Source organism: Shewanella sp. DNRA4 (genome assembly GCF_012843185.1).
In the GTDB taxonomy this organism is placed as follows: Bacteria; Pseudomonadota; Gammaproteobacteria; order Enterobacterales; family Shewanellaceae; genus Shewanella; species Shewanella xiamenensis.
In genome coordinates this window covers 1-57,671 of the sequence record NZ_JABAIP010000023.1, presented here as the reverse complement: position 1 = coordinate 57,671, position 57,671 = coordinate 1, and the positions used below count along the sequence as shown (strand labels likewise).

General features: G+C 48.1%; 45 protein-coding genes (1 of these 45 running past the window's edge). 8 read left to right on the top strand and 37 right to left on the bottom strand.

Going from position 1 to position 57,671, the window contains the following annotated elements; genetic code table 11:
- The 5 genes from HG547_RS19850 to slyA all read right to left on the bottom strand — a co-directional run.
- Positions 1–206 carry the 5' portion of a c-type cytochrome gene (locus HG547_RS19850; protein ID WP_169548801.1) on the bottom strand. Its footprint begins 850 nt before the window's first position, so the window shows 206 of its 1,056 coding nt (coding positions 1–206); it begins with the start codon at positions 204–206; the stop codon falls past the left edge of the window.
- A gap of 10 nt (positions 207–216) precedes the next feature.
- Positions 217–843, bottom strand: coding sequence for a c-type cytochrome (locus HG547_RS19845; protein WP_169548800.1), 627 nt, complete (start codon positions 841–843; stop codon positions 217–219).
- Between the two features lie 471 nt (positions 844–1,314).
- Positions 1,315–2,343, bottom strand: a complete 1,029-nt coding sequence (locus HG547_RS19840) for a DUF2955 domain-containing protein (protein WP_144344847.1) — start codon at positions 2,341–2,343, stop codon at positions 1,315–1,317.
- Between the two features lie 16 nt (positions 2,344–2,359).
- Positions 2,360–3,433 carry an HlyD family secretion protein gene (locus tag HG547_RS19835; RefSeq protein WP_169548799.1) on the bottom strand — a complete coding sequence of 358 codons (1,074 nt, stop codon included), beginning with the start codon at positions 3,431–3,433 and terminating at the stop codon, positions 2,360–2,362.
- 8 nt (positions 3,434–3,441) lie between these two features.
- Positions 3,442–3,915 carry a transcriptional regulator SlyA gene (gene slyA, locus HG547_RS19830; RefSeq protein ID WP_037422531.1) on the bottom strand — a complete coding sequence of 158 codons (474 nt, stop codon included), beginning with the start codon at positions 3,913–3,915 and terminating at the stop codon, positions 3,442–3,444.
- A 219-nt stretch (positions 3,916–4,134) separates the two neighbouring features.
- Here slyA and HG547_RS19825 point away from each other — a divergent pair, with 219 nt between their 5' ends.
- Positions 4,135–6,039, top strand: coding sequence for a methyl-accepting chemotaxis protein (locus tag HG547_RS19825; RefSeq protein WP_348981368.1), 1,905 nt, complete (start codon positions 4,135–4,137; stop codon positions 6,037–6,039).
- 69 nt (positions 6,040–6,108) lie between these two features.
- On the opposite strand, the gene metF is transcribed toward HG547_RS19825, so the two are convergent.
- From metF to metB, 3 genes are all read right to left on the bottom strand, one after another.
- A complete protein-coding gene (gene metF / locus HG547_RS19820; RefSeq protein WP_037422525.1) occupies positions 6,109–7,002 on the bottom strand; it encodes a methylenetetrahydrofolate reductase in 894 nt (297 codons plus the stop codon).
- 289 nt (positions 7,003–7,291) lie between these two features.
- Complete coding sequence (locus HG547_RS19815) at positions 7,292–9,685, bottom strand: bifunctional aspartate kinase/homoserine dehydrogenase II (RefSeq protein WP_169548798.1); 2,394 nt, start codon at positions 9,683–9,685, stop codon at positions 7,292–7,294.
- Between the two features lie 11 nt (positions 9,686–9,696).
- On the bottom strand, positions 9,697–10,860 hold the full coding sequence (gene metB / locus HG547_RS19810) for a cystathionine gamma-synthase (RefSeq protein ID WP_169548806.1): 1,164 nt from the start codon (positions 10,858–10,860) through the stop codon (positions 9,697–9,699).
- Positions 10,861–11,082: 222 nt separating this feature from the next.
- Here metB and metJ point away from each other — a divergent pair, with 222 nt between their 5' ends.
- Together metJ and HG547_RS19800 are read left to right on the top strand one after the other, a co-directional pair.
- Positions 11,083–11,397 carry a met regulon transcriptional regulator MetJ gene (metJ, locus tag HG547_RS19805; protein ID WP_011073770.1) on the top strand — a complete coding sequence of 105 codons (315 nt, stop codon included), beginning with the start codon at positions 11,083–11,085 and terminating at the stop codon, positions 11,395–11,397.
- A gap of 107 nt (positions 11,398–11,504) precedes the next feature.
- The gene (locus tag HG547_RS19800; protein WP_169548797.1) at positions 11,505–12,248 is read left to right on the top strand and encodes a sulfite exporter TauE/SafE family protein; all 744 of its coding nucleotides are present in this window, start codon (positions 11,505–11,507) and stop codon (positions 12,246–12,248) included.
- Between the two features lie 147 nt (positions 12,249–12,395).
- Here the strand turns inward: HG547_RS19800 and nrfD are convergent, their stop codons facing one another.
- The 4 genes from nrfD to HG547_RS19780 form a co-directional block, all read right to left on the bottom strand.
- A complete protein-coding gene (gene nrfD / locus HG547_RS19795; protein ID WP_169548796.1) occupies positions 12,396–13,340 on the bottom strand; it encodes an NrfD/PsrC family molybdoenzyme membrane anchor subunit in 945 nt (314 codons plus the stop codon).
- 2 nt (positions 13,341–13,342) lie between these two features.
- A complete protein-coding gene (locus HG547_RS19790) occupies positions 13,343–13,909 on the bottom strand; it encodes a 4Fe-4S dicluster domain-containing protein (protein WP_169548795.1) in 567 nt (188 codons plus the stop codon).
- A 12-nt stretch (positions 13,910–13,921) separates the two neighbouring features.
- Positions 13,922–16,204 (bottom strand): thiosulfate reductase PhsA, encoded by a 2,283-nt coding sequence (gene phsA / locus HG547_RS19785; protein ID WP_169548794.1) that lies wholly within the window; start codon positions 16,202–16,204, stop codon positions 13,922–13,924.
- A 499-nt stretch (positions 16,205–16,703) separates the two neighbouring features.
- Positions 16,704–17,333 (bottom strand): pentapeptide repeat-containing protein, encoded by a 630-nt coding sequence (locus HG547_RS19780; protein ID WP_169548793.1) that lies wholly within the window; start codon positions 17,331–17,333, stop codon positions 16,704–16,706.
- 697 nt (positions 17,334–18,030) lie between these two features.
- On the opposite strand from HG547_RS19780, the gene HG547_RS19770 reads away from it, so the two are divergent.
- On the top strand, positions 18,031–19,134 hold the full coding sequence (locus HG547_RS19770; RefSeq protein WP_169548792.1) for a phosphoribosylaminoimidazolesuccinocarboxamide synthase: 1,104 nt from the start codon (positions 18,031–18,033) through the stop codon (positions 19,132–19,134).
- 281 nt (positions 19,135–19,415) lie between these two features.
- Here the strand turns inward: HG547_RS19770 and HG547_RS19765 are convergent, their stop codons facing one another.
- The 5 genes from HG547_RS19765 to HG547_RS19745 form a co-directional block, all read right to left on the bottom strand.
- Positions 19,416–19,721 (bottom strand): hypothetical protein, encoded by a 306-nt coding sequence (locus tag HG547_RS19765; RefSeq protein WP_169548791.1) that lies wholly within the window; start codon positions 19,719–19,721, stop codon positions 19,416–19,418.
- Positions 19,722–19,784: 63 nt separating this feature from the next.
- A complete protein-coding gene (locus tag HG547_RS19760; RefSeq protein WP_169548790.1) occupies positions 19,785–21,218 on the bottom strand; it encodes a toll/interleukin-1 receptor domain-containing protein in 1,434 nt (477 codons plus the stop codon).
- A gap of 691 nt (positions 21,219–21,909) precedes the next feature.
- Positions 21,910–22,701, bottom strand: a complete 792-nt coding sequence (locus tag HG547_RS19755; protein ID WP_169548789.1) for a class I SAM-dependent methyltransferase — start codon at positions 22,699–22,701, stop codon at positions 21,910–21,912.
- A gap of 131 nt (positions 22,702–22,832) precedes the next feature.
- A complete protein-coding gene (locus HG547_RS19750) occupies positions 22,833–23,609 on the bottom strand; it encodes an EAL domain-containing protein (RefSeq protein ID WP_169548805.1) in 777 nt (258 codons plus the stop codon).
- A 186-nt stretch (positions 23,610–23,795) separates the two neighbouring features.
- Positions 23,796–24,506 (bottom strand): oxidative stress defense protein, encoded by a 711-nt coding sequence (locus HG547_RS19745; protein WP_037422489.1) that lies wholly within the window; start codon positions 24,504–24,506, stop codon positions 23,796–23,798.
- Between the two features lie 406 nt (positions 24,507–24,912).
- On the opposite strand from HG547_RS19745, the gene rimO reads away from it, so the two are divergent.
- Complete coding sequence (rimO, locus tag HG547_RS19740) at positions 24,913–26,358, top strand: 30S ribosomal protein S12 methylthiotransferase RimO (protein ID WP_037422487.1); 1,446 nt, start codon at positions 24,913–24,915, stop codon at positions 26,356–26,358.
- Between the two features lie 200 nt (positions 26,359–26,558).
- Here rimO and HG547_RS19735 read toward each other — a convergent pair whose 3' ends face one another.
- On the bottom strand, positions 26,559–26,792 hold the full coding sequence (locus HG547_RS19735) for a ribosome alternative rescue factor ArfA (RefSeq protein WP_088586631.1): 234 nt from the start codon (positions 26,790–26,792) through the stop codon (positions 26,559–26,561).
- A gap of 264 nt (positions 26,793–27,056) precedes the next feature.
- Here HG547_RS19735 and HG547_RS19730 point away from each other — a divergent pair, with 264 nt between their 5' ends.
- Together HG547_RS19730 and HG547_RS19725 are read left to right on the top strand one after the other, a co-directional pair.
- Positions 27,057–27,902: a transporter substrate-binding domain-containing protein gene (locus HG547_RS19730; RefSeq protein WP_037422483.1), complete on the top strand. Its 846-nt coding sequence runs from the start codon at positions 27,057–27,059 to the stop codon at positions 27,900–27,902.
- A gap of 197 nt (positions 27,903–28,099) precedes the next feature.
- The gene (locus HG547_RS19725; protein ID WP_248278772.1) at positions 28,100–30,226 is read left to right on the top strand and encodes a TonB-dependent receptor; all 2,127 of its coding nucleotides are present in this window, start codon (positions 28,100–28,102) and stop codon (positions 30,224–30,226) included.
- Positions 30,227–30,347: 121 nt separating this feature from the next.
- Here the strand turns inward: HG547_RS19725 and pmbA are convergent, their stop codons facing one another.
- Entirely contained in the window at positions 30,348–31,691 is a 1,344-nt protein-coding gene (gene pmbA / locus HG547_RS19720) for a metalloprotease PmbA (RefSeq protein ID WP_169548787.1), read from the bottom strand.
- A gap of 161 nt (positions 31,692–31,852) precedes the next feature.
- Between pmbA and yjgA the strand changes: the two genes are divergently transcribed.
- A complete protein-coding gene (yjgA, locus tag HG547_RS19715) occupies positions 31,853–32,386 on the top strand; it encodes a ribosome biogenesis factor YjgA (protein WP_037422477.1) in 534 nt (177 codons plus the stop codon).
- Positions 32,387–32,801: 415 nt separating this feature from the next.
- Here yjgA and HG547_RS19710 read toward each other — a convergent pair whose 3' ends face one another.
- The 18 genes from HG547_RS19710 to HG547_RS19625 all read right to left on the bottom strand — a co-directional run bounded on the left by HG547_RS19710 (position 32,802) and on the right by HG547_RS19625 (position 57,553).
- Positions 32,802–34,133 (bottom strand): APC family permease, encoded by a 1,332-nt coding sequence (locus tag HG547_RS19710; RefSeq protein ID WP_169548786.1) that lies wholly within the window; start codon positions 34,131–34,133, stop codon positions 32,802–32,804.
- A 631-nt stretch (positions 34,134–34,764) separates the two neighbouring features.
- Entirely contained in the window at positions 34,765–35,910 is a 1,146-nt protein-coding gene (locus tag HG547_RS19705; RefSeq protein ID WP_169548785.1) for an ABC transporter permease, read from the bottom strand.
- A 1-nt stretch (position 35,911) separates the two neighbouring features.
- On the bottom strand, positions 35,912–37,123 hold the full coding sequence (locus HG547_RS19700) for an ABC transporter permease (RefSeq protein ID WP_169548804.1): 1,212 nt from the start codon (positions 37,121–37,123) through the stop codon (positions 35,912–35,914).
- 89 nt (positions 37,124–37,212) lie between these two features.
- Positions 37,213–38,187, bottom strand: a complete 975-nt coding sequence (locus tag HG547_RS19695; protein WP_037430615.1) for an efflux RND transporter periplasmic adaptor subunit — start codon at positions 38,185–38,187, stop codon at positions 37,213–37,215.
- Entirely contained in the window at positions 38,177–39,598 is a 1,422-nt protein-coding gene (locus HG547_RS19690; RefSeq protein ID WP_169548784.1) for a TolC family protein, read from the bottom strand. The genes HG547_RS19695 and HG547_RS19690 overlap by 11 nt, the downstream gene beginning before the upstream one ends.
- Before the next feature lie 195 nt (positions 39,599–39,793).
- A complete protein-coding gene (gene tldD, locus HG547_RS19685) occupies positions 39,794–41,242 on the bottom strand; it encodes a metalloprotease TldD (protein WP_169548783.1) in 1,449 nt (482 codons plus the stop codon).
- Positions 41,243–41,350: 108 nt separating this feature from the next.
- Complete coding sequence (locus tag HG547_RS19680) at positions 41,351–42,199, bottom strand: carbon-nitrogen hydrolase family protein (protein ID WP_169548782.1); 849 nt, start codon at positions 42,197–42,199, stop codon at positions 41,351–41,353.
- Positions 42,123–46,340 (bottom strand): YhdP family protein, encoded by a 4,218-nt coding sequence (locus HG547_RS19675; RefSeq protein WP_169548781.1) that lies wholly within the window; start codon positions 46,338–46,340, stop codon positions 42,123–42,125. The genes HG547_RS19680 and HG547_RS19675 overlap by 77 nt, the downstream gene beginning before the upstream one ends.
- Complete coding sequence (rng, locus tag HG547_RS19670; RefSeq protein WP_051714234.1) at positions 46,340–47,806, bottom strand: ribonuclease G; 1,467 nt, start codon at positions 47,804–47,806, stop codon at positions 46,340–46,342. Before rng ends, HG547_RS19675 begins: the two co-directional genes overlap by 1 nt.
- Before the next feature lie 109 nt (positions 47,807–47,915).
- Positions 47,916–48,500 (bottom strand): nucleoside triphosphate pyrophosphatase, encoded by a 585-nt coding sequence (locus tag HG547_RS19665; protein ID WP_037428165.1) that lies wholly within the window; start codon positions 48,498–48,500, stop codon positions 47,916–47,918.
- A 2-nt stretch (positions 48,501–48,502) separates the two neighbouring features.
- Positions 48,503–48,991, bottom strand: coding sequence for a rod shape-determining protein MreD (mreD, locus tag HG547_RS19660; protein WP_037422445.1), 489 nt, complete (start codon positions 48,989–48,991; stop codon positions 48,503–48,505).
- A complete protein-coding gene (gene mreC, locus HG547_RS19655; RefSeq protein ID WP_037422442.1) occupies positions 48,991–50,019 on the bottom strand; it encodes a rod shape-determining protein MreC in 1,029 nt (342 codons plus the stop codon). The genes mreD and mreC overlap by 1 nt, the downstream gene beginning before the upstream one ends.
- Positions 50,020–50,063: 44 nt before the next feature.
- On the bottom strand, positions 50,064–51,113 hold the full coding sequence (locus HG547_RS19650; RefSeq protein ID WP_007651015.1) for a rod shape-determining protein: 1,050 nt from the start codon (positions 51,111–51,113) through the stop codon (positions 50,064–50,066).
- 339 nt (positions 51,114–51,452) lie between these two features.
- On the bottom strand, positions 51,453–55,199 hold the full coding sequence (locus HG547_RS19645; protein ID WP_169548803.1) for a DUF6701 domain-containing protein: 3,747 nt from the start codon (positions 55,197–55,199) through the stop codon (positions 51,453–51,455).
- 28 nt (positions 55,200–55,227) lie between these two features.
- Complete coding sequence (locus HG547_RS19640; protein WP_144376297.1) at positions 55,228–55,686, bottom strand: MSHA biogenesis protein MshP; 459 nt, start codon at positions 55,684–55,686, stop codon at positions 55,228–55,230.
- Positions 55,676–56,524, bottom strand: coding sequence for a type II secretion system protein (locus tag HG547_RS19635; RefSeq protein WP_169548780.1), 849 nt, complete (start codon positions 56,522–56,524; stop codon positions 55,676–55,678). The genes HG547_RS19640 and HG547_RS19635 overlap by 11 nt, the downstream gene beginning before the upstream one ends.
- A complete protein-coding gene (locus HG547_RS19630; protein ID WP_169548779.1) occupies positions 56,524–57,075 on the bottom strand; it encodes a prepilin-type N-terminal cleavage/methylation domain-containing protein in 552 nt (183 codons plus the stop codon). Before HG547_RS19630 ends, HG547_RS19635 begins: the two co-directional genes overlap by 1 nt.
- Entirely contained in the window at positions 57,065–57,553 is a 489-nt protein-coding gene (locus HG547_RS19625) for a prepilin-type N-terminal cleavage/methylation domain-containing protein (RefSeq protein ID WP_169548778.1), read from the bottom strand. Before HG547_RS19625 ends, HG547_RS19630 begins: the two co-directional genes overlap by 11 nt.
- Positions 57,554–57,671: the final 118 nt, after the last annotated feature.

Below are 57,671 nucleotides of genomic sequence, written 5' to 3'. Positions count from 1 at the left end.
ACAAATAACTGATAACCCAAGCGTACTTTATCGCCAAAGGCACCTTCGGGAATCGCACTTAAGGGTCTAGGCGTAAGATAAGTTTGATCAGGATTTTTAGGGACTGAGGGCAATGGCGCTTGTTTATCAGGTAATTCTTGCGCCGCTTGTACCTGAGCAGTCAGCACGCCCATGGCGGCCAATAGTAAGATGGCAGAAGATTTCATGGCATGCTCCTTATTTCAAATTCGCAAAGTAGTTCGCTAAGGCATCCACCTCGGCGGCGGTCAGCTTGTTAGCCACATTGGCCATCATGCCGTCCACATCTCCCTTACGTGTGCCAGCTTGCCACGCCAACAGTTGCGTCTTGATATAACTGGCCTGCTGACCCGCTAAACGCGGGAACAGCCCGCCACCTAAACCCGAAGGGCCATGGCATGTAACACAGGCTGGTAAGCCACGTGACCAATCGCCTTGGTAAGCTAAGCGCGCAGTATCGTCGCTAAAGGTCACCTGCTCACCACGGATCACTGGTTTAACCTCAGTCTTAGGAGATTTGGCGGAGAAATAACTCGCCACTTGCTCAATGCCATCACCTTGCAGTGTCATCGCCATTGGCATCATGGTCGCGTTTTGGCGCACACCCGCCTGAAAATGTTGTAATTGGGTGGTGATATATTCTTTTGAGAGTCCAGCCAAACGAGGGCCAAGTGGCTCAATGCCCTCACCTTCGACGCCGTGGCAAGTCACGCAGATTTGTCCCGCTGGCGGGATTGTTGCCGTGTTAGCGATGGCGACAGAGGTCAAGGCACAGCCGCTAATGAGCGCGATGCCTTTTGCTAATGTTTTAATTTTATTATTCATTTTCTATCCTTGAACAAACCTTGAGTCACACGAAAACGCTTGAAAAACCGCGTTAACGGCTAAAACAAGGTCGTTAAAAAAGAGATAATTGAGTGGTGCGTTCTACGTTTAGCCCACACTAAACGCATCAAAACACCATACTCCTTGCACGGAAGCGGAACAAGCATTAAAAAAATCTAATGTTAACACTTTAGGGCGTGTTGACGTTTCAGGGTTATTTTTGCAGCAGTTTGGCTGGCTTTTATGCAAGGCAAAGTCCGTGCTGTGTAGCTATTCTACATAAACGGACGATAACGCAGCAGAAACGTCAGTCAAATGCTGCCCGAAGGGTTCGTCTGGCAAGCCCTTGCTCTTACTTTCTGTCATAAGAGCCGCTCGTCATTTGAGTAGAATAACGACACATCATTCCTCATTTCGCGAGCACGTGCTTGCCAGAACGAACAAAATTTAATCTCGAAACGTCAACACGCCCTAGTAACCAAATCGGGTCGCTTCAAAGCTATTCAATAACTTATGCAGCAGATAACAGAGGAATAACGTCGCCACTATCGCCACAAAAATACTGCTCACCCGATACAGGGCACTAAAAATTAAGTCGTTACCTGGGGTTAAGTATTGGCCAAACAAAATCCCTAACGTCGTCATAGCGCCAAAACCGACACCCGATCCGCTCGCCTCCTTCACATGGGCCTGCGCAAACAACATTAAGCCAAGCCACAGCAGCGGTACAATCAGGATCAACAATCCTGACCAATCGTAGAGAAAGAGTTGCACCATCACCCCAAAAGACACCCCAAGCAAGGTGCCAATGGCACGTTTACGGGCATAATCCAACGCCCCGTTCCAATGCATGGGGAATAAAAGTAGCAAGGTGGTTGCCTGCGCCGACATCGAATCACGCAGATCGAAAATCTGAAACACTAAGAAAGAGAGCGTGGCAATGCTGGCACCGAGCAACGCCTCATGGCGCATACGGTGCGGTGCTTTAGGGCCGGGTTGATAGGCGGCGCGAGGTTCAACATCCGGCCAAAGTGCAGTCATTAAATAGGCGATGATGACTGATAGCCCTGTCGCCCAAAAGTTACTAAAAATCAGATCATTCAGGTCTGTGCCCGGATAGCTGGCAAAGTGCAGCATAATGCTTAAACTCAGCACGCCATTGGCACCAAAGAGGAACAGGCTACCGCGGGACATCGCCGCAAAACGATACAAAAACAGCAGGAAGACAATCGGTGTCATCAAGCCTGGGTGGCTACCGAAGAAGCCTCCGAGCAGGCCGACTTCAAGCCCCGCAATGGCAGATGATGCCAATAATTGCCTTACCGCATGGCCACTTATCACAGGGACTAAACCCAGTAATAACATTGGGGTTACGGTAAAAAACACCCCATTACTCCAACCAAAGAGCTTACACAGGGTAAAACCAATGGTACCGCCAGTGGCAATGCGCAAGCACTGGCGTAAATCATTGGCGGTTAATGGGCTGTGGCGTAACAACATGCAAATTGCCTTGATATTAATAGATGTAATGGAGCAGGCTAATGACCTTAATCTGCACCTTGGCTAGCAGGCTAAATAGCGTATTGTCGGGCAGCAATTGCACTGTGGCGCGCGCCCCTGCGGGTAGGTTATTCATTGCACTGTTGTCTGACACACTGTCATCTAAGACTAAATGCAGTCTTAAGCGCTGCGCATCACGCACCCAACGGTCTGACTCCTGCGGCGCGGCTAAACGACCATTGGCATCAAACTGCCCCGCACTCACCCCTGCATCGACACTGCTCACTTGGGCGTGATACAAACGACCAGGCTCACCGTCAAAGGCGATTAATGCGGGATAAGCGGCATTCACACCCCGTAAGGTTTTTTCGCGAAAATCGGCAATAATATCCAATTTATCTGAGACTAATGCGAGTAGTGGTTGGCCCACAGCGGCAAAACTGCCCACTTCAAGTTGCAGGTTGGTCACCACTCCATCTTGGTCGGCACGGATTTGGGTGTAAGACAGATTCAGCTCAGCTTGCTCTAACGCATTCATCGCTTGGCGAACTCTAAGGTTATCTTCGCCATAGAGACCACGGCTCACTTTGAGTTTATCGAGGCGAGCATTAGCGGCTAACACATTCGCCTCGGCGGCGTCCGCATCACTATCGGCTTGATCACGCAACTGCTGTGAAACGCCATGGGTCGCATAAAGCGCATCTAAACGTTTGGCTTCACGGCGTTTTTGTTGTGCAGTCGTCGCACTCGCATTCACTTCTGCTTTAGCGGCTAAGAGTGCAGCATCAAGTTCGGCATTATCCTGACGCACTTGTTCTAGGGCCAATTTGGCATGTGAAACAGCCAACTCAAAGGGCGCAGGGTCGACTTGAAACAGTAAATCGCCTTTGGCGACCACTTGGTTATTTTTCACATTAATCGTTTGAATCTTGCCGCTGATCTGTGGAGTCACCTTAGTCACTACACGGGTTGCCATTGCCTGTGGGGTTAATGGCATCATAGTGTCGGCAAACATAAAATAGCCAAACACGGCCACAAAACCGAGCATAGCGATTTTGACAAGACGGGCAAATTGTTGATCCGGTGTCATCTTATTTCTCACTCAAGAATATCTGTGCTCTTAGCCAACTTGGCTAAGGCGTTTTCACTAATTAGGCTAATGATGCGTTCAAACTCGCCAAGCTCAGTGGCACTAATACCCGCTAATAATTCACCGCGCACATGGATAATCCGCGCTTCTACTTGCTTTAATACGTCTTTACCGGCGGGTGTTAGCGACACGATTCGGGCGCGCTTATCTTTAGTGCAGCAATGACGCTCGACTAAACCTTGCTCCTCAAGTTGCCCTAAGGTACGCATCAAAGAAGCCAATTCAATTTCCAGCGCATCCGCCAACACCTTTTGGCTCACGTTGTCACCTAGACGCAATAACTTCCACAACGCGGTCCAACGAGGATGGGTTAACCCAAGTGGTGCTAATTCCACATCCGCCACGGTACGCCATAAGCGGTGCAGGCGACCTAAATGTTCCGCGAGGGATAACTCCTTTAAGCGCTCGAGTTCTTTATACATGATGCTTACTCATTTACTTAGCCTGCTAAGCATTATACTTAGTTAGCAGGCTAAGTAAATATTTTCTGTTCAGAAAAGATCTGTGCACGCTGCCACGAAATCCGCAAAAAGCCGAAAAACAACTGAAAAAGGTTCACCCGCTCGCAAATATAAAAAGCAGTATCTCTATAATATTCAAAAAGATATTCAGACAGACATACGGATACTGGGAGGTTTACTGTGAAGAATTTAAACATTAGCACTCGGATAGTGTTAGGCATCAGCCTACTGCTATTTGCGCTGATGAGCTTTATCATGCCGCTGGTGCTATCAGAATTCAGTCGCCAAATAAGGGAGTCTGAGCAACGGGAATTACATAAGTTATACGAAACCGCGGTGGCCAATATCGTCTCATCGGGACAAAGAGCACAGGCGATGGCAACCTTAATCTCATTAACCCCTGAGATCCAAAGTAACTTTGCCGAGCGCGACCGTGAAGCACTACTTCAACGCACCCAACCGCTATTTACGCGCCTTAAACAAGATTTTGCGGTGCAACAGTTCCAGTTCCACACCCCACCTGCCACGTCGTTTTTACGCCTGCACCGCCCTGAGAAATATGGCGACGACCTCACTGCGATCCGTAAAACCATTGTCGAAACTAACACGCAAAAACAACCGCTTAGCGGCTTAGAATATGGCGTGGAAGGCTTAGGGATCCGCGGCCTCGTGCCGATGAATTACCAAGGGCTGCACACGGGCTCAGTGGAGTTTGGCATGTCATTTGGACAGCCCTTCTTCGACAATTTTAAAAATGCCTACCAAGCAGAGATAACTCTTTTGCTGCCTAAGGATGGCAACTTTGTCCCCTTTGGTGGCACCTTTACCACCGACACCAGCGCCTCCAGCGAACTCAACAAGGTAATGCAAGGTACTGAAGTGATTCGTACCATCGATTTAGACGGCAAGAGCTACGCCCTGTATCGTCATGGGATGAAAGACTACTCGGGCAAAACCTTTGGTGTGCTGGATATTGCACTGGACAGAAGCCATTCTGAGCAAGCGATGTCCGATATTCGCTTTAAACTCATCATGATAGGCTTTATCGCCTTCCTAATTGGCACCGCCATTGCCTGGTTTATCGCTAAGAGTATTACTCGCCCAATTGCCGAAACAACCAATGCGCTCAATGATATTGCCGAGGGTGAAGGCGATTTAACCCGCCGGATTGAAGTGAAGAGCAAAGATGAAATTGCGCAGCTTGCACTCGCCTTTAACCGCTTTGCTGAGAAAATCCACGCCACCGTTGCTCAAGTCTCTGACTCTACTAGCTTACTGGCGACATCGGCCGAAGAAATGTCTGCCATTACCCATGAAACCCAGCAAATGGCAAAACGGCAACACCTCGAGACCGAACAAGTCGCCACCGCCATGAATGAAATGGCGGCAACAGTACAAGAAGTTGCCCACAATGCGACTGATGCCGCTGACGCTGCAACCCACGCCAGCGAGTCAACTGAGCATGGCAAGTTGCTGGTTGAAAAGGTCATTTCGACTATAAATCTGCTGGCGGATGAAATAGCCCATGCCGCCACGGCCATCAACGAACTTGAGCGTAATACCGCGCAGATTGACTCGGTATTAGTCGTTATCCGTAATATTGCCGATCAAACCAATTTGCTCGCCCTCAATGCCGCCATTGAGGCCGCCCGTGCGGGTGAACAAGGCCGTGGTTTTGCGGTGGTGGCAGATGAAGTACGTACGCTCGCCAGCCGTACTCAAGCTTCAACCAGCGAAATTCAGCAGATGATTGAAGCCTTGCAACAGAGTGCCAAATCCACCGTCAGTACCATGAATACCAGTACCGCCACCACGCAAAACTGTGTTTCGTTGGTGCACGAGGCGGGGGAAGCGCTCGAAGCCATTACCCAAGCCGTATCCACCATTAGTCAAATGAACATTCAAATAGCTAGCGCTGCCAACGAGCAATGTGCTGTGTCGGCGGAAATCAATAAAAACGTCAATAATATTAATGATATTACGACCAATGCCACCGAGAGTGCCGAGCAAACGGCGCGGGCAGGAGACGAGTTAGCACAGTTGTCGATGCGCTTAACCACACTTCTCGCTCAGTTTAGGATTTAGGATTTAGGATTTAGGATTTAAGCAAAACAAAACGCCGCTAAACTAGCGGCGTTTTTTATACTGTTAACGTTATACCGCCTTTGGGCGCACCCCTAAGGTATGGCAAATCGCATAGGTCAATTCCGCACGGTTTAAGGTGTAGAAGTGGAAATCCTTTACCCCTTCGCGGGACAACACTTTCACCATATCGATCGCCACGTTTGCGCCCACCAGCTGACGGGTTCCGGCATCATTTTCAAGGCCATCAAACTGCTTATGTAACCAGCTTGGTAAGCTCACATTGGTCATACCCGCAAAACGCTTTAACTGGGTAAAATTAGTCACGGGCAGAATGCCGGGAACGATTTCGACATCAATCCCCGCCGCAACGCAGCGGTCACGGAAACGCAGGTAAGATTCCACATCAAAGAAAAACTGGGTAATTGCACGGCTCGCACCGGCATCGATTTTACGCTTGAGGTTAATCAAATCCGCCTGAGCGTTAGCCGCATCTGGGTGCACTTCTGGGTAAGCGGCGACCGAAATATCAAAGTCGGCCACTGAGCGCAGCAGGCGCACTAAATCCACCGCAAAGCGAGTCGGTTTTGGGCTACCCGCAGGCAAGTCGCCACGCAGCGCCACTATGTCGCGAATACCCGATTTCCAGTAATGCTTTGCCAGATCTAACAGCTCTTCATCACTGGCATCCACTAAGGTTAAGTGCGGCGCAGCGACTAGGTTGGTTTCTTGTTGAATACGCTCAATCACGCCGTGGGTACGGTCACGCACACCCGAGTTTGCCCCATAGGTCACAGACACAAATTTAGGATTCAGCGGCTCTAAACGGCGGATAGAGTTCCACAGGATCTGTTCCATTTCGGGGGTTGATGGCGGGAAAAACTCAAAAGAAACATTAATATCGCCATTAAGTTCAGACAAACTTTGGTTTAGCGAATGTGAATGTTGTGCGTGATGAAAAGCCATGTGTATTTCCTCAACCGCCCGAGTGCGACAATTATCGCGACTGGTACGACTATTAATGCAGTAGTTTAATCCATATGGACGTTTGGACGTCTATATGTCCATATACTAGAGAAACTGGCTGTTAAGTCAAGCCCAAAAATCCCCATTTGTGGTAATTTCTGCCCCATAGATGAGTCTATTTATTCTAGACAATAAAAAAGGACTCGAATGAGTCCTTTAAGTTTATGAATATAGGCAAAATCAACTTGAAGATACGGGGTTTAGTCTCTTCAAGTGTCTGGGTTTATGACTACTCTTGCAGCAGATCGCGGCAGATCTGTGTTAGATCCGATTGTACAGCTGCCGCCGTCACTTCGCGGCCAGCACCCGGTCCACGGATAATCAGCGGATTACCTTGATAGAAGGCTGAGCGGATCACAAACACATTGTCACCGGGCGTGAGGTTGGCGTAGGGGTGGCTCGCATCAATCCACTGTAATCCCACCTCGGCTTTAAGGACTGCGCCGCTATTATCCAAGGAGGCGACATATCTCAGCACTTTGTTTTGTTCCGCTGCTGCGCCATATTGCTGCAATAATTCATCATCTAGCTCACCGATACGGGCAAGGAATTGCTCCAACGGAATATCCGCTAAATGGGCAGGCACTAGGGAGCGCAGCTCAATATCCTCAAGCTCGATTTCCAGACCGATTTCACGGGCTAAAATCAGCAACTTGCGCTGCATATCGCGACCAGAAAGATCGTCGCGGGGATCTGGTTCGGTAATCCCTAGACCACGCGCTTCAACCACTAATTCCGAGAAAGGTTTGCTGGTATCGTATTTCTCAAATAACCAACACAGGGTGCCAGAGAAAATCCCACCCACGGCTTCAACGCTATCGCCACTGTTACGCAGATCGTTTAAGGCGTGCTGAATAGGTAAACCCGCGCCGCAGCTGGCGTTATAGCGCCAAAATAAACGGCGATAACCGAGTTGTTCTTTAAGCTCGCGATAAAAAGGCAGTGGGCCAGAGCCCGCGAGTTTGTTTGCGCTGACCATATGGATGCCGCGCTCGAAAAATTCTGGATATTGTAGGGTTAAACTGGCGCTGGCGCTGATATCTAATGCAATCAGTTCATCGCAGTTAAGTTGTTCTAATTGTTCAAATAGATGCTCGTACTGCCAAGGAGTCGCTTCTGTATCAAATTCCTGCTGCCAGCTTTCCAGATCCACACCAGTGGACTTAATCAAAGCTTTACTGGAAGTCACCAGACCGACTAACTCGACTTGCGCTTCAAGCTCTTGATTTAACGAGGGAGAGACTGACTTAAACAGCTTCACCCACGCCTCGCCAATATTGCCCACGCCCAGCAGCAATACGCCAATGCGTTTGCGCGGGCCAGCGCAGCGGCGATGTACTTTTTGCGTCAGCAGATTAACCTGCGACTGTGGCACTAAGGTCACAAGACTTAAGTCACCACTGAACAAGGGCTTAGCATCACGACTCAGTAAACGGGCAAAGCTGCGGCGATAATGCTCGGCATCGGCACTCACGAGTGCCACTAAGCCAAGCTCGGTATTAATTTGCAGATCTCTAATGCAGAGGGCTTCGGCCTGCGCATCCAATAATTTTTGTACTTGTTTTTGGTTTTCAGCGGTATAGGCAAGCTCAAGCCGTTGATGCGCCGATACCCAATGTGCCAGTGGCGTTAATCCCGCCTCCACCAATTGCTCGAGCAGACTGGCCACATCACCCGCGATCTTAAAGCCAAATAACACCACGGCATTTAGATTGGTCACCACGGGCGCACTCGCTGATGAACTGTGCGGCGCAATCAGGGTAAAGTCGGTGTGGGAGGCATAGCTTGAACGCACAGCCAAGCTCACCTCAGTGTTAAACAGCGGCTGCAAAGTACGTGAATGCAACACGGGTGAGCCTAAACGCGCCAAACGGTCGGCTTCAGCAAGGGACATGCTCTTGAGTAATTTCGCATCATTGATCTTATTCGGGTCAGCGTTAAAGACCCCTTCAACGTCGGTCCAAATGGTCACGCGCTCAATGTCGGCAAGGCTAGCAATTAAGCTGGCGCTAAAGTCAGAGCCATTGCGGCCAAGCAGCAAGGTATCGCCGCGCTCGTTAGCACAAATAAAACCGGTGATCACTAGGCGCTCGTTAGGGTGGGCCGCCAGTAAGGCTTGCACTTTGGCGCGGGATTCTTGCACACGAATTTGCGGCACGGCGGCCTCATCGGCCACTAAAATCGAGCACGCATCAACATGGCTTGCGGCCACGCCCGATTCGCGCAGCAGCGCTGCCATCAGGCGCGCCGACCAACGCTCACCAAAACTCACCACATGGTTAATTTGGTAATCATTGCGTACATCTAAAGATAATAGACTGATTAACTGAGCTTTATCCGTGGTCAAACGTTCGCGTAAATCCCGCGCTTGCTCGTTAGATAATAATTGCTCAATCAAGCCTTGCTGATAGCTGATAAGGACTTGTAATTCTTCTTGCCATAATTGGTTGCTATCGCGCAGGGACAATAATTTATATAAAAAGTTAGTGGTTTTACCCGCGGCAGACACCACCACCAGATCATCACTGTGGCCATGGGTTAACAGAATATGGGCGACTCGGCGGTAACAATCGGCATCGGCTAAGCTGGAACCACCAAATTTATGTAAGTGACAACGTGCCATCTATTATTCCTCTACTGACAAGCCGCTACGGCGGCCAATCCTGCTTGAATATCTGCAACTAAGTCGTCGGCATCTTCAATACCAACCGACAAACGTAATAGGGTGTCTTTAATACCAGCTTCAAAACGCGCCTGCGGCTCCATCGCTCTGTGGGTCATGGTCGCGGGCACGGCCACGAGGCTCTCGACGCCGCCTAAACTCTCAGCAACACTAAATAAACTTAAGGCATCTAAAAAGGCAACCACTTCGGCCTCGCCGCCCTTAAGCTCAAAACTCAGCATAGCGCCAAAACCTTTTTGTTGCTTGGCGGCAATGGCATAACCGGGATGATCCGCAAGACCTGGGTAATACACTTTACTCACGACGGGGCTATTACTCAGTAACTCCACAATCCGCTCGGCATTGCGTTGGTGCTCACGAATGCGCACGGCCAAAGTACGCAGGCCGCGCAGGGTTTGATAACTGTCGAAGGCAGAACCCGTTAAGCCTAAGGTGTTCGACCACCAATGTAAGGTCTCACCAATTTGGGGATCTTTGGCGATCACCGCGCCGCCCACCACATCGCTATGACCATTAATGTACTTAGTGGTGGAGTGGATAACGATATCGGCGCCGAGCAATAGCGGTTGCTGCAAAATCGGTGACAGGAAAGTATTGTCCACTATCACTAACGCACCGACGGCGTGGCTTGCCTTGGCAATAGCTTCGATATCAACCACCCGCAGTAATGGGTTGGATGGGGTTTCAATCCACACCATTTTAGGTTGCTGGGCAATCGCTTGCTCAAGTGCTTGGCTGTCGGTTTGATCGACCACCAGCAGTTTAAATTGGCCTTTTTTCGCCAAATTAGTAAATAAACGATAAGAGCCACCGTAACAATCGTGGGGCACCACCAGTAAATTATCTGGGCCCAGTAAAGTGGTCACTAAGGTAATGGCTGCCATGCCAGTACAAGTCACTACACCGGTTGCGCCCTTTTCCAGCTTTGCTAAGGCATCGCCTAAGATGCTGCGGGTAGGATTGCCGGAACGGCTGTAGTCAAATTCGCGAGGATTTTTATGACCATCGAAGGCGTAATTCGTCGACAGGTAAATTGGCGGCACCACGGCGCCATATTGAGTATCGCTTTCGATACCCTGACGCACTGCCAATGTGGCTAATTGACGCTCGGTCACTAATTTGCCTGCGGTCATCGGGAACTCCTAAGTTCGCAAAGAGATGTCTGGACGTCTAAATGTACCTAAGCCCAGTGGTATCGTCAATAGGCGTTAAGACGTTTAGACGTCTAAACATAAAGAAATCTGTTTGCAATCGCTAAGAAATAGTAGCAATAATTTGACTGTAATCTGTAAGGGTTTAAAATCTGCCCCGAATTTAGCGTTATAACAGGTGAGTCAATGACTGAATGGAATGGGGAATACATCAGCCCCTATGCTGAACATGGCAAGAAGAATGAACAAGTAAAGAAAATTACTGTGTCTATTCCGCTCAAAGTGCTAAAAGTCCTCACGGATGAACGTACGCGTCGTCAGGTCAACAACCTGCGCCACGCAACGAATAGCGAACTGTTGTGCGAAGCATTTTTGCATGCCTACACCGGCCAGCCTCTGCCTGATGATGCCGATCTGTCGAAAGAGTGCCCAGACAGCATCCCCGCTGAAGCGAAGCGGTTGATGGACGAAATGGGGATCGAGTGGGAAGACATGGAATAACGCTTAAGCGTCCATAATCCTGCCGTAACTAATTATTAGGGATCGTTAATGCTCATCCGGCGTGGTGGGTTAAAGTAACGATCCCTATTTTGTTTTGATGGAATCCTATGTTCTCCTTGATCGATCCACAAACGCTTGCCATCGCGTCTGTGATTGTGTTTTTAGGTGCCCTCACCCAGAGTCTGATTGGGTTTGGCTTAGCCGTGGTCGCCAGTCCGCTGCTGTATATCGTCGATCCCCAATTAGTGCCTGCCCCCGTGATTGTGATGGGATTTTCCATCGCGCTACTCACCCTATTGCGTGAACGCGGCCATTTAGAATTCAATGGCTTGCAATACGCACTCATCGGTCGAGTGCCCGGTGGCTTTATCGGTGCTAGCCTATTACTGTTTGCGCCGCAGCCGATCCTCGGCTTGGCGATTGCCGCGATTGTGACGGTTGCCGTGGTGCTCAGTTTGTATAAATTCAGCCTGCCGGTAAACAAAGCGACTCTGTTTGGCGCGGGAGTCGTCTCGGGGATCTTTGGCAATATCGCCGCCATTGGTGGTCCGCCGATGGCGATTTTATTGGCGGGTAAGGATGCTTCGCAGTTTCGCGCAGCGTTATCGGCCTTCTTTATCTTTAGTTCGACCATTGCCTTGGCGATTCTTGGGGTGACGGGCCTACTCGAAATCAAGCACTTTTGGCTTTCGCTAATGCTATTGCCCTCGGTCTTTTTAGGCTATCTCGTGGCGGGCAAACTGGTAGGCAGTATTGATAAACATAAGACCAAGATGGCGACCTTAGCCCTCTGCGCTATCAGCGCCTTAGTGCTCACGGTCAAATCAGTGATTGAGTTATTACCGCAATAATCTCCCGCCAATTGCAGTCAATCGCAGCCATAAAAAAAGCACCGTTTAACGGTGCTTTTTGCTTGCAGGGGATGGGTGATTTACGCCATCGGTATTGCAACGAACTTCAGTTAATTGTTAACTGAGATCTCGTTAACTCTGCTCTCATTAACTTAAGTAGCTTTGGCCCGCATACACAATAAAGTGTCTCAGGGCGAGCACGCCGGTTAAGCTGGCACAGGCCACCATAATCATTGCGCCCTTAGTGTGGCGAGTCGCTGCGGGAAGCAGCATAAACAGCAATGGCACACCAAAGCCAATCCCCACGACACCAATCCAGAATACGCTTGCCCACACGCCAGAGGTGAGTGATGCCAGTGCCGCAGCCGCCGCACCGCCCTTAAAGTACAAGGCGCAAAACAACATAAACAGGAACATGATTTCGATTGCCATCACTGGCAGCTCTAAGCCATGCATTTTAGCTAAGGTCTTGTCGTGGCTATCGGTTTTGAACATCACCAGCGCCAGCACCGCATTGGCCGCCGCACCCGCTGATAAACCCGATACCAAGAACAGTGCAGGCAATACCGCAGTGTTTAGCATCGGATAGGCATTCATCGCCGAGATTAAGAAGCCTGTGTAAGCGCCCACACCAATGGCGAGGACAAACAACAGCACTTCAATCAGCTTTCTAAAGGGCATCAGCAGCTTAGCGATAGGTGTGAGGAAACCTAAGCCCCACTTTGGCAAATCGTCACGCAGTACTAAAATCGCGTAGGCAAATGCCAAGGGTGAGTAAGCCAGCAGCGCTAATACCCCAATCGCCATTACTGATTGGAAGTTATAGTTAATTAAGATCAACCAGAAGTGGAAAGGCTTAGTTAAATCAAACACTAAACAAGCCAAGCCTAAGCTGATTGCCACAGGGCCAATAATCGCCGCGGCCTTGAGGATATTGCTCTCAACTTGCGTTTGTTCTTGATTAAACCAACGCAAACCAATGCCAATCAGCAAACTTCCGGCGGATAAACCCGCCATAAACAAATACACGGCGATGACCCAGTGCCAAGTGACGGGATCATATTGCGCCATATCGCCCCAAGTATTGTTCATAATCAAATCCCCCCTCTTTTGGTAGGAACGCGATATACCCTAGGTTTAGTGCCTAAATGGGTCTTATCTTGGTAAGTGATCTTAGTGTTGAGCAGTGTGGCCACTTCACTTTGTGGATCGTTAGCATCGCCAAACACCAATGCATCGGTCGGACATACAGTCACGCAGGCTGGTTGTTCTCCACGGGCCAAACGGGTGTCCTTACAGAAGTTACACTTGTCAGCCACTTTGGTTTCGGGATTCATAAAACGCACTTTGTAAGGGCACGCCGCCACGCAGTACATACAACCCACACACTTGTCGCCGTGGATGGAGACAATGCCATCTTCGCCCACGTAGGCCGCGCCCGTTGGACACACCTTCACACAGGGCGCATCTTCACACTGCTGACACGACACTCTGTGGTACTTAAAGTGCAGATGGGGCATTTCGCCATAGGGCCCTTCGACTCTCACCTGTAAACGGGTCACCCCTTCTGGTACGCCGTTTTCACTGCGGCAAGCCACGTTACAGGCTTGGCAGCCGATGCACTTGTTCTCATCGTGCACCATCACATATCTTTTCGTCATTTGAGCCTCCAATTAGCGTTTTGCCAGCGTGACGCCAGTGGTGTGTACCGTCATGCCACACACAGGTGCGGTAACGTGGGGCAGTAAGTTTCCGCAGTGGATACCTTTGCCTGTCGCTCTAACCAACTCTTTGTTTTTAGAGCCAAAGCCCATATAAGCAAACACGGTATCGGGGCGAATGCCTGGGGTGACTAACGCATGACCTTCCTCTGTACCTACGCTGCTGGTTAAGCGGATAGGATCGCCATTGCTGATGCCTAATTTACTCGCGGTATCTGGGTGAACCCATACGGCGTTATCCGACATCAAATTCGCCAGCATGGGCACATTGTGGGTCGCGCCATTGGTATGTACCGCAACCTTACCTTGGATAAAGTAGAGTTCATTAGGCTTTTTAAGCTGCACTTCGCGGAACTTAATCACCCCGCGTCCTGGCGCCATGGCTTCAACCTTGGCTGAGGTCAATTCAATCTTGCCGCTTGGGGTTTTAAAGCTGAGTAAACTGCCGTAGGTGCCGTCTTCATCCGCAGGTTTGGCATTGGCATAGGCCTTAGTAAACTCGGCCACCATCTTAGGTTCGCGCAGCATGATGGGCTTACCAAAGCTAACAAAACCTTCGTCTTTGATCCGGCGCAGCAGCTCTGTGTCGCGGTTTACCTGCAATAGTTGCAGGGTCTCCATGTTTTCCCATGGATAGAATTCACTCAGCCCCAGTTTGTGGCCAATATCTTTAAAGATCTGCCATGAAGGACGAGTATCGCCTAGGGTTTCAACCACCCGTTGGCGCACATAGTAGGCAGGGTTTTTACCTGACTTGTCAGCGATTTCCTCATCACGCTCAAGGTAGGTAGACTCAGGTAAAATCACATCGGCATAGGCCGCGGTTTCACTGATATACACATCGCACACTGCAACAAAGTCGAGCTTTTTCAAGGCTTCGACCACACGCGCTCTGTCAGTCATAGTTTGCATTGGGTTAGTACGGGACATCACCCAGCCATGTAACTGATAAGGTACCGCGCTTAAGGTCGCATCGAGGACGGTTTGATAAATCCCGCCAGCTGACCACATCATGGCGTACTGTTCTTCCACTTGGTCGATACGTTTTGCCGCAGGCTTAGGCATATCTTTTACGCCGGGCTTACCCAGCACGGGGGCCACATTTTCACCGGCGAGCTTGTTATAATCGCCAGGCTTTTGACCCAGGTAGATCCCGCCCTTACGCTCGATGTTACCAATCAAGATGTTGGCAGCGTAAAGCGCGCGGCGCATTTCAAACTCTTCGGTGGTAAAGGTGGCTCTGTGACCAAAATCCACCACCGCATGGGGCGCTTTAGCCGCATATTCACGGGCAATACGGCGAATATCTTTGGCGGGCACATCGGAGATCGTTTCGGCCCACTCAGGGGTATAGGCTTTTACTTCAGCGGCAAAGGTGTCAAAGCCTTCGACATAACGCTCAACAAAGGCTTTGTCGTAAAGGTTTTCTTCAATCAATACATGGCATAAGGCTAAAGCGACGGCCACGTCGGTGCCAGGACGAATCGCGTACCATTCATCGGCTTTATCGGCAACCACTGAGAATCTTGGCTCGAACACCACCAGCTTGGCGCCTTTATCCATTTGCGCCGCCATCATGCCGCGGGTTTCGGACATGTTGATGCCTTCGTACAGGTTATGGCCGAAGTTAATAATGTATTTTGAGTTACTTAAATCGCGTTTCACCTTAGTGCCAAACATGGCCATAGCAGCAATTTCATAACCGCCGGGGCAAGTAGATGCATGGGTAAAGGTATTTGGGCTACCAAACGCCGTGGCGAGGTGGAATAAGTGTTTTTCTTGCGAGCCAGATTTTGAGGAAAACGCTACCGCCTCTGGGCCGTGAGCTTGCTTGATTTTAGTGAGATTATCGGCAATCAGTTGATAGGCTTCATCCCAACTGATTTCAGCCCATTTACCCTCGCCACGCTCGCCAACCCGTTTTAGGGGTTTAACAATCCGCTGTGGATCGTACAGCAAACTATGACCAGCACCGCCGCGGGCACAGACTTTACCGCCAAAGGATTTAGCCGCCTTATTACCGCTGATAAAGACGTTTTTACCTTCAATCACCCGCGCTGAAATCGGGCAGCGGGTCGAGCACATCTCACAGATACTGGCAATTTCTTTGCCCATGCCCTTAAGCTGCTTGCTCTCTAATGCCGCTAAGCTGCCCGGCAATAAGCTAGCTAATGCACATGTTGCACCGCTGGCCCCTGCGCCCTTTAAAAAGGTTCGCCTATTAAGCTCAATCATGGTTACCTCCATCACACTCATCCACCCTTATGCGCCAATTGGCACACGCAAACTTAGGCTTTGGATCACCACGGCGGTGAAACACTAAATTTGCTCACAGGTTTTTAGTTATTAATGCCAATGCCTTAAGAAACGCTGGCATTTTGCTGTTCCGGGGTGATTGTTATCCCTTAAGGAGTAGGCGGATATTGTGGTAAACCACATAGGCAAGTTGAGTGTGATCTGTGGCAACTAAAAGTTAAAATTGTTCTAAAAATTCGTGAATAAGATCAATAGTGTTGATTGGCCATATCGATGCGTACGCTTGAGGTATTTTTACAATACGCACCACAATAAAAAGTTATCAAAAAACCTAAAAGCAATTTTAAAAACAATAAGTTTAAAAGTGATACCGCGATATCGCTGTCACAATAAACCCGTTAATTTAAAAGGATAAAATACCAGCACCTATTAGCGCGAACAGGTGCTGATATGAGGTCAGTATGAGGTTGGTATAAGGTCAATCCACCAAGGTAATATCTAAGCCATTTAACAGCCGAATCGCTTCATCGCGACTAAACTTGGCACCTTTAATTTTGTTGTTAAAAATATCAATGTCGTAATCGGTTGCCTCAGAGAAATCCGCCTCCATTAACTCAGTGCGGCCAAATAAGCTGTGGCGAAAATCGCTGTAACTAAAGTTAGCGCGATTAAACTTGCCCTCACGAAAATCTACATCCTGCGCCTTACAGCCCTCAAGTACCATTTCATCGAGCTTAAGGCCCATAAAAGAGCAGTCGTTTAAGATGCAGGTTCTAAAACTAAAAGGCGCCGCAAAGGATAATCTAGGCCAAGCGGCACGGGTCCAATCTATGCCGACCAGCTTACATTCTTCAAAACTCACACCGTTAAATTGGCTTAAGGGCACCTTGAGCAAGCTCAAATTACAACCCACAAAACGGCAATCGATAAACTTGCAGTTACGGAATGTGCTGTCGCTAAATTGGCAATCGTGGAACTCGCATTCTTCAAACTCAAGGTCCAGCCACTGGCTTTGGCTCTCGGCTAAGGCGATAAATTGCTGCGAGAAAAAATACCGCCCCTGTGAGGCTACGCGCGCCATCATTGGCATTTTTGCATCTGTCGTCATACTCGCTCCATACTCCCCATCACGGCTTAGGCACGTCCTGATAGGCAAATTGTCTTTTTGAATCTACAACAAATAGCTGTTAAAGCGAGAAGCGGCGCCTCAAGCTGATGCACTATAGCCGCAGATAATACCCCGATTAACGCCACTCACTACATGGCTAAATTGGCATAAATCGAATATAGGCTTAGCACTTATGCTCAACAACCTAGCTCCACAATCTAGCTTCAAACGCTTGCGAGCGACGCTCCCGCTTTAGGCATTTTCAGCTTTTACTTTTACCAGCCTTCACTTTGTGCCGACACGCCGCACAGATGCGCACAAATAGCCGTGGAAAATTTTGCGAATAAAGGTAAAATGGCGCCACTTTTCGCGGCTGTCTAACAAGGTTCTCTGGGATTAATGGTTAGCCTTTTCGAGCAAAATGGCACGGGGTTTCCCCGCTTGAGCAGACCAGTATTACTCTGGCGCCAACCTTGCTCTGCGTTTCATTTTCACCCCATATCTAGACAAACATTATTCTCCCCATCGCCCGAAAATCCACTATTCGCTTTACGCTTAACCTTCACCAAGGCTTTACGCAAACTGAGCAATAAGCTATTGGTCAATAATAAAAAGGTGGCTAAGCATCTTATGCTTAAGCACACCGCAACGAATAAAAAACTCGTCCCTACACTCTCTATCCAAAGGAATACTCGTCATGAGTCTTGCTGATTCCGTATTAGCCGTAAACAACGATTTGCCCATCCGCACCGATAGCCCAGTTCATAGCGGCAAGGTACGTAGCGTTTACTGGCTAACCGACGCCGACAGCCGCCGTTTAATCAACACCAAGGGCTACAATGTGCCCGAAGATACGCCGCTTGCCATCATGGTGATTAGCGACCGTATCTCAGCCTTCGACTGCATCTTCCACGGTGAAGGCGGATTAAAAGGCATCCCAGGTAAAGGCGCGGCATTAAATGCCATTTCTAATCATTGGTTTAAGTTATTTGCCGAAAACGGTTTAGCCGACAGCCATATTTTAGATATTCCGCATCCCTTCGTTTGGATAGTCCAAAAAGCCCGCCCAATTAAAGTCGAGGCCATTTGCCGCCAATACATTACTGGCTCAATGTGGCGCGCCTACTCTAAGGGCGAGCGCGTATTCTGTGGTATCACCCTGCCAGAAGGTTTAGAGAAAGATCAAAAGCTGCCGGATTTACTGATCACCCCTTCGACCAAAGGCATTTTAACTGGTATTCCCGGTGTGCCCGCGCAGGATGACGTTAACATCAGCCGCAGCGATATCGAAGCCAACTACCAAGCCTTTGGTTTTGAAAAGGTAGAAGATATCGACCTGTACGAGAAGCTGTTAAAAGATGGCTTTAAGGTGATCTCAAAGGCTCTGGCCGACCTTGACCAAGTGTTTGTGGATACCAAGTTCGAGTTTGGTTATGTGACCGATAAAAACGGCAACTCAAAACTGATCTATATGGATGAAGTGGGCACCCCCGATTCATCTCGCATTTGGGACGGCGCCGCCTACCGCGATGGTAAAATCCTTGAAAACTCTAAGGAAGGTTTCCGTCAGTTCCTGTTAAATCATTTCCCAGATCCGGATATTCTGCTCAACAAGGACAGAATGCCAGAGCGCGAAGCCCTCGCCCGCGATAATGCCCTGCCATTAGAGGCGATGATGAATGTGTCACGCACTTACACCGGCATCGCCGAGAAGGTGACTGGCGCGGCAATCCCGCTGCCAGCCAATCCAAAGGCAGATATTATTAAGATCCTACGTGAAGAGTATGATCTGATTGTTTAATCAAATCAGAGGTTTTGGGTGGTTTGCCCATCACTAAATAGTAGAGAAGGCGCTTAGGCGCCTTTTTTGTTTGAGTCATTTAAGCACTTAAGCAATACAACGCTGATAATTAAGCACTGTCATTCCAGTGACACGCCGTGAACTCATCCATGAGGGCTCGACGACGGCATCCATGCCGTCAACGGTCACTTACATGCCAATGCTTAATTCAACCAACTCTTCAGTAATCTGTATGTCTTTTTACAAGCAAACACCTTGCAAATTTAACAATGGGTGGCTCGTTAAATTTTGGATTGTTGAAAGCCATTTGATACCCAAACAAAAGACAATGCTAAAGACCAAAGGATTATTATTGGGCCAAAAGTAAAAGCCATTATTTTTCTTTTATTTGCTATTAATTGAATTTCTACCAACTTTTCATTTTCTAATACCTGCCGCTGCCAAGCAAAAAATGTGTATGTACCAGGTGGATTATCAAATTGATCGAATGGATTAATTGTTTCTCTCTCGTACAAAACAAAACTAGCAGAAATAAGCAGCCATAAACTAGAGAGAATAATAAGTAGTCTCGACCACCCTTTGTTCAAAATTTACTCCTTGAAAACATAACGCCGCGTTCACCGGCTCGTCCGGTGCAACGCCTTGTTAGCTCATTTCAGTGTGTCAAGTTGATCCATGTTCATGGACGACCAAAAATTCCTTTCAAAATGAAAGTTATACCACCCATCCGTTCCCAGTCGCTGATGACCTTCCTTAACTTTTTCTCTCAGCTCATCCGCAGAAGTTATGCCGGTGATGATAGAAAGTTTGTTAAAGTTCTTATGCTGTGCCGCCCTAATAAAGAACGGATACCCCTTGCTGTAAGAGGAATAATGTAGAGTCTGTGGATACCAACGAGTTTCTGGTGTAATAAAGGACATTAAGAGAGTCAGCAGTTCTGCCTGCATAATTTCTGCAAAAGGAATATCCTCACGATCTGCTTGACGCTTCACCAATTCAGCGGCAGGAGCATGAAGCTTTCGCCCTTCTGAAGCCAATATTTGCAGCGTCTCTGAGTAACCGTAGAAACAATCAAATTTTTCAAATTTCTCGCCTCCATAGTTATCTGAAGATGGCCTCAAGTAATGAGAAGTAAAAACCTCATGCAAGACACCATAGGCACCAGATTTTAGTAAGGCGGCAACTATATATAGGAACGTTTCGTAAACAAAAATCGAGTGAGCCTCAAACCATGAATCACTCCAACTACTTACCTCCGGCGGCCTAGATTTTAACTCTCTCAGTTTTTCAAGAACCTCCACTAACGCCTCAGAGAACTCCGCTTCATTACAGACCTCACTCTCCAACAAAACCCATTCGCAGATGTGATCTCGTATTGCCTTTAGTTTGCCGCAATCTTCTACTACCTTCTCACCCATAGACGCAACATCCGGGCGCTCCCTTACCCGCAAGTCATCAGCATAGGAAATGCAGGATTCAATAAAATCGCGCCTGTAATGCTTTATTCCTCTTTTGTCTTGTAAGACTGCTTGTTTCAGAGAATTGAACTTTGCAAATGCTTCACTCGTAGGTATCGGCATTTCGTTTGTAATGAAAGCTGGAGCTTTTCCCTTTTTCGGCTTTACATGCTGAGGTTTTCCATAAAGAAGGCGAACCAATTGCTCCCAATTTTCATTTTCTGCCTCTGAGCTTGAAAAGTTTACCCACATCCTTGCCTTCATAAATGTGGGTAAGAATGGCTCGCCGTCGTCACCAAACTCACACACGATGGGAATAAATTTTGATTGCTTTACTTTTGCATAAACTTCGCCAGAAATAATTTGCGACTCAGTACCAACACCGGCTTTCCTAGCATCAGCCTTTTCTGCATACGCTCGGTCGCATATAACTAATACATGCGTAACTTTAGGGTCAGTTACCATGCTCTCCATAAACGCGTACTTGTCATCACCTTCTTTTAAATCATAGATATCCAAAATGACATCGACACCATCGGCAACAAGCCGATCAGCCCAATGCTTTACTAACTCTTGATGTGACTGATCTGTCCAGCTATATGAGATAAATACTTTTGGTTCTTCCATAAGGTCTTTTCTTCTTGTAAAGCTAACTTCTTAGTATTTATGCGCTGCGCTGTTTACAGGCCATAAATCGCTTGTTGGATTTGGCCGCTGCCACATCCATGTCAATTGGTATAAATGATGCTATAGGAATTTACTTTTTTGCGGTAGCGTTTTTTATACAGTTTGATAGCTAATCACTTGATATTGTTTTAGCTTTCTCATTTTTTACGCTCACTTTCGACCGACAGATAGAACACGGAAGAAAGGACTGGCACAAATTTTTGGTGTTTAACTGCCAACACCAATAAAAAGATGGGACAGGCATAACTCTTTTGGGATTCACAGCCGACACCAATGCCACAGGAGTTCACCATCCCCTCGGAGTTGCCGCAGGGCATTTGCGGTCGTTGCGTGAGCGAGGCATGGATGCCGAGATAGCGTCAGTCGAATCAGGGACGAGCGTCTGACGCGATAGCATAAGAACGCTTAATGCCCAAGGGGCTTTCAACTCCGTTAGGGGCGTCTTGGAGAATCCAAGGAGGATAGGACGAGCAGTCCTCCTTGGTCGGGTGTGGGGTGAAGCCCCACGACGTTGACGTTGACGTTGACTTTGATTTAGCTTTCTAACACGACTGATGAAACTTAAGCACTTTCATGTTCGAGCACGAACGTAAGGGCTAACATCCCAAGTTGTCACACCTTCAACCCAAGGTTAAATCTTCACACAGACAAACAGCGCATTACCTGAGCTTAAATCCCATGGGACGATTTTTTCATAATCGTGTTCAAAGATATGCACTTCAAAATATGGCGCGAGTAACGCTTGCAGCTCTGCAAAACTGGTGGCGACCATAGTGTGTTGGTCTTGCCATAACTCAGTTTGATGCGCAGATGTATCGGCATCAGCTTCGAAATCAGTGAGTTGAGTAAAAGGCTGCTGACGCTTTGCAATGCTTAGATTTAACGACTGGTTTTCGCCTTGACCACTGTAATGCCAGCCAGATTCAAAGGCAAAATGATGCCCCTCAAACTCGGCAAAATGCTTAATCGATAAGCGGTTATCGATGCGGTGCTTATCAACCGAGTTAAAACAAAATATCCCGCCGTCATTCAGGGCACTGTGCACACTGGCGATACAACTTTTAAGGCGCTCTATGTCCGCACTGTAATGGATGGAATATAAAAAACAGGTAATTAAATCCACTGGCTGCTCAAGATAAAAGGCGGTCATATCTTGCAGATTAAACTGGGCCTCAGGGCAACGACGCATGGCCATATCGAGCATCGGCTGATTAATATCTAGGCCACTACACTGATAACCAAGGTCGATAAAATGCCGTACATGTGGGCCAGTGCCACAGGCTAAATCAAGGTGTTGTTTACCATTATTCCCTAAGAACTGATGCAATCGATGGATGCTCGCACTCTGTTGTTGATAGTTAATATCGGAGCACATTAAATCGTAATAACCGGATAGATCGGTATAAAGCGCGTTAGAAGACATAGCAGCGAAGAGAAGGTATGGGCAATTAAGGGTGGCGCATGATATATCAGTTAGCCCAGAACCGATACACACAATTCCACAACCAATCTGAGTGCAAGGCACTTGGAGCACATTAATTCAATAAAACAATGCTACAGCGCAGCATTACAATCTAAGGCGTCAAAGGTAGTTAAATACTCGAGTTGGGGTTTGGCGAAGTAGTAACCTTGAAAATAATGAATACCACGGCCAACAAGATAGTCTAACTCCGCTTTACTCTCGACCCCTTCGGCCAACACCTGAGTGTTAAGCGTGCGACAAATCCCGAGCACTTCATCGATAACAAACTGTTTTTGTTTGTCTAAATGGATATCTCTGATCAACTCCATATCGAGTTTTAATACCTGAGGGCGCAAAAACTCCAACCAACTCAAATCAGCGAAACCACTGCCAAAGTCGTCGATGGCGGTGATAAATCCCCGTTTAGCGTAACTGTCAAAGATACGGCTCAATTTGGCTCTATCGACAATTTGCTCACCCTCAGTGACTTCAAACATGATGTTATGAATATTAAAACCAAAGAGGTCGGCCGCTTCAATCGAGGCGCGGATACAGGTTTCAGGGTTATAAACCGCATTAGGTAAAAAGTTGATACTTAATATTTTATCAAGGCCAAGCTTAGCGGCGGTTTCAATGGCTTTGACCCGACAAGCCTGATCAAAGTAGTACTTATTGCTTTCGTTTATACGCTCAAACACCCAAGCAGCACCTTCGCCATTTGGGCCGCGCACTAGGGCTTCATAACCATAAATCTGCTGATTTGGCCAATCGATAATGGGCTGAAATGCCATACGAATTTCAAATCCGAGTGACTTACCACTTAAACAGTCCATACAGGTTTGTTGCTTGATTCGAGAGGGAAAATCCATCATAGGTCTCCATAACCTTATCCTCTCTCAGTGTGGGGATAAATCGCTAATTTTGCCAGCGTTTAGTGCCTTTGCTCTGTTAAAACATGCAATATTGTAAATATGTTGACTCAGAATTAACCGATTGCGCCCCATAACAGCAATGGATGAGCCAAAGAATCCTCATCCATTGCATCTCGTTATGACTTATTTGAGTTTATAAACCACTTCGACTCTGTCTTCGATAGTCACTTGGCCATATTGATAGCTTTCGGCGGCGCCCATGGCATCGGCCTTAGCATTCATACGTAACATCACCGGTTGCACAGGGCGTTGATCGTAATAACGAATTTGCCAAATCTTACCTAGGTTTTCCCCAAATCCCTTAGCTAAGGATTCTGCTTTTTGTTTGGCATCGACAATCGCCGCTTGGCGCGCCTTGGCCACATACTCGGCCTCTTTACTCGACTTAAGGGCGATATTATTAACCCTGTTGATCCCCTCCTCTAAGGCGGAGTCTAAAATCGTATTTAAACGTGCCAAATCGTTAATAGTCACAGTGACTTGGCGACTCGCGGTGTAACCAGTTAGCTCAGGTGCTTTATCCTGCGCATACACATATTGGGGTTGCAGATTTAAGTTGGCGCTTTGGATCTGCTCCTTGGTAATCCCCGCTGCCGTCAAACGGGCGATAAATTTCGCCACCGCCGCATCCGAGTTATCTTTAGCCGCCTTAGCGTCTTTCTCGGTGACAGCAACTTCGACATTAAGCTCAGCCATATCCGGCTCGACTTGAATTTGGCTTACGCCCATGGTTTCGATATGGGGAAAGTCCACATCGGCAGCCACTGCGGTGGCAGTAAATACACCAGAGAAAAGACCACCAGCCACTAATACAGCTAAAAGAGAATGCTTCATTATTAACTCCAACTAAATCATTTAAGGCGAGACTGCCTTGATTCTAATGCGATGGCTATCAGCTAAAAGTGTGACTCGCCATCTACTAGCCATACAAACGAATCATACAAACGAATCATACAAACTATCCCTATAAACGCGGGTAGACATAAAAAGGGTTAATTTTTTTAAAACTTTTTAAATTGGCAAAAGTTATCAGCCTATCGCTAAAATCCTCTTCCACAAGCACTCAAGCTACAGTTGTGACTTTCCATACGAGCACGCATACGAGCCAGTCAGTCTCTAACTGGTAGAAACGCGCTCTTAGCTGTACACTTTTCACCCAAAGACACTGTACCTTTTAATCACTTCAGGTATAATCCGCGCTCTTTTTACGGCGCTCTTTTATCAGCATCAGCGAGACACCATGACAGTTGAAACTTTTCATCCTAAGCAAACTACCACGCTTGAGACCCCTGCCAAAACATTGGAAGCCGCCAGTGCTGACTCTGTTAATACGGGCAATGCTGCCACAGGCAATCGCATCGGTTTTGTGTCTTTAGGTTGTCCAAAAAACCTCGTGGACTCAGAGCGCATTCTGACCCAGTTACGCATCGACGGCTATGAAGTCACCAACAGCTACGACAATGCCGATCTGGTAATCGTTAACACCTGTGGTTTTATCGACGCTGCGGTTGAAGAATCCTTAGATGCGGTGCGCGAAGCCTTAGAAGAAAACGGCAAAGTAATCGTAACGGGCTGTTTAGGCGCTAAAGAAAACCAAATCCGCGAAGTGCACCCAGATGTGCTCGAAATTACTGGCCCACACAGCTACGAAGCCGTGTTAAAGCACGTTCACAAGTACGTGCCAAAACCTGAGCACAACCCATTTACCTCGTTAATCCCACAAACTGGGGTTAAGTTAACGCCTAAACATTACGCTTACTTAAAAATTTCAGAAGGTTGCGACAACCGTTGTACCTTCTGCATCATCCCAGCACTGCGTGGCGATTTAGATAGCCGCGGCGCAGGTAGCGTATTAGATGAAGCCAAACGTTTAGTTGAAGCTGGCGTACAAGAAATCCTTGTGGTGAGCCAAGACACCTCTGCCTATGGTAAAGACAAGGGCGGCCGCACCGATTTTTGGAACGGTATGCCAGTTAAGCAAGACATCACCAGCCTTGCTCGCCAACTGGGCAAGATGGGCGCATGGGTACGCTTACACTACATCTACCCATACCCATGGGTTGACGATCTGATCCCATTAATGGCCGAAGGTTTAATTCTGCCTTACTTAGACATTCCAATGCAGCACGCCAGCCCACGCATCCTGAAGATGATGAAGCGCCCAGGCCGTGTTGACCGTCAGTTAGAAGCCATCCAACGTTGGCGCGAAATCTGCCCAGATTTGGTGATCCGCTCAACCTTTATCGTGGGCTTCCCAGGTGAAACCGAAGAAGACTTCGAAATGCTGCTCGACTTCCTGCGTGAAGCGCGCCTCGACCGCGTTGGCTGCTTCAAGTACTCAGAAGTGGAAGGCGCTGTCGCCAACACCATCGCTGAACTTATCAGTGAAGACGTGAAGGAAGACAGATACCACAGATTTATGGAAGTCCAAGCCGAGATCAGCGCTGAGCGTTTAGCGCGTTTCGTTGGCCGCACTATGGATATTCTGATCGATGATGTTGACGAAGAAGGCGCGATTGGCCGCAGCTTCGCCGATGCCCCAGAAATCGACGGCATGGTATTTATCAACGGTGAAACTGAACTCGAACCCGGCATGTTAGTCCGCGCGGTGATCACTCACTCGGACGAGCACGATCTGTGGGCCGAGTTAGTGGATGCCGATGCAGAGGATGAAGTCGAGGCTTAAGCCTTCAAATCATTCAAGTTTTAATAAGACGAGCCACAATCTCAATTGTGGCTCGTTTTTTTATGGGCAAAATCTGGCTAATTCTCTCAATAGGTGAAGGCTAGATAGTGCTACAAAAGGGATTGAGGAGGAAATCGCAAGGCAATGTGAGGGAGGAGTCTAGCAGGGATTAAATGAGCAGGATTAACGCGGCAAAAACGTTAAAACATCATCCCCATAAAGTCGAAAGGGGTATCGCCCCTGTGCTGATACCCCTTTCGGTTTGCTGCTTTACGGTTATAAGACCCTTTGCCCTTTTTCGGCTTTTCGGTACGCATCCGAAATAACGGGCTGGTCACCAGCGCCTTAAGTGCATTGTCTGTAATGGTGCCGCGACCATTTTCATGCTCTTGCACACTCTGGGCTGTTACTTTTGCCACATTTATCTTAGTCATAATGACTCCTCAATTAATCCTCAATTCATCCTATATTGGTCAAGGGCCAAGTTAATCATTCTCAGCCAGCGGCGACACTATAAACCAATCTAAAAAGATGTACAGAGTTTGTGCAAAACCGCAAAGAATCGCTCTTTTTATTATCAAAAAGTATGATAGATTAATCCAACAAAAATAATACATTAGGCTAACAAGCCTTCATTTTAAGTCGCTATTTAGCGATACGATTACCCTTTGTAATCACAGGATAGGGAGTGATTAATTTTGCCGTTTGCAGTGATTTATCGGCCATTACTGAGCCTACTTTGCCTATTACTCATCCTATCCCCCAGCCTAGCGCAGGCTTTTTCAAGCTCTGAGTGTGTTATTAGCATGGGCTATCGCACCAGTGAACGCCGCCCCTTTATCGAACAGGAACCTAATAACCAAGGGTTTTACTACGATATTTACCAAGTCGCGGCCGAAAGAGTGGGATGTAAATTGCGGGTAATTCGAGCACCTAAACTGCGTATTTTACGGGATCTCAAACTCGGAAATATCGATTTTTATCCTGGGCTGCATTTTAGTGAAGAACGTGCCCAATTTACCTATTTTATTCCTAACGGTCTGTCGGAGCGCATTATTGGAATTAGCCGAGCGGGTGCGGCAAATGTTGGTTCATTAGAGCAGTTATCACAGAGCGGTATGACGCTATTAATTGCCCCGGGCAGCTACGACTTTAATGGCATATCCGAAACCATGTCGGTCCGTAAACCGCCAGAACTCAATGTGCCTAAGGCCTTAGATTACCTTATTAGTGGCCAAGGGGACTTTTTTATCTACGATCAAGCAACCATCAGTTATTACCTTAAAAATCGAGATACAAGCCAATTTAAGCTACACCCTAATTGCTGCCAGCAACCTCAAGCTATGTATCTGGGATTTTCGAAAAAAAGCCGCCATTTTCGTGGGCAACATAACCCTAACTATCGCGCCGATCTTCCCTTAAGTCCGAATAACAGCCCAAGCGTACTCGCTGAAGATTCAAAGGCCTATGAATTTGCCAAAGCACTCGCCGCCATGGATGCAGAGGGGGAAACCCAGCGTATCTACTTCAATCACTTCGGTTAATCCAAGGGCGTGTTAAACCGCGCCGCTTGATATCCTCACCTTGGCGCTAGCTTATCCTCATCTTGGCGCTAGCGAGAACTTCAGGCCGCTATTTCAGCTTTATCTTTATAAGCTCTGCGACAATATGCCGCACTTGTCACACTTAGATGATCTTTATAATGCAGCGCAATTTATCTAAGTGAATGGAAGACAATAAGATGGCTGCAAACGCTTCAACTATCCCCCACGGCTTTAAATGCTCCGCAATCGCCAGCGCGCTAACCTTAGCATTAGGCGCTTCAGTTGCCTCACAGGCCATGGCTGACGAGACAAATCAGGCTCAAATTGAACGTATTCAAGTCCATGGCGAACAGAGTATTGGCCGTAATGCCTTAGGCTCGGCCGATGCTTTGCTGAAAGATCAAGGCGTCGATTTCTCCGAAGCGGGCGGCGTTTCCGCCTTGCCCGTGCTTAATGGCATGATGGGCGATCGCATTAAAGTGTTAGTCGATGGTGCGGATATCACCGCCTCCTGCGCTAACCAAATGAACCCACCACTTTCCTACGTTTCCGCTAATCAAATCAGCTCGGTAGAAGTGGTCGCGGGCGTGTCCCCTGTCAGTGCGGGCGGTGACAATATCGCCGGGGTGATTAAGGTTAATAGCCTGAATCCAAAGTTTAACGACAGCGACAACCTCAGCTTTGAAAGCGGTGAAATCTCATCGGGATACCGCAGCACCAGCGATGCATTCCTACTCGGCGCGAAGGCTGGGATTGCCAGTAAGGACCTAAGTTTCAGCTATCAAGGCGCCTATGAAGACGCCAATAGCTACCACGATGGTCACGGCGATAAAGTACTCGATACCCTCTATCGCGCCCAAAACCATGCGTTAACAGCGGCATGGCGCGATGACACACAACAACTGGCGATTAAGTTAACGCACCAAGCAATTCCATTCCAAGGTTTTCCTAACCAATACATGGATATGACGGATAACAAGAGTTATGGCGCCCTAGTCCGTTATCTGCGGGATTTAGACAACGATGGCGAATTTAGCGCCCAGTTAAACTGGCACAGTGTGAAGCATGAAATGGGCTTCTTCACCCCAGAAAAAACCGGCAAGATGCCAATGAATACAGAGGGTAGCGATTACAGCTACCAACTGCATTGGCGCCTACCCATGGGCGATAACAGCACGCTACTCCTAGGTCAGGAATTTTATAACTATCAACTCGATGATACTTGGCCAGCGGTGCCCGGCACTATGATGGCACCCAATGACTATATCAATATCAATGACGGTGAACGCCGCCGCGCCGCAGTTTATGGCGAGTGGCAGCAAAACCTCACGCCACTCTGGTGGTTATCCGCTGGGGTGCGCTATGAATATGTCACCACAGATACGGGCGAAGTGCAGGCTTACAGCAATATGCCCATGATGGGCATGCCCAATGTGGATGCCGAGGCGGCAAAAGCCTTTAATGCCATGGATAGAAGCCGTGACGACAACCTAATCGATGCGACATTGCTGGCACGTTATCAATTGTCGGCCAAACAACAATTGGAATTTGGCTTAGCCCGTAAAAACCGCGCACCAAACCTGTATGAGCGTTACAGCTGGGGCCGCGGCGTGATGGCAACCACAATGATCGGCTGGTATGGCGACGGTAACGGCTATGTCGGCAACCCCGATCTTAAGCCTGAAACGGCGCATACTCTGAGCGCGGCCTACAAGTTTAATGGCGATGAATGGCAATTCTCTACCACGGCTTGGTATAGCGCAGTGACAGACTATATTGATGCCGAGGTGATTGGCAGCTTTAACCGTACTGGCCTTGCCAGCGGTAAACGCAATATCCTTAAATTCACCAACGAAGATGCCAATTTATATGGCGCTAAGTTTAGTGCGGTCTACCTATTAGCCAATACCGACAGCGGTAAATGGCAGATGCAGGGTAAGCTCGATATCACCCGCGGCGAGCGTGATGAGGGCAATGAGCCACTTTATCAAATCAAACCGCTACAAACCGAGTTAGCCCTTAGCCATCAACTGGGTGATTGGGAAAACCGCCTATCATGGCAATGGGTAGCGACTAAGGATAAAGTCGATGAGCGCCGTTTAGAAAATGAGACCGACAGCTATTCGCTGTTAAATCTAAGCAGCAGTGTTAAATGGCAAGAGCTGAGTTTAACCTTTGCAATCAACAACCTGTTTGATACTTACTACGAACTACCGCTGGGTGGTGTCAACCTTGCCGAGTTTAAGGCTGATAGCACGGGTGGCTTTAGCCAAGTCGCAGGTTCGGGTCGCTCATTTGAATTAAGTGCCAGCTACAAATTCTAATGACTACCGCCGCTAACAAGTGGTGATGCAATTTAGGGCGGGTCAGTTAAATCAAAAAGGGCAAATGCTAATGCATTTGCCCTTTTGTGTTTCAATTGACTGAACCGTTATATGCCGCTGGCTAGTTACCCGCGACCTTCATCTCGGATAATAAAATCCCGCCGGTGCGGATAGACGAACGTAAATCGAAGTCCTTACTGACCGCCTGAATCCCACGGAACATATCCTTCAAATTGCCAGCAATGGTAATTTCTTCAACGGGGAACTGCACTTCACCATTTTCCACGTAAAAACCGGCGGCGCCACGGGAATAATCCCCCGTCACCATATTCACGCCTTGGCCCATCACTTCAGTGACAATCAAGCCCGTGCCCATGCCTTTGACTAACTCATCAAAACTTTGACCAGTGTGCGCTAGGGTCCAGTTGTAAATCCCGCCCGCATGACCTGTGTTAGGTAGGCTCAATTTGCGCGCCGAATAACTGGTTAGTAAATAGGTTTCTAATATGCCGCGATCGATGATGCGTCTATCTTGGGTCGCCACGCCTTCGCTATCGTAGTTGGCACTGGCGAGTGCGCCTAATAGATGCGGCTGCTCTTCAATATTGAACCAGTCAGGGAAGATTTGGGTGTGAATGGCATCGAGTAAGAAACTTGATTTACGATACAAACTACCGCCACTGATGGCACCAATCAAATGGCCGATTAAGCCAGTCGCAATCTCTGGCGCCAGTAATATTGGCAAACGGGTGGTGGCAATCTTACGAGCCCCTAAACGGCTCACGGTTTTCTCGGCGGTTTTTAGCCCCACCGATTCAGGAGAAAGCATCTCATTGAATTTACGGGCGATAGTGTAATCGTAATCCCGCTGCATATTGCCGTCGCTATCTTCACCGATCACGCTGCAACTTAAGCTATAGCGCGAGCTGCAATAACCATTTAAGAAGCCGTGGCTATTACCATAAACCTTAACCGACGTATGGGCGTTTGCGCTGGCGCCGTCAGAGTTATTGATGCGCGGATCGGCATCGAGCGCCGCGGTTTCGGCGCGAATGGCCAATTGGGCTAATTCGTCGGGGGAAATATCTTCAGGATAATAGAGTTTAAGATCGCGGATCTCGGTCGCCATTAAGGCTTTATCGGCTAAACCGCTAAACGGGTCGGCCGAGGTGTAACGGGCGATATCATCTGCCGCTTTAACCGCAAGAGCAATGGCTTCAGGACTGAGATCTGAGGTAGATGAACTGCCCTTGCAACCATCGCGATAAACCGTAATACCGAGGGCGCCATCTTTATTAAACTCTACCGTTTCAACTTCCTTTAAACGGGTTGAAACCGATAATCCCTGTTGTTTACTGATCGCCACTTCAGCGGCATTTGTCCCTAATTTATTCGCATATTCGAGGGCCACAGCAACCGCATCTTTCAGCGCGGTCAATTCACTATCGATTCTGTTCAAAGACACAAAGCAACTCTTTAGTTATAGGCAATGCCGCTAGCATAACAAACACCTATCCCATTCTCATTATTTATTGCGCGCTTTACTGATTGAATCGCGCTTTAACTAGGCGAATTTTGGCGGGAGATGTTATTATTAGCGCGTTATTTAACTGAGGTTTTATCTATATGAAGATTGTTGGTGATTCAGAACATTTTAAACAGCCCTATGACAGTAACGACGATTATGTCAGTAAAACTGAGGATAAGCGTGACTGCGAAGCGGCTCAAAAAGTCGGTATGGAACTGGTCTCACTCAGCAAAACCCAGCTAGATAAAATCGAGCTGGACGAGCACTTGTACGACAGCATTCAGCAAGCTCATAAGATTAAGCCAAAGACCGAAGCCTATCGCCGCCATATGCAGTATATCGGCAAGCTGATGCGTAACGTCGATATTGAACCTATCAAGGCGTCGCTCGCGGTCGTGCTTAACAAAAACAGCAACGAAACCGCCAAGTTGCAAATGTTCGAGAAAATGCGTGAGCGTTTACTCACCCAAGGCGACGGTGAAATCCAAACCTTAGTGGAACATTACCCACAGTTGGACAGACAAAAACTGCGTACCTTAGTGCGCCAAGCAACCAAAGAGCTGGCAAAAGGTCCTGAGTCTAAATCCTCAAAAGAGCTGTTTAAATATTTACGCAGCGAAATCCAAGACTAGCGTGTTGAGTTTTTGAGATTACATTTTACTGTTCAAGCAAGCTCTAGCTCGCGAAGCGAGGGATAACACACCGTTATTCAACTCAAATGACGGGCGGCTCTTATGATTAAAAGTAAGAGTAAGAGCTTGCCAGAACACCCTCTTGGCCAGCATATGGCTACAAAATACCCCTGAAAGTCAACACGCCCCAATCCCCGCACTTCGGAATATTACCTTAGGCGCTAGGCGCGATTTAGCAAAAGGTAATGTCTCTAACCCTGCTTTCTATGGGTCAACAAAACTGGGAAAATTTTATCAACGAGTTTTGCAAACGAACAACATGGCCTAGCCAGTCAGCGTAAAAAAATGTCGTTCACTCTTAAGCGAACGACATTAGCATACCTCAGTGCTGTTACTTTATGAGTCAATACCTTAGTTAACTCTGCAACTCTACTGCTTTGCGCAAACGTAGGCTGCGCAGCGCCAAATACAACATCCCTACAGCTCCCCAAATTAAGCCAAGTTCTAAGGACTGAGGCTCGAGGTTTATCCACAGCACGCCAATGGTCGCCGCACCACACAGGGGCAAGATGAAATACTGCAAATGTTCCTTAAGGGATTGATTACGTTTTTCTTTAATATAAAACTGCACTATCACCGACAGGTTAACGAAGGTAAAAGCCACTAAGGCGCCGAAATTGACCAAAGCCAAGGCCATTTCTAAATCAAATGACACCGCCGAAAGCGCCAGTAACCCCACCAGAATCACGTTAAATGCCGGAGTACGCCATTTAGGGTGAACATAACCAAAACCTTTATTGGGCAGCATATTGTCGCGCCCCATCACATAGAGGATGCGCGCCACCCCCGCATGAGCCGCCATGCCCGATGCTAGCACCGCAATCGTTGTCGCCACCAGCACGATAGACTGGAATAAATTACCGCCCACATACAGGGCAATCTCAGGCAGCACAGCGTCTAACTGCTGGAAGCGAGAAATATCAGGGAAATAGAGTTGTAAGAAATAGGATACGCTCACAAAAATCACCCCGCCAATCAGCGCTGTCAGTACAATGGCGCGGGGGATCACTCGCTTAGCGTCCTTGGTTTCTTCACTCAATGAACTTAAGCCATCGAAGCCTAAGAAGGAGAAGCACAGAATGGTCGCGCCAGTAAAGAGCGGCGCTAAGGTTATCTGCTCCGAATAGAATGGACGCACGCTGGCAATAACCCCTTCACCTTCGCCAAGGGACAAGCTATGGGCCATTAAACCGATGAAGACTAAGATAATGGCTATCTGAGCAAATACGATAACGCCATTAAAATTCGCAACTAAATCAATGCCTCTCAGGTTGAGTACCGTCATGACGGTGACTAAACCAAAGATGAAAATCCAAGGCTCCACGTTGGGGAACATGGCAGTAAGGTAGATTTTGGCCAATAGCATGTTGATCATCGGCATAAACATGTAATCGAGTAGCGATGACCAACCCACCATAAAACCGACATTTGGGCTAAAGGTTTTTTGGGCATAGGTATAAGCCGACCCCGCATAGGGATATTTACGCACTAAATGACCGTAGCTAAAAGCGGTAAACAGGATACCCGCTAATGCGAGCAAGTAAGAGGTGGCCACGTGGCCAGAGGTGATCTCAGAGACAATTCCGAAGGTGTCAAACACGGCCATAGGCGTGAGGTAAGCGAGCCCCATCACAACCACTTGCCATAGATTAAGGCTTTGCTTTAAGCTCGGTTTTTGTTGGCTCATATACCACCTCCGAGTGCAGTCGGTGGAATGACTAACGCAACATCTTGATTGACGGCAATGACCGAAAATCCGGTAAACAACAGCCCCATTGAATTGTCCTCAGTAAAGTAGGTTCAAGCGAACCTCGTATCATTTCCGGATGTTTACCGGCCTCTATTGGTTTAAAACCCATATATTCAAAAAGAAAATAACCGAGGCAATGAATACCTCGGTTATTTTTTCGGCGCGCATTTTCGCCCAAAACAGGGTAGAAGACAACCCAATAAGCACATTAAGTGCCTTTTATGTGCCCTAGATTAGGGCGTGTTGACGTTTCGAGATTAGATTTTGTTCGTTCTGGCAAGCACGTGCTCGCGAAACGAGGAATGATGTGTCGTTATTCTACTCAAATGACGAGCGGCTCTTATGACAGAAAGTAAGAGCAAGGGCTTGCCAGACGAACCCTTCGGGCAGCATTTGGCTGGCTTTTCTGCCGCGTTATCATCCGTTTGTGTAGAATAACTACACTGCACGGACTTTGCCTTGCATAAAGCTGCAAAAATACCCCTGAAACGTCAACACGCCCTAACAATGGCAACAATATCTGTAGAAGAATAACTCAACACAGGCAAGAAACGAGCGAATCTAAAGCCTATATCGATGTTTGTAATACATTTGCTCGGCGTTTAATCCCTAAAATGGCAAGGCCAAAAAATGCCGCAAATAATCCCCAAAGCTGTAACCACTTTGGCAGTACACTTGCCCACGTCGCGCCCATTTGGTTCAGCTCCAACATCCCCATAATGGCGGGCACCGCAGGGATAATCTGCGAGCCCAGCACAAGCGGCTCAGGGATTAAGGCAATCGGCCAGACAAAGCCGGAGACAAACAAAATTGGCATTGAAATGAGCAGCAATACTTGAGTCGGCAAATCGCGGCGGGTAAACAAGGTGCTCATCGCGACTCCGGCCGCCGCCGTCGCCAATAAAAACGGTAATAGCCACAGTGCGACCAGGCCAAAACTCGCTTGAACACTGACGTTATACCAGTGGTAGCAATAGCCCACATAAAAGCTGGTAAACAGAGTATAAATCAGCATAAAGGCTAAAATTCGACCGCAAACCAATTGCAGTGGCGACACCTGTTGCCAATAACCCTGATGACGCCACTGGCCTGCACCTAAAATGCCAGTACCGATCAGCAGTGTTTGATGCAGGATCAGTAAAAATAACCCCGGCACGACATAAGGTGTATAGCCTAGGCTTGGGTTAAACGCAGGAACACTATTTAAGTGCAGCGAGTTGAGGTTCTGCTCGGCCTCCTTAGGATTTTTCCCCTGGGCCAGCATGCCAATCCATTGAATTTGTTTACCGGCATCCATCCCCGCACTGACAAGACCTTCGGCCACAGCGGAGTAAATCAAGAAGTAACTGGCATCACCGCCGTAGCTTAAGGTTACGCCCTTACCGAGCAACAAATCGCGGCGAAATCCTTCGGGGATCACCAATAAACCGTGCGCCTTACCCGTTTCGATAAGGCGTTTCGCCTCGGAGATAGAGCCGACTTGGCCTATCACTTGGATTTTTGCACTGGCATCCGCATGGCGAATAAGTTGACGACTCAGGGAAGAATGGTCTAAATCCACCACGATAAGCTGCTGTTCTGTTGGGACTTGGTGCAAATAAGGCAAGGGATAGAGCACCGAATAAAACAGCACACCGCCAAATAGGGTCACAGCGATAGCCTTATCGCTAATAATCGCCTTTAATTCAGTGAGCACTAACTGCCATAAATTCATGTTATTGCCCCTTCACTGATAGAGATGTATCGGTGTCAGCCGCTACCGAATTGGGGGTTACCGTTATCGGCAGTAGTTTGCTCGCCAAGGCATAAATCACGGGGAGCAGGCAAATAAATCCCCAATAACTACTCAATTGCTGCGCCATCGTTGACCAAGTAGCACCATAACTGACCACGCTCACATGGGATTCAATATAATGGCTCGATGGCATAATGAGCCGCCACCACTGGGCAAGTTGTGGCATTTCGTGGGTAGGGAAAGTGATCCCCATAAAGGCAAAGGCTGGTGCGAATAATGCGGTACAAAAACTGATGACCCGCGCGCTATCACGCATCAGCACAAACACCAGTAACACCAAACTCCAAACCGCCAGCAGCATGATCAACTGGGCAAACAGTAGCAGCGCTATACTACCCGCAAAAGGCAGGGCCAGATACAAATACAACCAAGCGAGGATAAACCCACCCTGTAACATCAAGATAGGCGTAAACAACAGGATCTTAGCCAACACCTTAGGCCAAAAATGCTCGGTCAATTGATTGGAGATCCCGTCCTCTAACTGTGCGGCATTAAGGTGTAACTCGCGATTTAAGCTGTTAGCCATCACCAGCATAGATAACAACTGCCAAAGGGCTACCAATACCGGCGGCACTAAAAAGCCAATGTAGTTATTGTTACGATTAAACAATGCAGTGGTCTGGCTTTTGACCGGGCTTAAATTCACCGCCACTTGGGATTTTGGTGTACCCGTCATCAGTTGCTTAAGGCCTGCGACCTGCAACAACCCATCGCCGAGACTCAACTGAATTTGACTCGACAACAGCTTACCCACCAGCAAAAACTGGCTGTTGTAGCGCACATCAATTGTGGGTGTATGGCCGGTGAGCAAATCCTTTTTCATATCATAGGGAAATACTACCACCGCATAGACCTGCGCCTGCTGCATAGCCTCGACGGCCGAGGAGAGATCGGAAAAACTCTGGGGATCGGTCACAGGATTGGCTTTGAGCTGACGGGTCAACATCCGGCTGAGTTGGCTATGGTCTTGGTCAACAATCGCCACGGGTAACTGCCGCGGTAAACCCGCACTAAATAACCACCACAGGCACAAAATCCCCAGCAACGGAATGTAACTGATAAGGGCTAGTTGCCAAGGATCGCGCCATAGCGCCTTAAGCTCGCGGCGCACCAATGCCATGAACAACGCCATTAAGCCTACGGAGGCAGACTCTGTCGCATCGGCGGTAGTGCCATGCTCACTCAATGGCTTAGGCTCGCTCGGTAACTTGGTCACAGTCGTTACTCTGCACTAAGCAGCACAGACATACCGACGCGCAGATCAGCAATTGGCGCCGTTGGGCGTAATTCAACCTCAAAGGTGCGCATATCAAAATCGTGGCCGCTTTCGGTCGAACGCCAAGTCGCAAAATCCCCCATCACACTGATATGGGAGACAGTAAACTCTACCGTTTTATCCAGCGCTGGCAGCGTTAATTGCAGTTTATCGCCCTTTTTAAAACGCTTTAGTTGATCTTCACGTACTTGGAATACCGCCCAAGCGTCCTGCATATCAATCAGACTCACCACAGGGAAACCACTCGGCGCCAGTTCACCTGCTTGCAATAATACTTCGCTAATTTCCCCAGATTTAGGCGCACGCATTTGGCTATCAGCCATAATGGCACTGACTTCTTTCACCGCGCCTTCGGCCATACGCGCATTCCCCGCCGCAGCAGCTTTGGTTTCAACCCGCGCGCCTTCTTCGGCCATTTGATACATGGCTAACGCCGCTTGTTCTGTGTATTTTGCCGCTTGCCACTGGGTAAAGGCTTCATCGCGTTTTTGCCGTGCAGCGACTCCTTCGGCAAATAAGTTTTCAACGCGGGTATAGGTAGTTTTTGCCAGTGTTGCCGCGGCTTGCGCCTTAAGCCATTGCTCTTTAGCTGCCATCACTTCTTGGCTACGGGCACCATTATTTGCCTCTTGTTGCAAGGCTTTAGCGGCATCACGGCCACCTTCGGCCTGCATCAACTTGGCATCTAGCTCAGGGCTGTGGATAGCAAATAACAAATCACCTTCATTGACACTATCGCCACGGCGCACAAGCACTTGTTCGACCCGTCCTGGCACCTTAGAGGATACGTTATATTCGCGGGCTTCAATCTGCCCCTGCAACACACTCGGCTTTGGGCTATAAGCCAGTTTGAGCCCATAGGCTAAAATAAGGCCTAATGCGACCAACGCCGTGAGAGCAAGAATTCTGTTAGCGCGCATTGATAGTCTCCTGCGATTGAGTGCCTGTGGCACTGCGACCGATAAATTCATCTAATTGACCACTGATGGCCATTAATCTGGCATAGGCTTGCACATAGCGATAACTGGCACCGAGCTGCTGGGTTTTAACGGCGCTCAGTTTTAATTCGGCATCGACCCTATCAATAGACGTTGAAAGCCCTTGATTAAAGGCGATTTCCCTTAAACGCAGGTTCTCGGTAGCCAATTCAAGTGAAGTATCGAGTGCTTTAACTTCTTCTTCGGCCTGTAATAACTGCCGATAGCTTTGATCGAGCAGCAAACTTAAGTCTTGGCGTGTCTGCGCCTTAGTGTAACGGGCTTGCAGCAAGGCACTCTTAGCCGCTTCCACTTTACCGCTGCGGCCATCGCGGCTCAGCAAGGGCACCTTTACACCGACACCGACCATCCAGTCCGGTTCTACCTTAGAAAACAAGCTGTCATCTTCGTATAAGGTGTAATTACCAAAGAGAAACACAGTCGGGTGATATTTACCTTTCTCTAAGGAAACCAAACCATTCGCCTGAGCCTCTTTAGCCTCAAGTAGCTTAAGCGCCGGGTGTTGATTTAAGGTCATTTGGGTCAAGTCCCCCAATGACGGCGCCTGTGGCAGCACAAATAGCGGCGAGTTAGTGCTGACATCACTCCGTTGCAACATACGCGATAGGGCGATAACGGCCATTTCATGCTGGCGGCGGGCGCTGCCTAAATTGACCTTAGCGTTGTCTAAGGCCACTTGAGCATTCAGGCGCTCGACCTTAGCGATTTGCCCCTCGCGCTCCAGCGCCAGCGCATGGTCAACGTGCTTAGTTAAGGAGGCCACCAGCTCAGTTTGGGTACTGACGAGGGATTGAGTCACATCAACGGCATAATAACGATCAACCAACTGCGTGAATAAGTCGCGGGTTGCTAACTGTAATTCCTGTTGTTTCTCGGCCACCATGGCGGCATGAATGCCTTGAGCCGCAGTGATCTGGCCGCCGGTATAAATCGGCCACATCGCCTGTAAGCTGGCGCGGAAAATATCTTGCTCGGTAAAGGGCGTGACAAATAATGAACCTGGAATACTCGCCAGTGCACCGCCAAGTGCGGGTGGCAAGGTCGCGGGATCAAGCGAGGCTAAGGGATTGAGATCCCTTAAATCTAATTCAATTGGTTTTTCGAGGCGGGTATAACTGCCATTCAGACTGAGGGACGGCAGATTTAAACTTTCGCCCGCCTCTTGCTCGCCCTTGGCGCGATTCACCTCTTGGGATTGAGCCTGGAGTTTATCGCTCACCTTAAGCACTTGCTGCCAAGCCTCAGTAAAGCTACTGGGCTGGGCATAGGCCGCTAACGGCAATAGTGAGGGCAAAGGCAATAAACACAGCCATGCCAAACGTGATAGTTTCATTAACACCTCTAGAGTAGTTACTCTAATTTCCTTTGCAAATGATAACATCCATCATGGAAGGCGGCTAGAACCCACCGCTGGAAGTGTAAGATGGGTTCTAAAATAAGCACTTAGCCAATCAACGTAGGAGCTTCTAGCTTCTAGCTTCTAGCTTCTAGCTTCTAGCTTCTAGCTTCTAGCTTCTAGCTTCTCGTTTTACGCAGTACCGCCTACGGTCAGCTTGTCGAGCTTAAGGGTCGGTTGACCGACACCCACAGGCACGCTTTGACCATCCTTACCACATACACCAACGCCCTTATCTAGCGCCATATCGTTACCCACCATGGAAATCTGACTCATGGCTTCAGGGCCGTTACCGATCAGGGTAGCGCCCTTAATCGCTTGAGTCACTTCACCATTTTCGATCAAATAGGCTTCAGAAGCGGAGAACACGAACTTGCCCGAGGTGATATCCACCTGACCGCCGCCGAAGTTAGGCGCATAGATGCCCTTCTTCACCGACTTGATAATCTCACTCGGATCAGACTCGCCCGCCGTCATATAAGTGTTGGTCATCCGCGGCATCGGCAGATGCGCATAGGATTCACGGCGACCATTACCCGTCGGTGCCACACCCATCAGGCGCGCATTTAATTTATCTTGTATGTAGCCTTTAAGAATACCGTCTTCGATTAACACGGTTCTCTGGGTTTGTACGCCTTCATCGTCGATGCTCAATGAGCCACGACGATTCGCAAGCGTGCCATCGTCCACCACTGTCACCAGTTGCGACGCCACTTGCTGGCCGACCATACCACTAAAGGCGCTGCTGCCCTTGCGGTTAAAGTCGCCTTCCAGACCATGGCCTACAGCTTCGTGCAATAACACGCCTGGCCAACCATTACCCAGCACCACAGGCATCTCTCCGGCGGGCGCATCGATGGCATTGAGGTTAACTTGTGCCTGACGCACTGCTTCACGGGCAAAGGCAAAGCACATAGGTAAACCGGTTTCATCATTTACCATAAACACGCTGTAATCGTGACGACCACCGCCACCAGCACTGCCACGTTCACGCTTGCCATGTTCTTCTAAAATCACGCTGCAATTAAAGCGCACTAACGGGCGAATATCGGCAGCCAAGGTGCCATCGCTGGCAGCGACCAAGATTTCTTCGTGCACACCAGCAAGGCTAATCACCACTTGAATAATGCGACTGTCGAGGCTACGAACATAAGCATCGGCCTCTTTCAGCAGGTTGATTTTTTTCACTTCTTCCATGGCGGCGATAGGGTCGAGACTATCGTACAGCGCCAAGGCTTGTTGGCGTTTGAAGGCCTGAACCTTGGCCTGCTCACCCGCTCCCGCAATACCGCGCGCCGCCTCGGCCGCAGCGCTTAAGGCCGCTGGCGTAATATCATCGGCATAGGCAAAACCGGTTTTCTCGCCGCTGATAGCACGCACACCGACACCACGTTCGATATGGAAGCTACCATCTTTAATAATGCCATCTTCGAGCACCCAAGATTCGTGGCGACTGCCTTGGAAATAGAGATCGGAAAAATCGACTTTATGTTGATGTATGGTGTTTAAATAACTTTGTAACCCATCTAGGGCTAAGCCACCCTTTAATAAACTTTGCTCTACTTGTGCTAAAAAAGGCATCGCGGTTCTCTCTGAAAGCTTGGCTAAAATTGGCAACTCACTCATTTTTAAATAACTTAAATTCGCTGTGAGTCTATTTCATCTAAATCTGTTGAAGGCTTAATCTGTTCAAGGTTTAAGGTTCGGTGCAGTAAAACGATTATGTTGCGCCACGGGCATTTTACTGCGGATGCTGTGCACCTCGGCCACATCGATATCGGCATGTACCCAACCTGTACCGGTTTTCTGCTCGGCAATTACCTCGCCCCAAGGGCCTATCACCATGCTCTGCCCCCAGGTCTCACGACTACCTTCGTTATGGGCGCCCCATTGGCCGGCGGCCAAAATAAAGCATTGGGTTTCAATGGCTCTGGCCTGTAATAACACCTGCCAATGGGCTTCTCCCGTGACCTTAGTAAAGGCCGAAGGCACGGTAATAATCTCGGCTCCCGCGAGGCGCAGCGCCCTGAATAAGTCCGGAAAGCGTAAATCATAACAGATGGTCAAGCCAATTTTGCCAAAAGGGGTGTCGATGACACTGATATGATTGCCGGGGCAGAAGGTTTCACTCTCGCGGTATTGCTTAGTGCCGTCAGCAACATCCACATCAAACAGATGCAGTTTATCGTATTGCCCTAAGGTATCACCTTTATCATCAAACAGATAACAGCGGCTGTAGACGCGCCCATCCTCCGCCAGCGCGGGGATGGTCCCCGCCACCATATACACAGAGTAACGAGCGGCTAAGGCACTTAAGGCGGATTTTAACGGGCTAAGATGACTATCACCCGCATAGGCGAGTTGTTGACTCTCATGGCCACCAAACAGCAGGCTGCATTCTGGCAACACCACTAAATGCGGGGCATCTTTGTCCCATTGCAGGCGATCACGGGTTAATTCCTCAAGCTGCGATTCGATAAACAACAGATTCGCGCTGACGTCGCGGCTGCTCTGACATTGCAACAGGCTGATGCGCATGACTATCTCCTTGAATTGTGTTTATCGACAATACCACCTTGGGGCTCACAGGCTTAGGTTGTTCTGGTTCGGCTTTAGGCGGCTCAGCAGGCTCTACCTTGGGGAGCGTCGGCGCTTGCGGCGATGTCTCTTCCTTAACAGCTTTTACAGGTTGCTCGTTGTTTTTTTCAGGCTCGACGGGCGGCTTAGCGTCTGTCTTGGTCGGGGCGCTATTCTTGACGGGTGGCGCATCATTCGGCTCTGCACCCTCGGTTAGCGCTGGCAATTCGCCCCCTACCATAGGCAGAATCGACTCGGGGATTTCAATCTCTTTACTCTTACGTTCCAGTTCCTCTACCACAGGCTCAGACATAGTGCCCGTTACTCGGAAACGGATCTCAGAGATCACCTCAATCACAGGCTCTAACACTTTGGTTAAGGCAAACGCCCCAAGCCCGAGCGTCCACGCACTGGTACTGAGCAGCACCACAGTTGGCACACTTGAGGCCAGTTGCGGCACAAAGCGAATATCATAGTTTAAGCTTTCGCTGGTAAGATCCGTATAGCCGCGCACCTTCATATTACCTGCAATCGCATCCATTTCAGTGTCCGTAGTTTTCACGACACCATTATCGATTTGCAGATTACCGGTAAAGGAATTGAAGTACATGCCTTGACCAAATACATCACTGAAATCTAAGGACAATTTACGTACTAATGAATCGAGGCTAAACAGTGAGAAAATCCGTGCGCCCTTATCGCTCACTTGGGATAAATGGCCTTTGCCCAATTCAAATTTGACTTTACCATTCAAGGTTTCAAGGGAAAACGCATAGGGTGCACCTTGCCAAGCTAGCTCGGCATTCACCTTCAATGGAGCTTCATTTACACCGGGATCGATCCCAAGTTGGTGACTCAAATAGCTAAACTGACTAGCATTCAAACTGACGGATAACTCGGTTTGATTTTGACCATTCTGCTGTTGCCAAATTCCATTCCCCTGCAAAGACACCTCAGGAGTGGTTAAAGATAACGTCTGAATGCGGTAACCCGAGGCTTGCGGACTTGCTTGCACCACTAACTGGCCAAATGGCTTATCGAAAAAACGAAAATCCTCTACATTCACCGCAACGGGCGGCAAATTAGTGAGCACCTGCTCCGCCGCAAAATCCGCTTCACCTTCAGGCTTCACATTGGGTGAAAAATAGAACTTACTGGCAGTCACTTTTAAGCCTTGCGTCAACCAATTGGGGTAAAAATCTACCGTTCCTTCAAACTCGCTGGCTTTGGCATCGAAACGCCAACCATTTTCATTGGGTTTGGCGCTGAGTCTCAACTCTGTAAGCCCTTGCCCTAATAAATCAAACTTGCCGATATTGGCATCGATCCCAACCACCGAGGGGAACAAGGCCGAGTGGCTCGTCTCTTCCACCAAAATACCAGTGCGAGTCGGTTTGTTATCTGAAGCAACAAAGGCATTAATTACGGGTAACCAATTAGCTAACTTGCCACTGGTTACATCAATCTTAATGTGTCCAAGCTCGGTATTGGGCACCTCGGTAGCCTCGAAGAGTCGCCCTAATAGCAGATCGAAATAACTAAATTGCGTACCTTTTTCAGCCTCAAAGCCGCCAATAAACTCAGCTTGTTTATCGAGTTTTACCCTCAGGGTTGAAATCTGCTGATCACCAGAAAACTCGGCCATTAAAGGCCTAGGCTCGTCAGCAGGTTTTGCGAAAATGCCAGGTAATGTTAAGGTGGCACCGACCAGATCTGAACCTAAATTGGCTTGAATTTGATAGCCTTGCTCATCGAATATCATGCTCAAGTTACCGCCCCAAGCGACTTTACCTTGGTAAAACTTACTTAAGGGATTTTGTAACTCTAAGGGTAAACGACTGAGATCCCAACGACTCTTCATATCCACGTTCAGCGCAAAATCTTTACCTTCGGGTTGAGTGGCAAAACTAAACTCCAAGGGCTGCTCAAACAGGCGAGACTTAATCCCTTTGCCTTCGACTATCTCGTTGGCAAATTGCACTGTGCCCGTCACCGCCTTGAGTTGTAAACCTGGCTGCGCAATAAACACGGGCGTGTTATCAACCATAATTTTACCGCGGATATCCTCAGCCTCACCCTCATACAAGGGAATACTAATATCTAAATTCCCCGTTACCGCGCCCTGCACTTGCACAACCTTTAAGGTTTTGCCCACAGTATCGGCAAGGGGAGAAGCCTGTAGCACTTGAGTCGCAGCACTGCCTTGAGTCGCAAGATCGGCCTGAATTTTTAACAGCGAATGCTCGCCTAACTCGGGAATAAACACATGGGCACCATCGGCAACCACATTCATCAACTTACCTTGGTTAACCCAGATATCCATGCGGGCATTTTCAAACAAGGCATCGAGGGAAAGATCAGTGACTGCGGGCCAATCCGGTTGGAATTGGTATTCGGCATTGTTTAAGGTAAATGCCGCTTGGAACACACCGCTATTATCCTCAAAGGGAAAACTCGATAATGCCCCCTGCCATAATACTTGGGCGTTTTGACTCTGCCCCGCTTTAATCGCACCATCCAGATACTCAACCAGTGACTCGCCCATGGCTTTGATCGGGAAGTATTTATCCGCATTGGCGGCATTTTTGACTTCAACATTGGCGGCAAGGGACATACTGGTAGCAGCGCTAAAATCCAGCTTTAGAGCAGCAGCAAGACCAATATCGTCGTTTTCGAACTGCACCTGAGGCACAGATAAGGTTGCCCTTTGGGTATCGAAGGCACCGGTTAACGCCGCGCCATGCAGCACTAAAGGCGCTGAAAATTGATCGCCAAAATCGAAGGTGTAAGTTTGCTCGGGAAGCGAAAAAATTAACTTTTCATCCTGCCATTGCAACTTCAGATCCAAGGGGTTGATATTAGGTATTCCTTCCACTTTCTGCCAGTGCAATTGCTTAACACTAGTGCTTGCGAGCAAAGGCTGATCTGCCGCTTGATAGAGACGAATCGGTCCGACGCTACCCTCGGGCGCGAGCTGAAACCATTGCTGCAATACGGCTAAATCGACACCCGGAAATAATGGCAAGAGTGGAAATAAGGTCGGTAAATCCAAACGGCTAACATAGGCATATAAAGCATCGTCTTGCTGCTTGGCCGCAAACTTCAGCTCGGGCCAATGCACCCCATTGGTGACAAAATCCAAATGAGTGCTGCTGATCTCCCAACCTGCCGCGTTTGGCTCCCAATGAATGCTACCGGACTGGATCTCAAACTTTTGCGGTTGACCTTGCATCGACCATTGCAACCAACTTGGCTCAAACTGCACGAGTCCAGAACGTAAACTTCGATGGGCAAAATCAAACCACGCCTTAAGATTGACTATCCCTTCTAAGGGCAGTTTTTTGATTGGATCATAGGGATTAGGTTGACGTGATGCCCATTCGCCCAAATCTAAGGACTGAGCTGCCAGATAAACTTGTCCGGTTAAACTCTCGGGCGCTGTAGCATCGCCGTTAATATCGAGTTGCAGGCTGAGCGATTCCTTAACCAAGGTATTGTTATCGAGGTAAATTTCCCCCGCGCCGCGGTGGCGCTCACCACTATTACGCCAATTGAGGTGACGGACGTGGATGGGTCGATATTCATGTTGCAAGCTAAGCAGTTGCACCGAAGCATCCGTCAGCGAGAAACGCTCTAGCTGCTTTAAGAGCAGCTTATACAACCAATCTATTTGCGCCGTTTGATTAGACGCCACCTGCGCCTTATTACCCGATAATTTATCGATATCGAGGGCAATATGAACACCATCGAAATTGACATCTTCAATGCGTGGACTGGTGGTCAGTAGCGATTGCCAAAAATCCAATTTGATTTGGACATGCTTCACCAACACGGTAACAGGGAGCTTGTCCTGCGTAGGGATCACTAGATTATCAACCGTTACCGCTGGGCCAAAGGCCTGCCACTGGGCGGATAACTCGCCAACTTGGATATCAATTTGATATTCGCTTTTTACATACTCAACTAACTGCTGGCGTACTTCATCGACCTGAGGCAATAAGCCGCGGATCAAGCTTACCGTCAAGGCAAACAAGACTAAGATCAGTGCCAGTAATTGCCAGCAAAAACGGCTTAGTTTTTTAGCAGTAAAAAGCGTTGCCACTACATCATCACCACGTCGTATTTATGCTGGGAATACATAGGCTCATTTTGCAGGCGAATACGCTTACCTATATAAACTTCAAGCTCGGCGACCAAATGACTTTCATCTCCACTTAAGCTGTTATAGACAGCGGGCGAGCAGTAAAGCAAAAACTCGTCGGCGTCATAGGCCCGATTCAAGCGAATAATTTCGCGGAAGATTTCATAAGAGACAGTTTCTACCGTCTTCATGCTACCCGTGCCCTGACAGGCTGGACACTCACTGCATAGCACATGCTCTAAGCTCTCGCGGGTGCGCTTACGGGTCATTTCAACTAGACCCAACCCAGAGAAACCACTGACATTAGTCTTAACTCTGTCCTTGGCGAGCGCACTATTTAAGCTATTGAGTACCCGCGTTTTATGCTCGTCGCTCAGCATATCGATAAAGTCGATAATGATGATGCCGCCGAGATTTCGCAGCCGCAGTTGCCGTGCAATCGCTTGGGTGGCTTCAAGGTTAGTGTTAAAGATGGTTTCTTCAAGATTACGGTGGCCCACAAAGGCACCAGTGTTGATATCGACCGTAGTCATAGCTTCAGTCTGATCGATAATCAGATAACCGCCAGATTTAAGCTCCACCTTACGTCCCAGAGCACGCTGGATTTCATTTTCGACATCGTACAAATCGAAAATCGGCGCAGGACCAGAATAGTGCTCAATCTTGTCGGCGATTTCCGGCATAAACTCTTGAGCGAAGGCTTGCAGCTCGGCAAAGGTGCGGCGCGAATCGACTTGAATTCGGTCTAATTCGGTGCCGACAAAGTCGCGCACAATGCGCACCGGCAGGGCGAGATCTTGATAGAGTAATGCTACACCACGGCGCTGACGCCGCTCGGAGACCTTAGACCATACTCGGCGCAAAAAAGCCGCATCTTGGGCAAGTTCATCCTCACCTACGCCCTCAGCGGCGGTGCGGATAATAAAGCCGCCGTCTTCATCGACGAATGGCAGAGTGATTTTTTTAAGACGACTGCGCTCTTCTTCCTGCTCAATCCGCTGGGACACCCCAACATGGCTAGAGCCAGGCATAAACACCAAATAACGGGAAGGCAGTGTGATATCTGTGGTTAGGCGCGCACCTTTAGTGCCCAGAGGGTCTTTCACCACTTGCACCATAATATCTTGCCCTTGGCGAACCAGCTCGGCGATATCACGGACCACAAAATGGCCCTTCTCCACATCGGCCACGCATTCGGTATGCGGCACAATGTCGGAGGCATGTAAAAACGCGGCTTTATCTAAGCCAATATCCACAAAGGCGGCTTGCATGCCAGGCAACACACGGCTGATTTTGCCCTTGTAAATATTGCCCACCAAACCACGCTTCATGCGCCGTTCAATATGGACCTCTTGCAGCACGCCGTGCTCGACTAAGGCAACGCGCGCCTCAGAGGGGGTTACATTAATCAGTAATTCTGAACCCATCTTGCGCTGAATTTTATTCGGATTTAAGCGACTGGTATTCACGACTCACCCCATTAGGGAAATTAAATTAATCTCAGTATGTTCTAAGCCTGAAAACCAATACCGCAGACTAGATAATGCCCGCCTCAGATAAGAGTTGGCGAGTTTCGACTAATGGCAAACCGACAACACAGGAGTAACTACCATCAATTGACTCGACAAAACAGCCACCTAATCCTTGGATCCCATAGCTGCCCGCTTTATCCATGGGCTCTTGTGAAGCAACATAGGCATCGATATCTGCATCAGAAAGCACACAAAAACGCACTAAGGTTTCAACTAAACGCACTGCGGTATGATTGACACTTGCTAAGGCGACTGCAGTCATTACTGTGTGCACCTTGCCAGAAAGCGCACGCAGTACCCGCTTGGCATCGGCCTCATCAACTGGCTTACCTAATATTTCATTTTCAAGCACCACGATAGTATCAGAACCTAATACAGCAGGCTGTGACATACCTGAGCATAATGCAAGCCCAGCCTGGGCCTTTTCAGCCGCAAGGCGCTGAACATAATCCCGTGGTAACTCTCCTGTCTTCGGAGTTTCGTCGATATCTGGTGCTACTTGCGCAAACGTAAAATCAGCCCGTCCGAATCCAATATGAGTCAGTAATTCTTTCCGGCGCGGCGATGTCGAGGCTAAAACTAAATTCACAACTAACGAACCTTATAATGACGTCGAATGCGACGTAAAATCCAAAAAATCCAAGGCCAAAAAACAAGGCCCGATAGTGCAGGCAAAAACAGTTCAGAGTGGAATGTTGCGCCATCCATCACAAACTCAACCCAATAAACAATGAGGTGATAGATAGCAATTAACAGCATTATGACCAGCGACTGTTGCCATTTAGGGAAGTTACGTAAACGCTGACAATGTAAAATAGCAATATAAATCACCAACGACATTGCTAAAGAGCGAACACCTAAAGTCGCGCCCAAGAGAATATCGAGGGCTAAGCCCATAACCCAAGCCGTCAGAATGTTATATCTGTGGGGCAATGCAATCGACCAATAGATCAAAATCATCAGTAACCAATCAGGACGCCAGGCCTCAACAATTACTGGCAGTGGCATAATTTGGCTTAAGAGCCCAACAAATAGGGTTAGCCAAACCGCGATGCGTCCATTAGCAGCTTGTAAACTCATTAGTGCACCTCTGCTGGCGGTTGGGTAGTAGCAGCGTTAGATGCCCCATTCGCGTTACTGGATGCTGCATTGGGATTACTGGGTACCACATTGACATTTGTGCCCTGAGTACCGCCTTGAGTCGTTGGCGTTCCATTACTGGTATCAGGCTTAACGTCTTGTGCAGGATGATCTGCGGCCGGTACTGGCACTTGATTAGGCAGTGTCACCCCCGAATCGGGCGATGGCCAAATTAACAGGAGATAACGAATACGGTCGAGTGCCGCCAGTGGCTGAGCCGTGACTCGCGCATAACTTTGACCATCTTCGGTAAAGACTTCCACTACCCGCGCAACCGGATACCCTTCAGGGAAGCGGTTACCTAAGCCAGAAGTGACCAGTAGGTCGCCCACACGAATATCGGTACTCTTGGCCACATGGCGTAACTCAATTTCATCAAGTTCCCCCGTCCCGTTGGCGACAAGGCGCACATCATTACGGGTAATCCGTACGGGTAAACCATGGGAAACATCAGACAGTAGTAACACTCGGCTAGTCATCTCACTGACCTGCACAACTTGCCCCACTACACCTTGCGCATCCACAACAGGCTGACCAACAAAGACACCACTGCGGGAACCTCGGTTTAAAACCACATAATGATGGGAAGGATCGCTGGCAACCTCCATGACCTCTGCAACCATCTTGAGAGAATCCTGATAGGCAGGCGAACCTAGCAAGGCGCGTAAACGTTCGTTTTCCTGACGTAAATGCTCGAAACGCTGTAAGCGTTCACTCATTAATAATTGTTGCCTTAACAGCTCTTTATTTTGCAATGCCAACATATTGCGGGTCGCAAAACTCTCAGAAGACCAATCGAGAATCGCACTGGGGACACTCGCGAGGTATTGAATAGGGCTTAAAGCGGATGAAAGTGATTCACGGGCAGGCTCAAGGCGGTGATTTGCCGCAAGCAAAATCACCGACAGGATAATTGCCAGTGTTAAACGGAACTGGTTCGAAATACCACGAACAAAAATTGGCTTCATAGGAAAGCTAAGGCGGTGATTAGCCGCCCTATACCGAAGTTAGATTAGGTTTCTTCGGAGAACAGATCGCCGCCGTGCATATCAATCATTTCAAGGGCTTTACCACCACCGCGCGCTACGCAGGTCAATGGATCATCTGCCACCATGACTGGAATTCCCGTTTCTTGCATCAATAAACGGTCTAAATCACGCAATAAGGCGCCACCACCGGTTAACACCATGCCGCGCTCAGAGATATCAGAAGCTAATTCTGGTGGTGATTGCTCTAGTGCCACCATAACCGCACTCACAATGCCCGATAATGGTTCTTGCAACGCTTCTAAAATTTCGTTGCTGTTGAGCGTAAAGCTACGAGGTACACCTTCGGCCAAATTACGACCACGGACTTCAATCTCTAATACTTCATCACCTGGATAAGCAGTACCGATAGTGTGTTTGATACGCTCAGCGGTCGCTTCACCAATCAAACTACCGTAATTACGGCGAACATAATTGATGATGGCATCATCAAACTTGTCACCGCCAATACGCACAGAAGAAGAATATACCACACCATTCAAGGAGATAATGGCAACTTCAGTGGTACCACCACCGATATCAACAACCATTGAACCTGTGGCTTCAGACACAGGTAAACCTGCACCGATAGCCGCGGCCATTGGTTCTTCAATCAAATACACTTCACGGGCACCCGCGCCCATGGCTGACTCGCGGATCGCACGGCGTTCAACTTGCGTTGCGCCAACGGGAACACAGACTAAAACACGTGGGCTTGGGCGAAAAAAGCTGTTGTTATGCACTTGCTTAATAAAGTGCTGCAACATTTTCTCTGTCACATAAAAGTCTGCAATCACACCGTCTTTCATTGGACGGATTGCTTGAATATTGCCAGGAGTACGGCCTAACATCTGTTTAGCTTCTGTACCTACAGCCGCTACAGATTTCTGACCAGAGCTGTTACGCTCGCCACGTATAGCAACAACTGAAGGCTCATTGAGGACGATGCCTTCATCACGAACATAAATTAAGGTGTTAGCTGTACCCAAATCGATCGATAGATCATTAGAAAAAATGCCACGCAGCTTCTTGAACATGTAACTAGCCTGTATTCTGTGGAGTCAGAAGAAAAGAAAAATCAGCTAACTTTATCAATGCCACCCTGATTCCACAAGACCGTTGAGGTTAACAATCGCTAATGGAGTGATTTTTTTTCAAATAGACCACTCAAAAACACTATTTAATCGATAAACGCGCCTTATTGAACAAAAATCAAACAACCCAAAACCCCATTTAATACAAGCTGGCAACATGCGTAAAACCTGTATCTTGCATTTTAGCCTTAGCATGATGCTTTGAGTTCATGCAACAAAACGCATCGTATAACGATAAATCACTACGGACTAATTCCAATTCAGCAAAATCGATCTACCCCACTAATTAACTTCTCGCCAGTAGATGATTCTGTCATGACCACGGTAACGCCCAAAAAATGCACTCGCACGGGGATCGGATAAGCTGGTTGGAGACACCCCATTCCAGTTCCAATACCATTCTAACCAAGTCGGTACGTCTAAAGGCGCGGTCACTTGACCGCGATATAAGTTGCCACTAGAGGTGAGAGCTCGCCATAGCAAATCAAATTGCCCCGCTTGAAATACTGAAGATGCGCCAGTGCGAGTAATACTCTGCCCCGTGGCTAAATCCGGGTCAAAGTTATAACCCAGCCCTGTATTATCCACCTGCGAACCTAGGCCATAGGTGGCAATGGTGCAGCTATCATTCCCATTTATAACCCAACTAGTGCCATTCCAATACTCAGCTCTTGTCGGCATTTTAAGGATTTCAGTCTCTGGGCCATAGGTGTTATCCATCACCACTCGGCCGTGGCGTAGGGTTTGAGTGGTGATTTTCCTAGCATTACAGTTAGTGCAATTACCCGTGGTTGCCGCATCCATATCGGGCGAGGCCACATAGCTGTAAAGTCCATTTGGCCGAGGATCGTTATCCATCAACTGCACGCCAATATCGAGCATCTCGAAGGGACCGTCTTGATAAAGATTCGTCGTCACATTTGGGGTTACTCGGTTTAAATAAGCGCGATAAGTACCATCGACCATCGCCACACCCTGACTCCAACTATCAACCTTTACAGGCAAGGCACTTAAGCGACTCTGTAAATCGACACCATTGTTATTGTTTTCTCCGACCAATTTCGCGGTCGCGAGGGAGAATGGTGGGAAATAGTTTTGTGTCACCGCGCCGCCGATATTCAAGGCTTTGATGCTCATTGACATAGGAAAAGGTTGATCCATATAACTAAAACTGCCACAGGCAGGTAAGACAGAAACGTCTCCCACTAAAAATCTATCGGGCACAAAGCGACCAATATTGGCTGAATAGCCAATCGGAATATTCAAACTGCTGGCTGAGCCAAGATAATTAGGACTCGCCTGCGCCGTAATTTGAAATACGCCAACTTCGCTAATACTTTGATTACTGATGGTGTTGAGATTATTAGTTTGCGCGGTATGGCTATAGGAAGTGACGCCTAACACCCCATCATGGCCACCACTGGCGATACTAGGCGCAACAACTTTACTGACAAGCTTCATGGCTTGGTCGCTAAAGTTAGGCGTCGATAAGTTGCCCGAACAAAAATCCGTATCGCCATCTTTTTCCCATGCCATGGCTTGTAGTGTCATAGCGAAATTCTGCCCCGCTTTACGGTAAGCATTACAGCTCATATCCGCACTTGGGCAGCTGGCACTGGCATCCACGGCTTTGACACATAATCCTGCCGGCACACTGACAAACTGATCGGAGCCTGTCATGACTAGACCTTGTTCATTACCACTACCAATATATTGCGCATCGAGCTGTAATTTACCCGCATCGGGATAATTCACCGAAATATTTGCTTGTCCGTTCGTATCAAATAACAGACTCAGCGCCGTTGGCGAGGCGCTCGAGCTACTAATTACCGTATTGTTGATCGTGACGGCTTTCGGCGAGATAGGCGCACTTGGGATCTGATAACTGCTCCAGAAATTCAGCGTCTTAGTCTGACTTTGGAAGCTTGGAACACACTGCTGAGTCACATCAGATTTTTTCACAGCCTTAACTACTACTTGCTCGGGGCGATTAGCACGCTTATCAGGCACATCGAAGACAAAACCACTGTCGGCGAAGGTGAGTGAACAGTTGTTTTCACTCAGGCCACCATTTCCGATACGGCAAAGGGTTTTACTTAAAGGTTTGGTTGTCGGGCTCGAACCTTTTACACCTAAAGTCACAATGCCAGCAGTATTGCGCCGTAATTGTAATTGCGCAGTACCCCCACTAAAGCTCACTTGATTACCACCAATCCATACGCCTTCGGAGGCGGATTCAGGTAGCAAGGTCGCCGTCAAAGGGTCAGTAAAAAGCTGGCTACAACTGGCGTTTGCACAGGCTCGAATTGTCACAGTTTCGGGATTACAGGTTAACCCCTGACCCGAATGGTCAAACTCAAAATGATCGATTTGCGCGCCAATAGGATTAGATTTCAACGCACAAATCTGAACGTTATCGATTTCATGGTTGTTATTCGAGCCACCGGTTGACCCTGTAAGCGAGAGTAAGAAATCACTCGGTGTAGCCGCTTGTCCAGATTCCGCCATTGCATTAAAGGCAGGAATTAAGGTGACAAATCCCGAACCCGTATTACGTTCAATCTTTACCATCGACTGACCGGATACCTGCGAGTCGATAGTGATTTTATATCTATGTGCTGGTGACACATTGTTGCCATCGACCGTGGGAGATAAACAGTTACCACTGGTATTGGTCGTGCCATTATTACAAGTCCCACGCAAATAACGGTAACCAGATGTGCCAGAACCAGAACCGCGAACAGCAACTGACTGACGCCGTTGTCCCGAAAGATTTATGCTCCCACCTTCACCGGAAAAGTTGCCAAACTCATCAATCCCGATACCTAGCCAGCCCCCCGCAAATCCGCTAATACCGGGCTTGAATCCATAACCTAAGGGACCACCAAAGGCACCAGGCTGGGGAGTGATCGCGGCATCAGATAACACTAACGCAATACCGTCGGCACCATTGCCACCATAGGCATAATGATCAAACTGGATCTCCACTAAGTTTGCCGCGGCTGGGAATAATCGTTGATAGGTCGATGCGGTAGATTGATTCGATTTTGCCTCGGTTAAGCGCATACGACCACTTACAATGGCAGGAGTAAAAGTACCGCTACTACGGGATACTACCCAGTCGTTACTTAAGGCACTCTGAGAGAAATTATCGTTAAAACACTGTAAAACGGGTGCAGGATTACAATTTGGAACAACATCAATCTTTGCAGCATTATCATCAAATGTAATACGACTATTGCCACCTAAACTAATATTTCTTGCAGTGATAGCTCCTTCCAAAGAAGAACTGCCTTCTAGAACAGCATTCCCTTCTGCAACCACATAGGATTTAAGAGATGCACTACCATTAAGTGTAAAATTCGAATAATTATAAATGAGAAAACGTTCCGGATTTCCAATAAGATTCAAGTCATTATGTTTATAATCATTTTTAATAAAAAATGAAACTGTTCCAGTAGATGGGAAAACTAAAGTTACACCATAATTAATTGATAAGGTTTCAATCCAATATTGTCCAGCAGCAAGCTCAATACGGCCTGAGGTAGCAGTAAGCGATTTCATCTTATACACACCATTATTGCTAACAAACCGAATTGTTTTATCTGAACCTCCATCAAGAACAATATTATTGTACTCACCCTCAGTTACATTAATTCGGGTATTATCCCACGTGGGTGGGCCAATATTGACAGGACTTGAAGAGGTACACTGAGAAAAATCAATACGATTAGAAGGCAAACTGGCAATATAATTTCCTGCACGGCACCAACGATAAGAGTAATTAGATGTTACACACAAATAGTCAAAGCTGTATCCTCCCTGAAAATAGTTATAAGTTGGCAAGTCACTATACCAACGACCAGCATTATTAGGAGCATTATATAAATAAGAGCTGTTGAAGGTAATTGAACCGTTTCTGTCGTAATTATTTACACCTTCTATAAAAGTTGAAGTCCAATCAGCTTTCACCAAATGGGATGTGAATACCATGATTAGGAGCAAAAGGATTAATGGGAATTTGGCCATTATTTTGTTAAATATCATTTTTAATAGCTTAATTGCCACGGGCTTCTACCTCTACTTGACGGCTAACACGGGTATCACCACTCTCACACACCGCTTTACTATTGATCCGATATTGAGTGACAGCGCCAACTACATAGGATGTGCAGCTTAAACTGACGCTACAGGCATGAAAGCCCACCACATCGGGGGGTGTCCAACTGCTTGAAACACTTGCACATGTCGCCGTCGCATTAGCGGGGGCGTTTAATGGGAATAATTGCGCTAATGCGGCATCGGCACCGCTGTTTGCTGCGGCTAATCCGCGGGTCCCCCACACCTCTTGGGTTAATCCGCTATCTGCATCTTCAACAATATTAATTAAGGCGGCGGCCAATAAAAACATCACGGTAATGACAAAAATACCGATCACTAAGGCGCTACCGGCTTGGCGACGAGCCGAAGACTGACAATACACTGAGCGCGATAGGCTAACTAAGTTAAGGGACATTAATCACCTGCACTTGATGTCGATATTGAAATGTCTCGCCGTTGACATTAAATCGTGGTTGTAGATGCACCATCGCATTATTGACTAGGCTCGATGGTGTTAAGATCAGCGGTAAATCGGCGTTATTACTCAACACATTAGCCACACTCTGTGCCATTAGCACACCCGAACTCATATCCGCAGGTGTTGGCTGGTTAGCATTCAACCCATAGCCAGTATAACGCTTTAAGGTTAACTCATTGGTCGATGACGCTTTTTCAAAGCAATAACTCACAGGTGTTGAAGCAAAATAGATCCGTTGACGCGGAGAAGCTTCGGCAAATCTCGCATTGGCAGTAAAGGTTAAAGTCACTTGGTTTGCGGCGCTGCTAATGCTGTTTATCTGCGCGCGTTTTTGTCTCGCGCTGTTATACACATCGCTATCGGTTAAGGGATAAATCCATGCATATTGGTTCGTCGCGATCTTACTGTTCAGATTATCTAAAATCACAGTTCCTGTGAGGGTGGCAGCACTCGGCGCAATTGGCATCGACAAATAAGTGGTACTCGCCTCAATAGGGACGAATTCAACGCACTGATAGGTTAAGCTATTACCATTGAGCCGCACACTGTTAGGCACGGCGCTGCGCAGCTCGCGGGTCATACGCTCCACAGCAAAACGGCTCTGGCTTAGCACTTGGTCGACCGAACTCGACTCAACAAAAATTCGCGTGCCAAAAATAATAAAACTACTCACCCCAACCACCAGAATGCCTAAGATCAGGATCACAGTGACCATTTCAACTAAGGTAAAACCCTGTAGGGAGCGCGCCATGCGCTTTGCAGATAAAGCGCCCATTAGTAATTGCTCCTCACCAGATTGTAAGTGATCACTTCGTTATCTGGCGTGGTGACATTAATGGTCACTAACTTGGTATTAGGCGCAGGCCCAAAGGCGACTGTGACACTTAATTGATAGTTGGGATAAGCCTCTGCATAAGTTTGGCTAGAATTGAGCATAGTGGCGTTTTGGGTTAGGCCGTTATAGTCATCCACATCGTTAAAATCGTTGCGCCCTTCTCCCGCCTCTGGCCCTAAGACGGCCGAGCAACTACTGCCTAATGGACTCCCACAAGCCGGCACTCCGCCATTGGCATTGGTATTTTGGTCGTAACGTTTGCCCCAAATCTCATTCATCACCGAATGGGCAAGCTCGGCACTTTTTACTCGGTGTAAAGTTTTGGCAGCGCGATCCGCCTGCGGAAATAACATGCTACTAAGCATGACGATAGCGATGGCAATGACTAACATGCCGACCACTAATTCGATTAAGGTAAATCCCTGTTGTAGTTTGGGTTTTAAGAATGGCGTTATTATTCTGCTCTTCAGCAATCGAGGATTAATTCGCATAAATATAGCCCTCGCTGGAGATATTAATCGCCACAGTGTCATTGGCAATCACATTGATACATGGCCCATTACACGCAAGCGATGCTCGACCATTGATATCAAAATCAAGATAAAAGCTCTTGGCATTGTTACTGATAAGCACTAACTGCGCGCCACCTTGAAAAGCTTGGCTGGATAAAGGGTTAGGAGATAAAGGCGTGCCCGTACAACCAGTGCTATCGCGACTGGCAAACTGACTCACTTGATAACCCGTCGCCGACACGACTACGCGGTAACATCTATCGGTATTATTTAAGGCTTTTTGCTGAACCTGGCGCAGCTCGGCCATAAACTCATTACGCAGACTAAAGGCACTGTAGGAGGACTGACTAAATAAACGCGGCAATACCGTCACCGATAGAATCCCAATTAGGATAATAGTGGTCACAAGTTCAACTAAGGTAAACCCAAACTGTCTGCCGGTGGAAAATTTACGCATTGTCCGCTTTGCCGTGATGCTAGGTTCTAGGTTCTAGGTTCTAGGTTCTAGGTTCTAGGTTCTAGGTTCTAGGTTCTAGGTTCTAGGTTCTAGGTTCTAGGTTCTAGGTTCTAGGTTC

Excerpts from the sequence above, each read along its gene's own strand:
- HG547_RS19750 (WP_169548805.1), bottom strand. The coding sequence starts at position 23,609 with ATGGATTTTCCCTCTCGAATCAAGCAACAAACCTGTATGGACTGTTTA.
- HG547_RS19790 (WP_169548795.1), bottom strand. The coding sequence starts at position 13,909 with ATGACGAAAAGATATGTGATGGTGCACGATGAGAACAAGTGCATCGGC.
- HG547_RS19625 (WP_169548778.1), bottom strand. The coding sequence starts at position 57,553 with ATGCGTAAATTTTCCACCGGCAGACAGTTTGGGTTTACCTTAGTTGAA.
- HG547_RS19690 (WP_169548784.1), bottom strand. The coding sequence starts at position 39,598 with ATGAAACTATCACGTTTGGCATGGCTGTGTTTATTGCCTTTGCCCTCA.
- HG547_RS19630 (WP_169548779.1), bottom strand. The coding sequence starts at position 57,075 with ATGCGAATTAATCCTCGATTGCTGAAGAGCAGAATAATAACGCCATTC.
- slyA (WP_037422531.1), bottom strand. The coding sequence starts at position 3,915 with ATGTATAAAGAACTCGAGCGCTTAAAGGAGTTATCCCTCGCGGAACAT.
- HG547_RS19755 (WP_169548789.1), bottom strand. The coding sequence starts at position 22,701 with ATGTCTTCTAACGCGCTTTATACCGATCTATCCGGTTATTACGATTTA.
- HG547_RS19845 (WP_169548800.1), bottom strand. The coding sequence starts at position 843 with ATGAATAATAAAATTAAAACATTAGCAAAAGGCATCGCGCTCATTAGC.
- HG547_RS19840 (WP_144344847.1), bottom strand. The coding sequence starts at position 2,343 with ATGTTGTTACGCCACAGCCCATTAACCGCCAATGATTTACGCCAGTGC.
- metJ (WP_011073770.1), top strand. The coding sequence starts at position 11,083 with ATGACTGAATGGAATGGGGAATACATCAGCCCCTATGCTGAACATGGC.
- HG547_RS19770 (WP_169548792.1), top strand. The coding sequence starts at position 18,031 with ATGAGTCTTGCTGATTCCGTATTAGCCGTAAACAACGATTTGCCCATC.
- HG547_RS19645 (WP_169548803.1), bottom strand. The coding sequence starts at position 55,199 with ATGGCCAAATTCCCATTAATCCTTTTGCTCCTAATCATGGTATTCACA.
- HG547_RS19780 (WP_169548793.1), bottom strand. The coding sequence starts at position 17,333 with ATGACGACAGATGCAAAAATGCCAATGATGGCGCGCGTAGCCTCACAG.
- HG547_RS19800 (WP_169548797.1), top strand. The coding sequence starts at position 11,505 with ATGTTCTCCTTGATCGATCCACAAACGCTTGCCATCGCGTCTGTGATT.
- mreD (WP_037422445.1), bottom strand. The coding sequence starts at position 48,991 with ATGAGTTTACAAGCTGCTAATGGACGCATCGCGGTTTGGCTAACCCTA.
- rng (WP_051714234.1), bottom strand. The coding sequence starts at position 47,806 with ATGGGTTCAGAATTACTGATTAATGTAACCCCCTCTGAGGCGCGCGTT.
- HG547_RS19705 (WP_169548785.1), bottom strand. The coding sequence starts at position 35,910 with ATGAATTTATGGCAGTTAGTGCTCACTGAATTAAAGGCGATTATTAGC.
- HG547_RS19640 (WP_144376297.1), bottom strand. The coding sequence starts at position 55,686 with ATGTCCCTTAACTTAGTTAGCCTATCGCGCTCAGTGTATTGTCAGTCT.
- HG547_RS19835 (WP_169548799.1), bottom strand. The coding sequence starts at position 3,433 with ATGACACCGGATCAACAATTTGCCCGTCTTGTCAAAATCGCTATGCTC.
- HG547_RS19635 (WP_169548780.1), bottom strand. The coding sequence starts at position 56,524 with ATGGGCGCTTTATCTGCAAAGCGCATGGCGCGCTCCCTACAGGGTTTT.
- HG547_RS19695 (WP_037430615.1), bottom strand. The coding sequence starts at position 38,187 with ATGCGCGCTAACAGAATTCTTGCTCTCACGGCGTTGGTCGCATTAGGC.
- mreC (WP_037422442.1), bottom strand. The coding sequence starts at position 50,019 with ATGAAGCCAATTTTTGTTCGTGGTATTTCGAACCAGTTCCGTTTAACA.
- HG547_RS19815 (WP_169548798.1), bottom strand. The coding sequence starts at position 9,685 with ATGGCACGTTGTCACTTACATAAATTTGGTGGTTCCAGCTTAGCCGAT.
- yjgA (WP_037422477.1), top strand. The coding sequence starts at position 31,853 with ATGAAGATTGTTGGTGATTCAGAACATTTTAAACAGCCCTATGACAGT.
- HG547_RS19745 (WP_037422489.1), bottom strand. The coding sequence starts at position 24,506 with ATGAAGCATTCTCTTTTAGCTGTATTAGTGGCTGGTGGTCTTTTCTCT.
- HG547_RS19680 (WP_169548782.1), bottom strand. The coding sequence starts at position 42,199 with ATGCGCATCAGCCTGTTGCAATGTCAGAGCAGCCGCGACGTCAGCGCG.
- phsA (WP_169548794.1), bottom strand. The coding sequence starts at position 16,204 with ATGATTGAGCTTAATAGGCGAACCTTTTTAAAGGGCGCAGGGGCCAGC.
- HG547_RS19710 (WP_169548786.1), bottom strand. The coding sequence starts at position 34,133 with ATGAGCCAACAAAAACCGAGCTTAAAGCAAAGCCTTAATCTATGGCAA.
- nrfD (WP_169548796.1), bottom strand. The coding sequence starts at position 13,340 with ATGAACAATACTTGGGGCGATATGGCGCAATATGATCCCGTCACTTGG.
- HG547_RS19760 (WP_169548790.1), bottom strand. The coding sequence starts at position 21,218 with ATGGAAGAACCAAAAGTATTTATCTCATATAGCTGGACAGATCAGTCA.
- HG547_RS19700 (WP_169548804.1), bottom strand. The coding sequence starts at position 37,123 with ATGGCGTTGTTCATGGCATTGGTGCGCCGCGAGCTTAAGGCGCTATGG.
- HG547_RS19725 (WP_248278772.1), top strand. The coding sequence starts at position 28,100 with ATGGCTGCAAACGCTTCAACTATCCCCCACGGCTTTAAATGCTCCGCA.
- HG547_RS19735 (WP_088586631.1), bottom strand. The coding sequence starts at position 26,792 with ATGACTAAGATAAATGTGGCAAAAGTAACAGCCCAGAGTGTGCAAGAG.
- rimO (WP_037422487.1), top strand. The coding sequence starts at position 24,913 with ATGACAGTTGAAACTTTTCATCCTAAGCAAACTACCACGCTTGAGACC.
- metF (WP_037422525.1), bottom strand. The coding sequence starts at position 7,002 with ATGGCTTTTCATCACGCACAACATTCACATTCGCTAAACCAAAGTTTG.
- HG547_RS19650 (WP_007651015.1), bottom strand. The coding sequence starts at position 51,113 with ATGTTCAAGAAGCTGCGTGGCATTTTTTCTAATGATCTATCGATCGAT.
- tldD (WP_169548783.1), bottom strand. The coding sequence starts at position 41,242 with ATGCCTTTTTTAGCACAAGTAGAGCAAAGTTTATTAAAGGGTGGCTTA.